Origin of the sequence: Streptomyces bohaiensis (assembly GCF_012033785.1) — a bacterium.
GTDB classification, from domain to species: Bacteria; Actinomycetota; Actinomycetes; order Streptomycetales; family Streptomycetaceae; genus Streptomyces; species Streptomyces bohaiensis.
In genome coordinates, this window is the sequence record NZ_JAAVJC010000007.1 from 1 (window position 1) to 53,014 (window position 53,014).

46 protein-coding genes and 1 pseudogene are annotated in these 53,014 nt (G+C 73.8%); 13 read left to right on the forward strand and 34 right to left on the reverse strand.

The window, feature by feature from the left end; genetic code table 11:
• Positions 1 to 111: 111 nt before the first annotated feature.
• Both meaB and HCN52_RS01995 read right to left on the reverse strand, forming a co-directional pair.
• Complete coding sequence (gene meaB, locus HCN52_RS01990; protein WP_168086582.1) at positions 112 to 1,074, reverse strand: methylmalonyl Co-A mutase-associated GTPase MeaB; 963 nt, start codon at positions 1,072 to 1,074, stop codon at positions 112 to 114.
• Positions 1,075 to 1,207: 133 nt separating this feature from the next.
• Positions 1,208 to 2,395: an acetyl-CoA C-acetyltransferase gene (locus tag HCN52_RS01995; protein ID WP_168086583.1), complete on the reverse strand. Its 1,188-nt coding sequence runs from the start codon at positions 2,393 to 2,395 to the stop codon at positions 1,208 to 1,210.
• Between the two features lie 149 nt (positions 2,396 to 2,544).
• On the opposite strand from HCN52_RS01995, the gene mce reads away from it, so the two are divergent.
• The 7 genes from mce to HCN52_RS02030 all read left to right on the forward strand — a co-directional run bounded on the left by mce (position 2,545) and on the right by HCN52_RS02030 (position 12,322).
• Positions 2,545 to 2,994 carry a methylmalonyl-CoA epimerase gene (gene mce, locus HCN52_RS02000; protein WP_168086584.1) on the forward strand — a complete coding sequence of 150 codons (450 nt, stop codon included), beginning with the start codon at positions 2,545 to 2,547 and terminating at the stop codon, positions 2,992 to 2,994.
• A 262-nt stretch (positions 2,995 to 3,256) separates the two neighbouring features.
• A complete protein-coding gene (locus HCN52_RS02005) occupies positions 3,257 to 6,679 on the forward strand; it encodes a polarized growth protein Scy-related protein (RefSeq protein ID WP_312876488.1) in 3,423 nt (1,140 codons plus the stop codon).
• 343 nt (positions 6,680 to 7,022) lie between these two features.
• Positions 7,023 to 7,970, forward strand: coding sequence for a coiled-coil domain-containing protein (locus HCN52_RS02010; protein ID WP_168086585.1), 948 nt, complete (start codon positions 7,023 to 7,025; stop codon positions 7,968 to 7,970).
• Between the two features lie 102 nt (positions 7,971 to 8,072).
• The gene (locus HCN52_RS02015) at positions 8,073 to 9,071 is read left to right on the forward strand and encodes an ABC transporter ATP-binding protein (protein ID WP_168086586.1); all 999 of its coding nucleotides are present in this window, start codon (positions 8,073 to 8,075) and stop codon (positions 9,069 to 9,071) included.
• Positions 9,072 to 9,074: 3 nt separating this feature from the next.
• Complete coding sequence (locus tag HCN52_RS02020) at positions 9,075 to 9,848, forward strand: ABC transporter permease (protein ID WP_168086587.1); 774 nt, start codon at positions 9,075 to 9,077, stop codon at positions 9,846 to 9,848.
• A 183-nt stretch (positions 9,849 to 10,031) separates the two neighbouring features.
• The gene (locus HCN52_RS02025; RefSeq protein ID WP_168086588.1) at positions 10,032 to 11,096 is read left to right on the forward strand and encodes an ABC transporter ATP-binding protein; all 1,065 of its coding nucleotides are present in this window, start codon (positions 10,032 to 10,034) and stop codon (positions 11,094 to 11,096) included.
• A complete protein-coding gene (locus HCN52_RS02030; protein ID WP_168086589.1) occupies positions 11,093 to 12,322 on the forward strand; it encodes an ABC transporter permease in 1,230 nt (409 codons plus the stop codon). Before HCN52_RS02025 ends, HCN52_RS02030 begins: the two co-directional genes overlap by 4 nt.
• 24 nt (positions 12,323 to 12,346) lie before the next feature.
• Here HCN52_RS02030 and HCN52_RS02035 read toward each other — a convergent pair whose 3' ends face one another.
• Positions 12,347 to 12,664: an Rv1322 family protein gene (locus HCN52_RS02035; RefSeq protein WP_168086590.1), complete on the reverse strand. Its 318-nt coding sequence runs from the start codon at positions 12,662 to 12,664 to the stop codon at positions 12,347 to 12,349.
• A 191-nt stretch (positions 12,665 to 12,855) separates the two neighbouring features.
• Here HCN52_RS02035 and HCN52_RS02040 point away from each other — a divergent pair, with 191 nt between their 5' ends.
• On the forward strand, positions 12,856 to 14,004 hold the full coding sequence (locus HCN52_RS02040) for an LLM class flavin-dependent oxidoreductase (RefSeq protein ID WP_168086591.1): 1,149 nt from the start codon (positions 12,856 to 12,858) through the stop codon (positions 14,002 to 14,004).
• On the opposite strand, the gene HCN52_RS02045 is transcribed toward HCN52_RS02040, so the two are convergent.
• Positions 13,973 to 14,365: an SCO5389 family protein gene (locus tag HCN52_RS02045; RefSeq protein WP_168086592.1), complete on the reverse strand. Its 393-nt coding sequence runs from the start codon at positions 14,363 to 14,365 to the stop codon at positions 13,973 to 13,975. The two genes, HCN52_RS02040 and HCN52_RS02045, sit on opposite strands and share 32 nt — an antisense overlap.
• A gap of 264 nt (positions 14,366 to 14,629) precedes the next feature.
• Here HCN52_RS02045 and nucS point away from each other — a divergent pair, with 264 nt between their 5' ends.
• Positions 14,630 to 15,301, forward strand: a complete 672-nt coding sequence (gene nucS / locus HCN52_RS02050; RefSeq protein WP_168086593.1) for an endonuclease NucS — start codon at positions 14,630 to 14,632, stop codon at positions 15,299 to 15,301.
• Between the two features lie 263 nt (positions 15,302 to 15,564).
• On the opposite strand, the gene HCN52_RS02055 is transcribed toward nucS, so the two are convergent.
• The 3 genes from HCN52_RS02055 to HCN52_RS02065 form a co-directional block, all read right to left on the reverse strand.
• Positions 15,565 to 17,994 (reverse strand): ATP-binding protein, encoded by a 2,430-nt coding sequence (locus HCN52_RS02055; protein WP_168086581.1) that lies wholly within the window; start codon positions 17,992 to 17,994, stop codon positions 15,565 to 15,567.
• A 220-nt stretch (positions 17,995 to 18,214) separates the two neighbouring features.
• On the reverse strand, positions 18,215 to 18,508 hold the full coding sequence (locus tag HCN52_RS02060; RefSeq protein ID WP_168086594.1) for an STAS domain-containing protein: 294 nt from the start codon (positions 18,506 to 18,508) through the stop codon (positions 18,215 to 18,217).
• A 490-nt stretch (positions 18,509 to 18,998) separates the two neighbouring features.
• Positions 18,999 to 19,847 (reverse strand): 3-hydroxyacyl-CoA dehydrogenase family protein, encoded by an 849-nt coding sequence (locus tag HCN52_RS02065; protein ID WP_168086595.1) that lies wholly within the window; start codon positions 19,845 to 19,847, stop codon positions 18,999 to 19,001.
• Positions 19,848 to 19,984: 137 nt separating this feature from the next.
• Between HCN52_RS02065 and HCN52_RS02070 the strand changes: the two genes are divergently transcribed.
• Complete coding sequence (locus tag HCN52_RS02070; RefSeq protein ID WP_168086596.1) at positions 19,985 to 20,557, forward strand: cob(I)yrinic acid a,c-diamide adenosyltransferase; 573 nt, start codon at positions 19,985 to 19,987, stop codon at positions 20,555 to 20,557.
• Here HCN52_RS02070 and HCN52_RS02075 read toward each other — a convergent pair.
• Both HCN52_RS02075 and HCN52_RS02080 read right to left on the reverse strand, forming a co-directional pair.
• On the reverse strand, positions 20,461 to 21,219 hold the full coding sequence (locus HCN52_RS02075) for a hypothetical protein (RefSeq protein ID WP_209314059.1): 759 nt from the start codon (positions 21,217 to 21,219) through the stop codon (positions 20,461 to 20,463). The two genes, HCN52_RS02070 and HCN52_RS02075, sit on opposite strands and share 97 nt — an antisense overlap.
• 133 nt (positions 21,220 to 21,352) lie before the next feature.
• A complete protein-coding gene (locus HCN52_RS02080) occupies positions 21,353 to 22,126 on the reverse strand; it encodes a GIDE domain-containing protein (protein WP_168086597.1) in 774 nt (257 codons plus the stop codon).
• Between the two features lie 155 nt (positions 22,127 to 22,281).
• Here HCN52_RS02080 and HCN52_RS02085 point away from each other — a divergent pair, with 155 nt between their 5' ends.
• The 3 genes from HCN52_RS02085 to HCN52_RS02095 all read left to right on the forward strand — a co-directional run bounded on the left by HCN52_RS02085 (position 22,282) and on the right by HCN52_RS02095 (position 26,159).
• Complete coding sequence (locus HCN52_RS02085; protein ID WP_168086598.1) at positions 22,282 to 23,571, forward strand: sensor histidine kinase; 1,290 nt, start codon at positions 22,282 to 22,284, stop codon at positions 23,569 to 23,571.
• Positions 23,568 to 24,263: a response regulator gene (locus HCN52_RS02090; RefSeq protein WP_168086599.1), complete on the forward strand. Its 696-nt coding sequence runs from the start codon at positions 23,568 to 23,570 to the stop codon at positions 24,261 to 24,263. Before HCN52_RS02085 ends, HCN52_RS02090 begins: the two co-directional genes overlap by 4 nt.
• 306 nt (positions 24,264 to 24,569) lie before the next feature.
• On the forward strand, positions 24,570 to 26,159 hold the full coding sequence (locus HCN52_RS02095; RefSeq protein ID WP_420919014.1) for a glycosyl hydrolase family 18 protein: 1,590 nt from the start codon (positions 24,570 to 24,572) through the stop codon (positions 26,157 to 26,159).
• 254 nt (positions 26,160 to 26,413) lie between these two features.
• On the opposite strand, the gene HCN52_RS02100 is transcribed toward HCN52_RS02095, so the two are convergent.
• From HCN52_RS02100 to HCN52_RS02220, 25 genes and pseudogenes are all read right to left on the reverse strand, one after another.
• Entirely contained in the window at positions 26,414 to 26,860 is a 447-nt protein-coding gene (locus HCN52_RS02100; protein ID WP_168086600.1) for a DUF2550 domain-containing protein, read from the reverse strand.
• 44 nt (positions 26,861 to 26,904) lie between these two features.
• A complete protein-coding gene (locus HCN52_RS02105) occupies positions 26,905 to 27,288 on the reverse strand; it encodes a F0F1 ATP synthase subunit epsilon (protein ID WP_167968266.1) in 384 nt (127 codons plus the stop codon).
• Between the two features lie 120 nt (positions 27,289 to 27,408).
• Complete coding sequence (gene atpD, locus HCN52_RS02110; protein WP_168086601.1) at positions 27,409 to 28,845, reverse strand: F0F1 ATP synthase subunit beta; 1,437 nt, start codon at positions 28,843 to 28,845, stop codon at positions 27,409 to 27,411.
• Between the two features lie 2 nt (positions 28,846 to 28,847).
• Positions 28,848 to 29,780 (reverse strand): F0F1 ATP synthase subunit gamma, encoded by a 933-nt coding sequence (locus tag HCN52_RS02115; RefSeq protein ID WP_168086602.1) that lies wholly within the window; start codon positions 29,778 to 29,780, stop codon positions 28,848 to 28,850.
• A gap of 2 nt (positions 29,781 to 29,782) precedes the next feature.
• Positions 29,783 to 31,354 carry a F0F1 ATP synthase subunit alpha gene (gene atpA, locus HCN52_RS02120; protein ID WP_168086603.1) on the reverse strand — a complete coding sequence of 524 codons (1,572 nt, stop codon included), beginning with the start codon at positions 31,352 to 31,354 and terminating at the stop codon, positions 29,783 to 29,785.
• A gap of 132 nt (positions 31,355 to 31,486) precedes the next feature.
• Positions 31,487 to 32,314, reverse strand: coding sequence for a F0F1 ATP synthase subunit delta (locus tag HCN52_RS02125; protein ID WP_168086604.1), 828 nt, complete (start codon positions 32,312 to 32,314; stop codon positions 31,487 to 31,489).
• Positions 32,311 to 32,847, reverse strand: a complete 537-nt coding sequence (locus HCN52_RS02130) for a F0F1 ATP synthase subunit B (RefSeq protein ID WP_167968295.1) — start codon at positions 32,845 to 32,847, stop codon at positions 32,311 to 32,313. Before HCN52_RS02130 ends, HCN52_RS02125 begins: the two co-directional genes overlap by 4 nt.
• A 43-nt stretch (positions 32,848 to 32,890) precedes the next feature.
• Positions 32,891 to 33,127, reverse strand: coding sequence for an ATP synthase F0 subunit C (gene atpE / locus HCN52_RS02135; protein ID WP_167932497.1), 237 nt, complete (start codon positions 33,125 to 33,127; stop codon positions 32,891 to 32,893).
• Positions 33,128 to 33,231: 104 nt separating this feature from the next.
• Positions 33,232 to 34,059 (reverse strand): F0F1 ATP synthase subunit A, encoded by an 828-nt coding sequence (gene atpB / locus HCN52_RS02140; RefSeq protein ID WP_168086605.1) that lies wholly within the window; start codon positions 34,057 to 34,059, stop codon positions 33,232 to 33,234.
• Between the two features lie 255 nt (positions 34,060 to 34,314).
• Entirely contained in the window at positions 34,315 to 34,758 is a 444-nt protein-coding gene (locus tag HCN52_RS02145; RefSeq protein WP_168086606.1) for a Cg1360 family ATP-synthase-associated protein, read from the reverse strand.
• A gap of 230 nt (positions 34,759 to 34,988) precedes the next feature.
• The gene (locus HCN52_RS02150; protein WP_168086607.1) at positions 34,989 to 36,425 is read right to left on the reverse strand and encodes an MraY family glycosyltransferase; all 1,437 of its coding nucleotides are present in this window, start codon (positions 36,423 to 36,425) and stop codon (positions 34,989 to 34,991) included.
• 124 nt (positions 36,426 to 36,549) lie between these two features.
• The gene (locus HCN52_RS02155; protein WP_168086621.1) at positions 36,550 to 37,218 is read right to left on the reverse strand and encodes an arsenate reductase/protein-tyrosine-phosphatase family protein; all 669 of its coding nucleotides are present in this window, start codon (positions 37,216 to 37,218) and stop codon (positions 36,550 to 36,552) included.
• 29 nt (positions 37,219 to 37,247) lie between these two features.
• Positions 37,248 to 37,895, reverse strand: a complete 648-nt coding sequence (locus tag HCN52_RS02160) for an L-threonylcarbamoyladenylate synthase (RefSeq protein ID WP_168086608.1) — start codon at positions 37,893 to 37,895, stop codon at positions 37,248 to 37,250.
• A 29-nt stretch (positions 37,896 to 37,924) separates the two neighbouring features.
• Complete coding sequence (gene prmC, locus HCN52_RS02165) at positions 37,925 to 38,806, reverse strand: peptide chain release factor N(5)-glutamine methyltransferase (RefSeq protein ID WP_168086609.1); 882 nt, start codon at positions 38,804 to 38,806, stop codon at positions 37,925 to 37,927.
• A gap of 107 nt (positions 38,807 to 38,913) precedes the next feature.
• On the reverse strand, positions 38,914 to 39,984 hold the full coding sequence (gene prfA / locus HCN52_RS02170) for a peptide chain release factor 1 (protein ID WP_168086610.1): 1,071 nt from the start codon (positions 39,982 to 39,984) through the stop codon (positions 38,914 to 38,916).
• A 233-nt stretch (positions 39,985 to 40,217) separates the two neighbouring features.
• On the reverse strand, positions 40,218 to 40,436 hold the full coding sequence (rpmE, locus tag HCN52_RS02175) for a 50S ribosomal protein L31 (RefSeq protein ID WP_168086611.1): 219 nt from the start codon (positions 40,434 to 40,436) through the stop codon (positions 40,218 to 40,220).
• A 182-nt stretch (positions 40,437 to 40,618) separates the two neighbouring features.
• Positions 40,619 to 41,722 carry an LCP family protein gene (locus HCN52_RS02180; RefSeq protein ID WP_168086612.1) on the reverse strand — a complete coding sequence of 368 codons (1,104 nt, stop codon included), beginning with the start codon at positions 41,720 to 41,722 and terminating at the stop codon, positions 40,619 to 40,621.
• 236 nt (positions 41,723 to 41,958) lie between these two features.
• A complete protein-coding gene (gene rho / locus HCN52_RS02185) occupies positions 41,959 to 43,944 on the reverse strand; it encodes a transcription termination factor Rho (RefSeq protein WP_168086613.1) in 1,986 nt (661 codons plus the stop codon).
• Between the two features lie 454 nt (positions 43,945 to 44,398).
• A complete protein-coding gene (gene thrB, locus HCN52_RS02190; RefSeq protein ID WP_168086614.1) occupies positions 44,399 to 45,337 on the reverse strand; it encodes a homoserine kinase in 939 nt (312 codons plus the stop codon).
• Between the two features lie 546 nt (positions 45,338 to 45,883).
• A complete protein-coding gene (gene thrC / locus HCN52_RS02195; RefSeq protein WP_168086615.1) occupies positions 45,884 to 46,978 on the reverse strand; it encodes a threonine synthase in 1,095 nt (364 codons plus the stop codon).
• A 93-nt stretch (positions 46,979 to 47,071) separates the two neighbouring features.
• On the reverse strand, positions 47,072 to 48,364 hold the full coding sequence (locus HCN52_RS02200; protein WP_168086616.1) for a homoserine dehydrogenase: 1,293 nt from the start codon (positions 48,362 to 48,364) through the stop codon (positions 47,072 to 47,074).
• A gap of 353 nt (positions 48,365 to 48,717) precedes the next feature.
• The gene (gene lysA, locus HCN52_RS02205; protein ID WP_168086617.1) at positions 48,718 to 50,109 is read right to left on the reverse strand and encodes a diaminopimelate decarboxylase; all 1,392 of its coding nucleotides are present in this window, start codon (positions 50,107 to 50,109) and stop codon (positions 48,718 to 48,720) included.
• Between the two features lie 338 nt (positions 50,110 to 50,447).
• Positions 50,448 to 51,035, reverse strand: a complete 588-nt coding sequence (locus HCN52_RS26060) for a DALR anticodon-binding domain-containing protein (protein WP_168086618.1) — start codon at positions 51,033 to 51,035, stop codon at positions 50,448 to 50,450.
• A gap of 132 nt (positions 51,036 to 51,167) precedes the next feature.
• Positions 51,168 to 51,794 carry a sigma-70 family RNA polymerase sigma factor gene (locus HCN52_RS02215; protein ID WP_168086619.1) on the reverse strand — a complete coding sequence of 209 codons (627 nt, stop codon included), beginning with the start codon at positions 51,792 to 51,794 and terminating at the stop codon, positions 51,168 to 51,170.
• Positions 51,795 to 51,934: 140 nt separating this feature from the next.
• A pseudogene (locus HCN52_RS02220) lies at positions 51,935 to 53,014 on the reverse strand (hypothetical protein); the annotation flags it as partial.

Here is a 53,014-nt window from a genome sequence, read left to right on the forward strand (position 1 = left end):
CGCCGGTCCCTTGCGGACCGGCGCCACCGGTGTGCGGTCCCCACCGGGCCGGCCCCGGTCGTTCGGCCCGGTCGACCCGGTCGCTCGACCCCGGGCGGCCGGTTCGGCCGGTCAGCTCGAGCCGGTCAGCTCCGCGACCAACTGGTCCGCCGCGGTGTAGGGGTCGAGCGACCCCTCGGCGATGCGCTCGCCCAGCGCGCCCAGCCTGCGGTCCTCCCGCAGGTCGCCGATCCGCTCCCGCAGTGCCGTGACGGCGATCGTCTCCACCTCGCGCGCGGCGCGGTCGCGGCGCCGCTGCGCCAGCACACCGCGCTCGTCCATCCAGGCGTGGTGCTTCTCCAGCGCCTCGACCACCTCGTCGACCCCCTCGGCCCGGGCCGCGACGGTCTTGACGATGGAGGGGCGCCAGTCGCCCGCCTCGCGGGCCTCGCCCAGACCGAGCATGTGGTTCAGCTCGCGGACGGTGGCGTCGGCTCCGTCGCGGTCGGCCTTGTTGACCACGAAGACGTCGCCGATCTCCAGGATGCCGGCCTTGGCCGCCTGGATCCCGTCCCCGGCCCCAGGCGCGAGCAGCACCACCGAGGTGTCGGCCTGCGAGGCGATGTCCACCTCCGACTGCCCGACGCCGACGGTCTCCACCAGCACCACGTCGCACCCCGCGGCGTCCAGCACGCGCACCGCCTGCGGCGCCGCCCACGACAGGCCGCCGAGGTGGCCGCGGGTCGCCATGGACCGGATGTACACGCCCTCGTCGGAGGCGTGCTCCCCCATGCGGATCCGGTCGCCGAGGAGCGCTCCGCCGGAGAACGGCGAGGAGGGGTCGACCGCGAGGACGCCGACGCGCTTGCCCCGCCGCCGGTAGGCGGTCACCAGCGCGGAGGTCGAGGTGGACTTGCCGACCCCGGGCGGCCCGGTCAGCCCCACCACGTAGGCGTGGCCGGAGTGGGGCGCCAGGGCCGCCATCACCTCGCGCAGCTGCGGTGACGCCCCCTCGACCAGCGAGATCAGCCGGGCCACCGCGCGGGGCTGGCCCTGCCGTGCCCGGTCGACGAGATCGGGGACGTCTGCCGCCATCGGTCGTGCTCCTTCGTTGGTGTGGTCGTGGCGGGGGCCTCCCCGCTCCGGCGGCGTGCCACACGCGCGGCGCGCCGCGGGGCGGGCGCCCCGGAGGCCGACCGCGGCTCACCGCGGCCGGCCCGGTGCGGGATCAGCCCCGCGGTACGCGCAGAACCAGCGCGTCACCCTGTCCGCCGCCGCCGCAGAGGGCGGCGGCGGCGGTACCGCCGCCGCGGCGGGCGAGTTCCAGGGCCAGGTGCAGCACCAGGCGGGCGCCGGAGGCACCGATGGGGTGACCGAGCGCGATCGCCCCGCCGTTCACGTTCACCCGTTCGTGGGACACGCCGAGGTCCTTCATGGACTGCACGGCCACCGCGGCGAAGGCTTCGTTGATCTCGACGAGGTCCAGGTCCTCGACACCGATGCCCTCCTTGCCCAGCGCGTGCCGGATCGCGTTGGACGGCTGGGACTGCAGCGAGTTGTCCGGGCCGGCGACGTTGCCGTGCGCCCCGATCTCGGCGATCCACTCCAGCCCGAGGGCCTCCGCGCGCTCCTTGGCCATCACCACCACCGCGGCGGCGCCGTCGGAGATCTGCGAGGAGGAACCGGCGGTGATGGTGCCGTCGGCGGCGAACGCGGGCCGCAGCCGGGCCAGGGACTCGACCGTGGTCTCGGGCCGGATGCCCTCGTCCGCCGACACGACCAGCGGGTCGCCCTTGCGCTGCGGGACGGGGACGGGGGTGATCTCCGCGTCGAACAGGCCCTTCTCCCGGGCGGCGGCGGCACGCTGGTGGGAGAGGGCGGCGACCGCGTCCTGCTCCTCGCGTTCCAGCCCGAGCCGGGTGTTGTGCCGTTCCGTGGACTCCCCCATCGCGACGTCGTCGTAGGCGTCGGTGAGGCCGTCGTGGGCCATGTGGTCCAGCACCTCGATGGCGCCGTACTTGTGGCCGGTGCGCGAACCGGGCAGCAGGTGGGGGGCGTTGCTCATCGACTCCTGGCCGCCGGCCACGACCACGTCGAACTCGCCGGCGCGGATCAGCTGGTCGGCCAGGGCGATGGCGTCCAGACCGGAGAGGCAGACCTTGTTGACGGTGAGCGCCGGGACGTTCATGGGGATGCCTGCGTGGACGGCCGCCTGGCGTGCCGGGAGCTGCCCCGCGCCGGCCTGGAGCACCTGCCCCATGATCACGTACTGCACCTGGTCGCCGCCGATGCCGGCGCGCTCCAGCGCGGCCCGGATCGCGGCGCCGCCCAGGTGGGCGGCGGAGAGCGACGACAGCGAGCCGAGGAGACGGCCCATCGGCGTCCTGGCGCCCGAGACGATCACGGAGGTGGTCATGTGTGCGGCTCCCTGGGGACGCGGTGAACGAGGGTTCACTGCGAGGGTACTGAGCGGCCGGATGGCGGTCACCGGCCGGTGGATGTGACGCGGCGCACGTTGCGCGGTCACCCGTTGCGCGCGCGCCCCGCCGGCGCTGGACTGGACAGATGCTCACACGAATCGATCACATCGGCATCGCCTGCCGGGACCTCGACACCACCGTCGCGTTCTACCGGGCCACCTACGGCTTCGAGGTCCACCACACGGAGGTCAACGAGGAGCAGGGCGTCCGGGAGGCGATGCTGCGGATCAACGGGACCGATGACGGCGGCGCCACCTGGATCCAGTTGCTGGAGCCGATCCGCGAGGACTCCCCCGTGGCCACGTGGCTGGCGAAGAACGGCGAGGGCGTGCACCACATCGCCTTCGGCACCGCCGACGTGGACGGCGACGCCCGGGAGATCGGCGCTCGCGGCGTGCGCGTGCTGTACGACGAGCCCCGGCGCGGATCGATGGACTCGCGCATCACCTTCCTCCACCCCAAGGACTGCCACGGCGTCCTCACGGAGCTGGTGACCTCCGCGTCGGCAGCGGCCGAGGACCCGCCCACCGCCTGAGCCCGCGGCGCCGGGCCCGCCCCGCACGGGGCGGGCGACCGGCCGCCCCGTACCGAGAACGTCCGCTCCGTACCGGCCGCGAGGGCCACTTCGGGACGCTCCCCACTGACGCCCGTCCCGGCGGCCGGTAGAGTGGCCGGGCCGGGGCGCTGGGCTGCTCGCGCTGTCCCGGAATCGGCCGATGAGCCGGCTTCCGCGCGGGGCGATGCCAGCGCGGGCGGCCGGGTCTCCATGACGACCAGGGGACGGATGGGACCGCGGAGTGCGGGACTACGACCGCAACGAGGCTGACGACGCCCTCTCGCTGTTCGAAGCCGACATGAAGCGGCTGAAGAAGGAGCGGGACAAGGCCGTCGATCACGCCGACGACCTCGGCTACCAGATCGAGGTACTGCGCTCCAAGCTGCATCATGCTCGGCGCGCCCTGTCCCTGCGCCCCGCCTACGGGGACGCGCACGCGCACGCCGAACAGCTGCTGCGCACCGCGCAGCACCAGGCCGACCAGATGCGCATCGACGCGGAGCACCAGCTCCGCGAGGCGCGCGCGCAGAACCAGCACATCCAGCAGGAGCGGGCGGAGCTGCGGGCGCGCATGGAGAGCGAGCTGCACAGCGAGTCCGTGACCCGCCGCCAGCGGCTGGACGAGGAACTCGCCGAACGCCGCGCCACGGTCGAGGCCCACGTCAGCGAGAACGTCGCCTGGGCCGAGCAGATCCGGGCGCGGACCGAGGCGCAGGCCCGGCGCCTGATGGAGGAGACCCGCGCCGAGGCCGAGCGGACCATGGCGCAGGCGCGGAGCGAGGCGCAGCGGGTCACCGAGGAGACCCGACAGCGGCTCACCTCCGACGCGGAGTCGGCCCGTTCGGAGGCCGAGGAGCTGGTGCGCCGCGCGCGTGCCGAGGCCGAGCGGCTGCTCGCCTCCGCCCGCGAGCAGGCGCAGAAGGCCAACGAGCACGCCGCTGTGCTGCGTTCGACCAGCACCAGCGATGCCGAGGACCGCCGCCGCGAGGCGGCCGCCCTCACCCGCCGTGCCGAGGAGCAGCAGGCCGAGGCCGAGCAGGCGCTCGCCGGCGCCCGCGAGGAGGCCGAACGCCTCGTCACCGAGGCCACCGAGGAGGCGGAGAAACGCCGCAGTTCGGCCGAGGCCGCCTACGAGCAGCGCGCGGCGACGGCGAAGGCCGAGATCGCCCGCCTGGTCGGCGAGGCCACCAAGGACGCCGAGGCGCGCAAGGCGGAGGCCGAGCAACTCCTCGCGGAGGCACGGGAGAAGTCCGACCGGCTGGTCGCCGAGGCCACCGAGCAGGCCCGCGCCAGGACGGCGGAGGAGTCGGCGAGTCAGCTGGCCGAGGCGTCCCGCGAGGCCGAGGAGATCCTCAACAAGGCGGCGGACGAGGCCCGCGAGAGCAAGCGCACCCTCGCCGAGGAGGTCGAGCGGCTGCGCTCGGAGGCCGAGGCGGAGGCGGACCGGCTCCGCGCCGAGGCGCACGACACCGCGGAGCAACTGCGCGGGGCGGCCCAGGACGACACCGAGGAGTACCGCGCCAAGACCGTCGAACTCCAGGAGGAGGCACGGCGGTTGCGCGGCGAGGCCGAGCAGCTGCGCGCCGAGGCCGTCACCGAGGGCGATCGCATCCGGTCCGAGGCGCGCCGCGACTCGGTGCAGCAGATCGAGGAAGCCGCAGCCCGCGCCGAGGAGTTGATCGCGAAGGCGACCTCGGAGGCCGAGGAGACCCGAACCGCCGCCACCGCCGAGGGCGAGCGGACGCGCGCCGAGGCCGCGGAGCGGGCCGCCGCCCTGCGCACGCAGGCGGAGGAGGCCCTCGCCACCGCGCGCGCCGAGGTCGAGGACCTGCTGGCGGAGTCGGTCACCCGCTCCGAGGCGGCCGAGGCGGCGGCGACGGAGACCGCCGAACGGCTGGTCGCGGAGGCACGCGAGGCGGCCCGGGCGGAGCAGGAGGCGGCCGCCGAGGAGCTGGAGCGGCTGCGGACCACGGCCGAGGAGCGCGTCACCGCGGCCGAGGAGGCGCTGTCGACCGCCCGCGAGGAGGCGGAGCAGCTCCGCACGGAGGCCGGGACCGAGGCGGCCCGCACCCGGGAGGAGGCCGCCGAGGCAGCACGCGCCCTGGCGGAGTCCACCGAGGAGGAGTCGAGGCGGCTCCGCGAGGAGGCGGCCGCCGACGCGGCGCGGTACCGCGCCGAGGCCGACGACCTCGCGGTCCGGCTGCGGGGCGAGGCCACCAGCGAGGCGGAGCGACTGCGGCAGGAGGCGAAGGACGCCGCGGACCAGGTACGAGCCGACGCCGACGCCGCGGCGGAGCGGACCGCCGGTGAGGCGGCCGAGGCGCTGGCCGCCGCCCAGGAGGAGGCGGCCCGGCTCCGGAAGGAGGCCGCCGGCCTGCTCGAGGAGGCGCGCGAGGAGGCGCATCAGGAGCGGACCGCCGCCCGCGAGCAGAGCGAGGAGCTGCTGGCCCGCTCGCACGCCGCGAAGGAGGCGGCGCAGCGCGAGGCCGAGGAGCTGGTCGCCGCCGCGGAGGCACGCGCCCACGAGATCCGCGACGCGGTCTCCGGGCTGCGGGAGGACGCGGAGCGGGACATCGCCGCGCTCCGCTCCGCCGCCGAGGAGGCCGCGGCCGCGACGCGGCGCTCCGCCGAGGAGGAGAAGGAGGCCGCCACGGCGCTGGCCGACCGGACCGTGCGCGACGCCTACGAGGAGTCGGAGCGGCTGCGCGCAAGCGCCGAGGAGGTCATGGAGCGCGCGCGCCGCGAGGCCGACGAACTGCGGGACGCCGCCCGCGAGGAGGCGGCGCGCCGCCGCACCGAGGCGGCGGGCCAGGCCGACGAGCTGGTCACGCGGGCGCAGGAGGAGGCCGAGCGGCTCACCGGCGAGGCGGCGCGCAGCGCGGAGGAGATGGTCACCGCCGCGCGCGAGGAGGCGCTGCGCACCACGGCCGGCGCCGAGGAGCAGTCCGACGCCATGGTCGGCGCCGCCCGTCAGCAGGCCGAGCGGCTCACCGACGAGGCGCGCGCGGAGAGTCGCGACACCGTCGAGCAGGCGCGCAGCGACGCCAACACGCTGCTGGAGGAGGCCCGCCGTGACGCGGCGGCCATACGGGAGCGGGCCGAGGAGCTCCGGGAGCGCACCGAGACGGAGGCCGCCGAGCTGCACGAGCGGGCGCGGCGGGAGTCCGCGGAGCAGGCGCGCGCCGCCGGCGAGCGGGTGGACCGGCTGGTCCGCGCCGCCGAGGAGCAGCGCGAGGAGGCCCGCGCGGCGGCGGAGCAGGTCAGGAGCGACGCCGACACCGAGGCGGGCAAGGTGCGGATCGCCGCCGTCAAGAAGGCCGAGGCGCTGCTCAAGGAGGCCGAGGCGAAGCGGTCCTCGATCGTCCGCGAGGCCGAGCAGTTGCGGGCCGAGGCACAGCAGGAGGCCGCCACGACCGTCGAGGACGGCAAGCGCGAGCTGGAGAAGCTCTCCCGCCGGCGCGCCGACATCAACGCCGAGATCGGGCGGGTGCAGGACGTGCTGGAGGCGCTGGAGGGGTTCGAGTCCTCGGGCGGCGCCAAGGGCGGCAAGAGCGGCAAGGGCAAGGGCGGCCGGAGCGGCGGGAAGAACGAGGGCGACGGCGAGGCCGGGGGCTCCGGCCGCGCCGTGGGCGCCGGCTCCGGGCAGGGCAAGCGGGGCGGCTGACGCTCCGGCGGGTCGGCCGACGCAGGGTCCGGCGGTCCGCGGGGGCGCGCGCTCCCGACCGTGCGGGGCTGTCGGGACGGGCGGGACGGCTGTGGCGGGGGCGGTCGGACCGGGCCCGTATGCGCCCGGGCGCACGCACCGGCGGAGGGCGCCACCTGTTCGGCAACGCCACTCTTTCGGGGGACAGGCCGCACATTCTCTTCGGAGAACTCGTCATCGACTCGAAGACACGCCGGTTCGCCCCCTAGGATTCACCCCGGGGGCTGTTCCGAGTGTGGTCCGGCCGGGCGCACTCTGAGACAGCCACTTGTCCGCCTCACCCGTCTCATCCGACAGGAACCCCATGAGCGATCCATCGTCCCCGTACGGCTTCGAGTTCGTGCGGCGCGGCTACGACAAGATCCAGGTCAACGAGCGCATGGCCGAGCTCACCGAACAGCTGCGGGAGAAGCAGCAGTCGATCGAGACGCTCAACAAGCGCGTCCAGGAGCTCTACGCCCAGTCCGCCGAGGAGCAGCAGGAGTCCGAGCCGTCGTACGCGGGCCTCGGTGCCCGCGTGGAGAAGATCCTCCGCCTCGCGGAGGAGGAGGCGACGGCCGTCAGCGATGACGCCCGCCGCGCGGCGGAGAAGCTCCGCGACCTGGCCGAGCAGCAGGCGCAGCAGATGCGCCAGGAGGCCGACACCTACGCCGCGGACGCCAAGGCGCGCTCCGAGGCCGAGGGTCAGCACATCATCGACCAGGCCAACAGCAACGCCGCCGCCCTCCGGGCGGACGCGGAGAAGGACGCGCAGGCCAAGCGTGAGGAGGCCGACGCCCTCTTCGAGGACACCCGCGCCAAGGCCGCCCAGGCCGCGGCCGACTTCGAGACCAACCTCGCCAAGCGCCGGGAGCAGTCCGAACGCGACCTCGCCGCACGGCAGGCCAAGGCCGAGAAGCGGCTCGCGGAGATCGAGCACCGCGCGGAGCAGCTGCGCCTGGAGGCGGAGAAGCTGCGCACGGACGCCGAGCGCCGCGCCCGCCAGACGGTCGAGACCGCGCAGCGTCAGGCGGAGGACATCGTCGCCGACGCCAACGCCAAGGCCGACCGCGCCCGCAGCGAGTCCGAGCGTGAGCTGGCGGCGCTGAAGAACCGCCGCGACTCGATCAACAACCAGCTCACCAACGTGCGCGAGATGCTGGCCACCCTCACCGGTGCGCAGGCAGCCGCCTCGGTCAACCTCATCGACGACGACGACGAGACCGACGGCGAGGACTCCCGCGCGGGTGTCCCCGCGCAGCAGAGCCGCTGAGTCGAGCCGGTCCGGGGCTCCCACCGGTCCCGTTCATCCGCTCGGAGCAACGCCCCCCGCCAGCGATGGCGGGGGGCGTCGTGCGTGTCTAGCGTCGCTGCCATGATCGAGCTGGACGGGTTGACCAAGCGGTACGGCAGCAAGACGGCCGTGGCGGAGCTGACCTTCACGGTGCGGCCCGGGATCGTGACGGGCTTTCTGGGCCCCAACGGCGCGGGCAAGTCCACCACGATGCGGATGATGCTCGGTCTGGACCGTCCGACCGCCGGTCGGGTCCGGATCGACGGCCGGCGCTACGACCAGCTCCAGGAACCGCTGCACGAGGTCGGGGCACTGCTGGAGGCGAAGGCGGTGCACCCGGGGCGGACGGCCCGCAACCATCTGCGCTGCCTGGCGTACTCCAACGGCATCCCGGAGCGCCGCGTCGGCGAGGTGCTGGAGCTCGTCGGCCTCGGCGGGGTGGCCGACAAGCGCCCCAAGGGCTTCTCGCTGGGGATGGGGCAGCGGCTCGGCATCGCCAGTGCGCTGCTGGGCGACCCCCGCATCCTCATGTTCGACGAGCCGGTCAACGGGCTCGACCCGGAGGGCATCCACTGGGTGCGGACGATGATGCGGCATCTCGCCGCCGAGGGCCGGACGGTGTTCGTCTCCAGCCACCTGATGAGCGAGATGGCGCTCACCGCCGACCACCTGATCGTCATCGGCCAGGGCCGGCTCCTGGCGGACACCTCGATGAACGCGTTCATCCGCGAGAACTCCCGCAGCTACGTGCTGCTGCGGTCGCCGGAGCCGGAGCGGCTGCGGGACGCGCTCGCGGCTGCCGGGCACCGCACGGCGCCGGGCGAGGACGGCGGACTGGAGGTGGACGGCGCGGAGGCCGCCGTCCTGGGAGAGATCGCCGCCGCGGCCGGGGTGACCCTGCACGAGCTGAGTCCCCGGCAGGCGTCGCTGGAGGAGGCGTTCATGCAGCTGACGCACGAGTCGGTCGAGTACCACGGGCGCTCCCAGCCCCCGGACGGTGCGCCGCCCGGCGGGCAGGGCCCCGGCTGGGGCCGGGGCGGGGACGGGGACGGGGCGGGCGCCCGGGGCGGGGAGGGCTGAGCCGTGGCACGCAACGGACGGGTCCTGCACTCGGAGTGGACGAAGATCCGCTCGGTGCGGTCGACGGTGTGGACGCTCGCGGCGGCCCTGGTGGTCACCGTGGGGCTCGGTGTGCTGATCTGCCTGCTGGTCCGCAACACCTACGACGACCTCTCGCCCACCGACCGGGCGACCTTCGACGCGACGATGACCAGCTTCGCCGGCATGACGCTCGGCCAGTTGGCGATGATCGCCTTCGGCATCCTGGTGATCTCCAACGAGTACAGCACCGGGATGATCCGGGCGTCGCTGGCGGCGGTGCCGCAACGCGGCACGCTGATGGCCGCCAAGGTGGCGGTGGCGACCCTGCTGGCGCTGGTGGTCGGCATGATCACCGCCTTCGCCGCGTACTTCCCGGGCCAGGCGGTGCTGGGCTCCGGGCTCGCCTCCGGCATCGGCGACCCCGGGGTCCTGCGGGCCGTGGTGGGCGCCGGGCTCTACATGACGCTGATCGCGGTCTTCGCGATGGGGGTCACCTGGGTGCTGCGCAGCCCGATGCTGGCCTTCGGCATCCTGATCCCCTTCTTCTTCATGATCTCCGGGATCCTCTCCGCGGTCTCCGCCACCCGCAAGCTCTCCTACTGGCTCCCCGACCAGGCCGGTTCGATGATCATGTCCGTGGTGGCGCCGAGCCAGGAGCGGCCGTACGGGCCGTGGGGCGGTATGGCGGTCATGGCCGCCTGGGTGGTGGCGGCGCTACTGGCCGGCTACCTCACGCTGCGGCGCCGGGACGCCTGACCGCCGCCGCGGGGGCACGGACGGCCGACGGTCCGGGCCCCCGCGGAATCCGCTCGCCTCCATCCGCGGCACACCGGCGCAGACCCCGGAGATCCGAACACACGGACGGTAAGGTGCGAGTCCTCGCGGGGGCGCAGGACCGACTGACGGCGCCCCCGACTCGTTACTGAACTGGGGCGGACGATGATCGAGGCAGTCGGCCTGACCAAGAGCTACGGCGACAAGACGGCCGTGCAGGACCTGACCTTCCGGGTGCAACCCGGGAAGGTCACCGGCTTCCTCGGCCCGAACGGCGCCGGGAAGTCCACGACGATGCGGATGGTCCTCGGGTTGGACCAGCCGACCGGCGGCAGTGTCACGGTGGCCGGTCGGCCCTACCGTGAGCTGCCCAACCCGCCGCGGACGGTGGGCGCGCTGCTGGACGCCGGCGCCAAGCACGGCGGGCGCAGCGCCCGCAACCATCTGTTGTCGCTCGCGCAGTTGTCGGGGATACCCGCCTCCCGCGTGGACGAGGTACTGGAGCTGGTCGGGCTGACCGCCGTCGCCGGCAAGCGCTCGGGCGGCTTCTCGCTCGGCATGGGGCAGCGGCTCGGCATCGCGGCCGCCCTGCTCGGCGACCCCCGCGTCCTGCTGTTCGACGAACCGGTCAACGGGCTCGACCCCGAGGGCATCCGGTGGGTGCGCGACCTGATGAAGCGGCTGGCCGCCGAAGGGCGCACCGTCTTCGTCTCCAGCCACCTGATGAGCGAGATGGCGCTCACGGCGGACCACCTGATCGTGATCGGGCGGGGTCGGCTCATGGCCGACATGCCGGTGCAGGAGTTCATCCTGCAGAACTCGACGAGCTTCGCACGGGTCCGCACCGCGGACGTCGGGCAGCGCGACGCGCTCACCTCGCTGCTCACGGGTGCGGGTGCGCAGGTGTTCCCCGAGGAGGCCGGCACGCTGAAGGTCGTCGGGCTGGAGCTGCCGCAGGTGAGCGACATCGCGTTCGAAGCCGGCGTCCGGCTGTGGGAGCTCTCCCCGCACCACGCCTCCCTGGAGGAGGCGTACATGCGGATGACGCAGGGCGCGGTGGACTTCCGCGCCGGCGGCGCGCAGCAGGCGTCGGTCGCCGGTCCCGCGGCACACGGCAGTGGTGGTCCGCCCGGCTCCCCGCTGCCCCCGGGCGCCGGCCATCCGCCGCAGCAGCCGTACGGCGGCGCGCAGCCCCAGTCCTTCGTCCAGCCGCAGGAGAACGCCCGATGAGCATTCCGCCGCCCCCTGCCGGGCCGCCGCAGCCCGGCCAGGCACCGCAGGAGCACCGTCCGCAGCAGGCGGCGCCCCAGGGCTCCGCTCCCGCCGCCCCGCAGCAGTCGCCCGCCCCGCAGCAGCAGGCCGCCCCCGCTCCCCCGCCGGGGCCCGTGCCGCCCCAGCAACAGCCGTACGGGCAGCAGCCGTACGGGCAGCAGCCGCAGTACGGTGCCGCCGCTCCGCAGCAGCCGCACGGTGCGCCGCAGGGACCGCCGCAGGGTGGGGTCCCGCAGTATCAGGCGCCGACTCCGCAGCACGGGGCACCGCCGCAGCAGGCCGCACAGCCGCCGACCGCGCAGCCCAGGACCACGCCGGAGCACGGGGCCGCGCCGGGTGCCGACCCGCGCGGCGGCGACACGGCGCGGGGCGGCGGTGACGCGCGGCAGGACGGGGCGGACGGCGACATGCGTCCCGCCCACTTCGGCAACGCGCTGCTGGCGGAGTGGACCAAGATCCGCTCGGTGCGCTCGACCGTCTGGACGCTGCTGGTGATGATGGTGGTCACCGTCGGCATCGGCACCGCGGTCGCCGGCATCATCTCCGCCACCGACGAGCAGGGCTTCGACCCGCCGATCGCGGGGTTCATCGGCATCCTGCTCGGCCACATCGCCATCGTCACCTTCGGCGTGCTGGTGACCTCGACCGAGTACACCACGGGCATGATCCGCACCTCGCTGGTGGCGTCGCCCCGACGCGGCCGACTGCTGCTGGCGAAGTCCGTCGTCTTCGCCGCCATCGCGTTCACCGCGGTCACGGTCGCGCTGGGCGTCACGCTGGCGCTGAGTGCCGCGCTGCTCGGCGACACCGAGGCCGCCCGCGCGATGCCGGGGGACGCCTGGCTGACGTCGGTGCTGGGAGTGGCGCTCTACGTCACGCTCCTCGGACTGCTCGGACTGGCCATGGGCTCGCTGCTGCGCTCCTCGGCCGGTGCGATCACCGTGATGCTGGGCGTCGTGCTGCTGCCCACCATCGCGGCGCCGTTCCTGTACTTCTCCGAAAGCATGCGCGGCCTGGCGGAGCAGATCGACGCCTACTCCGCCATCGGCGGCATGTCCGCACTGTCGGTCAGCTACACGGGCGACTTCGACCACAGCGGCTGGCCGCAGACCGCGCTGCTGGCGGGCGTGGTCGCGGTCGCGCTGGCCGGAGCCTGGGCGCGGCTGCGCACCACCGACGCCTGACGGTCGGGCCGGCCCGACCCCCGGTCAGTACCGGGGCGCGTTGCGGGACCGCTGGGGACGGGTTCCCCGGCGGTCCCTCGCGTTCCAGCAGGCGCGGTGCCAGTGCCGCCGGTCGTCCACGGTTCCGTGCTGCTCCCACGCCACGACGTGGCCGGTGCCCGGCGGGATCAACTGGTCGCATCCGGGACAGCGGTAGTGCTTGCCGCTGCTGCCGGCGACCTGCCGGACGACCCACGACTCGCCCTGCCAGCTCTCGGTGCTCTCCAGGCCGTAGCGGGTGTGGTCCTCGGGCCGCCCCTCCGGGCGTGGTCGGGCGTTCCGGTGGTTGCGCCGGGGGGACACCTGGCACCTCGCTCGTCTCCGGGCGCTCCTCGCGGCGCCGTCCCCCACCAGCGTACGCAGTCGCCGGTCCCCGCCGCGCGCACCGCGCGCTCGCACAGAAATCTCCGGCCGGACCGTGCCTTGGGCACGTGTCACGCGTTAATACCATCACCGGATGATGCGCCGCCGCGGCGGCGGGAGGGGCACGCGAGATGCGGGTAGGCACGTTCGTGCTGGCGGGACAGTTCGCAGGCCAGACACACGACGAGGTGCTGCACCGAGTGGTGCGGTCGGCCGAGGTCGCCGAGGAGGCCGGGCTCGACGCCGTCTGGCTGGCCGAGCACCATTTCATCCCCTACGGCATCTGCCCCTCCGCCGCGACCCTCGCCGGCTTCCTGCTGGGCCGCACCCGGCGCATCGGCGTCGGCACCGCCGTCAGCGTGCTGCCGACCACGCATCCCGTCTCGCTCGGCGAGCAGGCCGCGCTGCTGCATCTGACCTCGGAGGGGCGGTTCACCCTCGGGGTGGGGCGTGGCGGGCCCTGGATCGACCTCTCGGTGTTCGGCACCGGTCTCGACGCGTACGAGCGGGACTTCCCCGAGGCGCTGGACCTGCTGCTGCGGTGGCTGCGGGAGGAGCGGGTGGGGGCCGCGGGCGAGCGGTTCCGGTTCCCCAGCGTCCCGGTGGTGCCGCGCCCGGACGCCGGCCCGGACGGCGCGGGCCCTCCGGTGGTGATGGCCTGCACCTCACCCGGCGGGGTGCGGACCGCCGCGCTGCGCGGCCTGCCGATGCTGCTGGGGATGCACGCGGACGACGAGGAGCGCGCGGAGATGGTGGCGCTGTGGCGCCGCACCGCGCTGGAGTCCGGTGCCGAACCGGCGCGGGTGGGCGCCGCCGGTCACGTCGCCGTCGGAGTGGTGCAGGTCGGGGACTCCCGGAGCGAGGCGGTGTCGGTGCTGCGCCGTTCGATGCCCGAGTGGTTCCGCAGGGGGCTGGGGGCCTACCGGACGGCGGACGGCCGTCCCCGGCGGATGCGGGACCCCCTGGCGTACACCGAACTCCTCTGCGAGATGCACCCGGTGGGCCCGCCGCGGCTCTGCGCGGACCGGCTCGCCGGGACGGCGGAGCGGACCGGCGTGACGCGGTTCGCGCTGCTCCCGGAAGGCTCGGGCCGACTGGACGCCACGGAGGAGAACCTGCGCCGGTTGGGGGCCGAGGTACTGCCGCTGCTCCCCCGCCCGACTCCCGGTGCCGCCGCCCCGGGCCCCGGGAGGGGGGAGGCGGCACCGCCGGCGGCCCGGTCGGCCTCCGGCCGCACCGAGGTCTCGGTCAGCAGTCCCGCAGTTCGGGCGACTGGTTGAGCAACTGGCCGCGGACGGAGGTGAATCGCTTCAGCCGGTCGTCGGCCTGGGCGCCGGTCGGGAAGACCGCCACCCGGTGGCAGTTCTGGAAGGCGAGCCGCACCCCGAAGTGCCGCTCCAGCGAACCGCGGATCGCGTCGCTGGCCAGGGCACGCAGCAGCTGCCCGCGAGCCGCCTCGGTCGGGGGCGGCGTCGTGTTGTCGGCGAACTCGCCGCCATCGACCTCCAGTCGGGCCGTCAGGGAACTGATCATCTCCCAGGCGTAGGGCAGGGACGTCCGCACGCAGTCGACGAACTCGGCCTCGTCGACCTCTCCTCGCTCGGCCTGCGCCAGAAGGGCAGGCGTGACATCGAGCGACATGTGGTTTCTCCTCTCGCGATCCCCGGGTCACGGGATCTGAACGGATGGAACCGGGGCTGCACCGCTGAGACATCTGTGATCGTGCGCGTTCGTACGGCGACATCCTCGTTGCTGCCAAGGTAAGCCGGTTGGCCGATCATGTCAGTGGAGCGCGCTTATAGTCAGCCAATTGCAAACCGCTGTATTACCGGGCATATGAGCGGACCGCTGCGAACCCGGAGGCGGCTTCGCCTCCCGGCGCCCGGACAGGTAGCGTGACCGACCATGCGTCTCGTCATCGCCCGCTGCTCCGTGGACTACGCCGGCCGGCTCACCGCACATCTGCCCCTGGCTCCGCGCCTGATCCTGGTGAAGGCCGACGGTTCGGTGTCGGTACACGCCGACGACCGCGCCTACAAGCCGCTCAACTGGATGTCGCCGCCGTGCACCCTCAAGGAGGGCGAGGAGAACGGCGTGGCGGTGTGGACCGTGGTGAACAAGGCAGGCGAGAAACTGATCATCACCATGGACGAGATCCTCCACGACAGCTCGCACGAGCTCGGAGTCGATCCCGGGCTGGTCAAGGACGGCGTGGAGGCGCACCTCCAGGAGCTGCTGGCGGACCGGATGGAGACCCTCGGCGAGGGGTGGTCGCTGATCCGCCGCGAGTACCCCACGGCCATCGGACCGGTGGACATCCTCGGTCGGGACGCGGACGGCACCACCATCGCGGTCGAGATCAAGCGGCGCGGCGAGATCGACGGCGTCGAGCAGCTGACCCGCTACCTGGAGCTGCTCAACCGGGACCCGCATCTCGCTCCGGTGAAGGGCGTGTTCGCCGCCCAGGAGATCAAGCCGCAGGCCCGGGTGCTCGCCACCGACCGCGGCATCCAGTGCGCGGTGCTGGACTACAACGCGCTCCGCGGCATCGAGGACGACAAGCTGCGGCTGTTCTGACGCCCGCTCGGCCTCCATGCCCGCCGGCTCCGACGCGGCCGGGAGGAACGGCCGCCCCGGACGGCCGGCACCGTGCGCCACGGCGTGAATACGTGCCACCGGCCCACCCGATCGCGCCGGTTCCGCGCGAGCGGCACCGCCCGCGCGACGGTCGCGGCGCCCCGCCCGGGGCGTCCCCGCCGTCGGCATCCGACGACCGACGCGGCCGTGGACCCCGCCCTCCGGCGGGCGCCACGGTCGCGTCGGTCGTGCTTGCCGCCCCGTCAGAGGTCGTAGAACCCGGAGGCGGTGGGCGACGGCGAGCCGGTGGGCGCCGTGCTCGACGGAGAGGCCCCCGGGCCGGAGGGGTCGGGGTCCGGACTCGTCGGGTCCGGGTCCGGACTCGTCGGGTCCGGGTCCGGACTCGTCGGGTCCGGGTCGGGACTCGTCGGGTCCGGGTCGGGGCTCGTCGGGTCGGGCGGAGTACCGCCGTTGCCGCCGTTGCCCCCGTTCCCACCGGTGCCGCCGCCACCGTTGCCGCTGCCGCCGCCGGTGCCCCCGCTGCCGCCGTCCCCGCCGGGCGAGCCACCGCCGTTGCCGCCGCCGGTGCCCCCGCTGCCGCCGTCCCCACCGGACGAGCCACCGCCGGTACCGCCACCGCCGGTGGTGGTACCGCCGTCCCCGGGCTGCGGCTCCTGCTCACCGGGCTCCCCCGAGCCGTCGGCCTCGGGGGACTCCGGGTCCTGCTCGGGATCCTCGGGCGTGTTCTCCGTGCTCGGGCGGTCGGCCTCGCCCGTGTCGTCGTCGTCGACGTCGTCGTCCTCGCGCTCGTCGGCCTCCCTGCTCGGCTCCTCCTCCGACTCGGCGCCGTCGGCGTCCGGCGCGGAGGTCGGGTCGTCGGTGCGCGGCCGGGTGTCCGGCAGGTCGGTCTCCCCGGAGGTGAGCCCCAGGGTGACGACCGTGCCGAGCACGGCGGCCAGCAGGACCCCCGTACCGGCCGCCACGGTGTTGCGGCGGGTCCCCGCCAGGGCGGCCTTCCGCAACCCGCCGCGCGGCTCCTCGGGCGGCGGGGCGGCGCCCACCGCCGTGATCAGCTGTGTGCTGTCCTCGCTGCCGCGCGGGATCATCACGGTGTCCGACTCCGGCGGCGGCGTCGCCGCCTGCTCCGGCACGGCCACCGGGTGCACGGCGGTCGCAGGGGTCTGCGCCGGCAGCACCAGGTCCTCGACGAGGGCGAGCGCGCGCCGACCGGCGTGCACGCCGCCGGAGTCGGCCAGCGCGGCACGCAGCGCCACCGATGCCTCCAACTCGGCCCGGGCCCGGTCGAGCTGGTCCCGGCAGATGGCCAGCACGCCCAGCTCGTGGTGGAAGTAGGCCTGGTCGGCGACGAAGCCGGCCGCCCGCGCGCACTCCTGCCCCGTCCGCAGCATCCGCTCCCAGACGCCCCAGCGGAGCGCCAGCGCGAGCCGCGGGGCGGCGGCCCGCACCAGCGAGGCCACCGCCTCGTGGTGCCCGGCGCGCTGCGCCGCGCGCGCCACCGCGGGCAGGGTCTCGGCCTCCGCGGCGACCTCGCGGGGCGCGGGCTCGGCATCCGACAGCCACCAGGCGTAGTGCTGGGCCGTGCCCAGCGCCCGCTCCTGCGCGCCCTCGGCGTAACCGGCGGCGGCCAGCGCCTCGACCACCCCGGCGGCGGTGCGGACGTGGTCGCCGGTCCTGGAGAGCAGGCCTGCGGTGTGCAACCGGTCGTGGTCGGCGAGGACGGTGTGGTCGCCGGTGAGCGCGGGCAACTGCGCGGCGGCCGGGAGCGCGCCGCCGAGGGCGACGGCGATCCGCAGTGTCTCGCGCGCCCCCTCGGGGAGCGCGGCGGCGAGCGCGACGACCAGCGCGTCGGGCTCCGGCAGGGGCCCCGTCGCCCGGCCGCCGTCGCGAAGCCGCAGGTACTCACCGGCCTGGGCGAACCGGACGGGCAGCCCCTCGGTGGCGGACCAGAGGTCGCCGGCCCAGTCGGACTCCTCGTCGGTGAGCGCCCGCCCGGCGAGGCTCTCCAGCAGTTCCACGCAGCCGGTGCGGCTGAGGCCGCCGAGGACGACCTCCTCCAGACGGGAGTCGGCTCCCGGGCCGTGGCTGCCCGGCGCGGCGGTCAGCAGGAAGGCGCACTCGGGAGTGGCGTCGAGCAGTTCCTCCAGGGCGTTGCCGGTGAACTCGACGTCGTCCACCAGCACCACGGCCCCGATACCGCGCAGCGCCGCCCGCAGTTCCGCGGGGGCCGGGCGGTGCTCGGGGGCCTCGTGGGCGGCGCCGTACAGCTCGTGCTTGAGGTCGGCGGCGCTGCGGTGGTGGCCGCTCAGGCGTATGAGTCCGTCGGGCGCGAGGTCCGCGCAGTCCCGGGCCACGGCGTCGAGCAGGGCGGTGCGACCGCTGCCGGCGGGGCCGGTGAGCCGCACGGAGCGTCCCCGGGAGAGCAGCCGAGCCAGGCGCTCGCGCTGGTCCTCGCGCTCCAGCAGGACCGGACGCGGGCCGCCGGGCGCGACGGGGTCGGGGAAGCGGCGTCCCGCCACGGGCCGCCGGCCGGGCGGGCAGGACTCTATCTGGCTGCCGTCGACGGGGTTCAGCGTCAGGAGGAAGTCGCCGGCGATCAGCTCGGCGGGGCGCCGTGGACCGCCGCCGTTGTCCCGGGGCTCCGGACCGTCGGGTGCCGGGTGGTCGGTGTCCATGGTGTCGTTCCCTCGGAAGCGGCGGACGTCGCCGGGGGGCGACGGTCCGGGGCGGGCCGTCGGTCGCCTGGACCGCACTGACAGCGGGTCCAGAAGTACTGTCGTACCACCGCCACCCGAGCGGCTGTCGAGCAGGGCCCGGTGGCTGCCGTTTTGCCCCGCTTCGGCGGCGTGCCCGGCCGCGGGAAGTCGGGCTTGGTGCCCGACCCCCCGCGGCGCGTCACGGGGTGATGGTGAGGATGCGGTGGAGCCGGGTGGCCACCAGCAGCCGTCGCATGCGGGGCGGGACCTCGCGCAGCACCAGCCGCCGACCGCAGCGGCCCGCCCGCCGATGGGTGCCCATGATCACCCCCAGCCCGGTGGAGTCCCACGCGTCGAGCTCGCGGAGATCCAGGACCAGGTCCCCGTGGCCGGAGTCCACGGCGTCGTGCAGCGCGGACCGGGCGTCCGCGGCGCTGCGTACGTCCAGGCGACCTCCGACGACCAACTCGGTGTGGTCGCCCCTGATGTGCATACGCTCTCCCCGCTCGGCCCCCGGCCCCGGGTCACCGGGCCGAAGGCGGTCTCGTTCTCGGTCTGTTCGTCTCGCCGCGGGGCCGTGGCGCCCCGCGGGCCCCGCCGCACACGGACGGCGCGCCCGCGGCGGTGCCACCGGTTGTTCTCGGGCTACCCCGGACGGCAGCGACGTTCCCACCACCGGGGTGTGCTTCCTGGGCGGGTTCCTGGTGCGTGCGGTGAGGAACCGCGGGTGTCGGGCGCACGGAACCCGCCGCGGCGGCACCGGGGCTGGTCCCGAGCCCTCCCCCGATCTGACGGATCGGCAGCCCGGCGCGTTGCCGACTCGGCCGATTCCGTCACGTATTTCACCCGTGCGCGTGAACGCCCGGGCCCGCATGGTGACAAACGGCGGAGCGCGCGCGGCCGCCGCCCCCGGTGCGGCCGCCGCGCCCCGCGGCGTGTCCGGCCCGCCCCGCGAGGGCGGGCCGGACAGCGCCCCGCGGCCGTCAGTACCGGTAGAAGCCCTCGCCGCTCTTGCGGCCGATGACCCCGGCGTCGACCATGCGCCGCATCAGCTCCGGCGGTGCGAACTTCTCGTCCTGGGACTCGGTGTAGATGTTCTCCGCGGCGTGCGTGAGCACGTCGACGCCGGTGAGGTCGGCGGTGGCCAGCGGGCCCATGGCGTGCCCGAACCCGAGCTTGCAGGCGATGTCGATGTCCTCGGCGGTCGCGACGCCGGACTCGCGCAGCTTGGCCGCCTCCACCACCAGCGCGATGATCAGACGGGTGGTCACGAACCCGGCGACGTCGCGGTTGACGACCACGCAGGTCTTGCCGACCGACTCCGCGAACGCGCGGGCGGTGGCGAGCGCCTCGTCACTGGTGCGGACACCGCGCACCAGCTCGCACAGGGCCATCATCGGGACCGGGGAGAAGAAGTGGGTGCCCACCACCCGCTCCGGCCGCTTGGTGGCCGCCGCGATCTTGGTGATCGGGATCGCCGAGGTGTTGGTGGCGAGCACCGCCTCCTCGCGGACGACGGTGTCGAGTGCGGCGAAGATCTCCTGCTTGGTCTCCAGCCGCTCGAACACCGCCTCCACCACGATGTCCGCCTCCGCCGCGGCGTCCAGGTCGGTGGTGGTGGTGATGCGGCCCAGGGTCTCCTGCGCCTGCTCGGCCGTCAGCTTCTCCTTGGCGACGAACCGCTGGAGCGACTGCTCGATACCGGCGACGCCGCGGGCGAGTGCCTCCTCGGTGACATCCCGCAGCACCACGTCCCATCCCGCTCGTGCCGAGACCTGGGCGATACCGGACCCCATGAGTCCGGCACCGATGACAGCGAGCTTCCTTGCCACGCGAGATCCCTTCGCCGTTCCGTAAAGTGCCTGCGCCGGAATGTAACCGCCCGGCAGGGTCCTTGGGGAGTGGCAGGGACGCGCGTCACGTCTCACATGGCGGACATCACACCGGCGCCGGACGGTAGCGTTCGGCCATGGTCAACCTCACGCGCATCTACACCCGTACCGGAGACCAGGGCACCACCGCCCTCGGTGACATGAGCCGCACCGCCAAGACCGACCTGCGCATCGCCGCCTACGCCGACGTCAACGAGGCGAACGCCGCCATCGGCACCGCCCTGGCCCTCGGCGGGCTCGACGGCGAGGTCGCGTCGGTCCTGGTGCGAGTGCAGAACGACCTCTTCGACGTCGGCGCCGACCTGTCCACGCCGGTGGTCGCCGATCCTGAGCACCCGCCGCTGCGCGTGCTCCAGACGTACGTGGACCGGCTGGAGGAGGACTGCGACCGCCACCTGGCGGAGTTGGAGAAGCTGCGCAGCTTCATCCTCCCCGGGGGAACGCCCGGCGCGGCCCTGCTCCACCAGGCGTGCACCGTGGTGCGTCGCGCGGAGCGGTCCACCTGGGCGGCGATGGAGGAGCACGGCGCCACCATGAACGCCCTCACCGCGACCTACCTCAACCGCCTCTCCGACCTGCTGTTCATCCTGGCGCGCGCCGCCAACAAGGAGACCGGCGACGTGCTGTGGGTGCCGGGCGAGAACCGCTGAGGCGCCGCTCCCCGCGGCGACCACCGGGCGACGCGCGGCGCGGTGCCGGCCGTCGTGCCCGCCCCGCCGGCGACACCGGCCCCGTCGGTGTCGCCGGTGGGGCCGGGCCGCCCGCCGGACCGCTCCCCGGGCCGCGGGCGGGCCCACCAGAGGGCGGAGAGGGCGATGACGCCGTGGACCACCGCGATGCGCACGGCCAGGGCCTGCCCGTTGCCGAGAGCCTCGTCCGCCCGGGCGCCGTCCGCCGCCACGACCGTGAGCATCTGGAGGACCACGGCTGCGAGCGCCGCCGCCACCACCGTCTGCCGCCAGAGCACGAGTTCGAGGCGGATGCGCTCCCGGCCCCGGGCCGGCGGCTTCGCGGGGCGCGGCCCCCGTCCGGCCCGGTGGGCGGCGTGGGCGTCGGCCCAGCGGATCAGCCGGTGGCCGTAGGCGACGGTGAAGCCCAGGTAGAGGGCGGCCAGGACGTGGCGCGGCCCGGGCTCGGCGCCCCGGGCCAGGTCGACGGCGGTCGCCGTCAGCAGCAGCACGTCGATGAGCGGGACGCAGAGCAGCAGTGCGGCGCCCGCCCGCGGCCGGTGCAGCAGGTAGCGCGCCGCGAGTCCGGCGCCCAGCACGAGCCAGAATCCGATCTCGGCGGCGACGACGAGCGCGATGATCACAGCGACCTCCTCGTGGTGTCCCCACGAGCCTGCCGCCGGGGCCCGCCGCGGCGCGTCGTCGCCCGTGACGAGCTCGGCGCCGCGGACTGCACCCTTCGGTGTACACGCACCGGGGACCGCCCCGGGCCGGCGGTCAGCCCAGGAGCGCGGCCACCAGCGCCACCGCGGCGCCGGCGCCGCAGACCACCGCGGCGATGCGGAACCCGCGTTCCTTGGCCCCCTCGGACTTCAGCAGTTCCTCCTGCGTGCGGGTGGAGACCAGGTGGAGACCGCCGTCGGCCGGCGCCCCCACCACCAGCCGCCCGGCCGAGTCGTCGGCCTCGCCATGGACGAAGACCGTACGGCCCGGCAGCAGCGCCCACTCCTCGTACCGGTAGCCGACGGTGCCGCTGCGGGACCCGAGCGGCAGCGAGAAGGACCCGAAGGTGATCGCGCTGTGCCCCCGGCCGCCGCCCTTCTCGAAGTTGTCGAGGATCTTCTCCGGCTGGTCCACCCCCTTGCCGGGGCTGACCAGCACGTCGCCGGTGGCGTCCCGGACGAGGAAGTCGGCCCCGCTGGTGTGCTCGGAGACGACGCGGCTGCGCTCCTGCCGCTTGGTGTTGCCGTTGCTGTCGCGGACGGTCTCCCAGTACGTGTGGGTGACCTTGTGCCGGTGCCAGACGCACTCGCGTTGCGCCAGCTGGGAGGTGAGCGCCTGCCCGTCGGGGTGGACGGCACCGACGACCTCGACCGCGTAGCGGAACTGGCCCGGCCCGGCGGCGTCGCCGGCGGCGCGGTGCAGCTGGTTCACCTCGTCGGCGGTGAACGTCTCCACCCTGCGCAGTGTCTTCGCGCGGCCCTGCGCCGAGCGGGCCGCGAACACGCAGCCCACGGCGGCCACCGCGGCTATGAGACCGATCCAGATCATGGAACCCCCTCGTCGTACCGATGAGCACGCGCCCGGGGCGCCCACCGGTTCCGGGGGCCGAGCGGCCCGCACGTCCCGTCCGTCCGCCGGGCGAGCCCGGCGCCGCGGCCCGTCCCCGGTGCGGCGGCCCCAACCTATCGGGCAGCATGGGCACCATGAGCCGGCGCCGACCGCATCGTGACGACCTGGTGATCTGCGGCGCCGGACTGGCGGCCGGGGTCGTCAGCTGGCGCCTGGGGCTGTACAACGACCCGACGGCCGGTGCCCGCTGGGGCGCGCTGGTGCTGGTGCCGCTGGCGGTGATGGCCGGGGCGGAGCTGCTGCGCCGGATCGCGCCACTGCTCGGGCTCGGCCTGGGGGTGCTCGCCCTGGTGGCGGATGTGGCGACCGGGTCGCTGCTGGTCACGGTGGTGATGTTCAGTGACCTGGTCTACGCGGCGGCCTGCTACGGGCCGCGGCGTGCCGCCCGGGCGCTGGTGCCGGTCTCAGCCGCCTGCTCGGTGGCGGTGACGGTCGGGGTGCTGGTGCTGATGCGGCGGCCGGAGGCGCTGGTGATCGGCGCGGTGCTGGCGCTGGTGACGCTCGCGCCCGCCTCCAGCGGGCTGCTGGTGAGGTCGCACCGGGAGGCTGCGGACGCCGAGCGGCTGCGGGCGGAGCAGACGGCGCTGCTGGCCGAGATGGACCGGACGCAGGCGGTGGCGGCGGAGCGGGCCCGGGTGGCGCGCGAGCTCCACGACGTGGTGGCCGGGCACCTCTCGGCCATCGCGATCCACGCCACGGCCGCGCTGTCGCGCGAGGAGGCGGAGACCCGGCAGCGGGCACTGGGGGTGATCCGTGAGAACAGCACGCAGGGGCTCGCCGAGATGCGTCGGCTGATCGGCATCCTGCGGGAGGCCGGCGGGCCGGCGACCGGCGCGGTCGGCGATCGGGGCGCCGACGGGGCGGGCGAGAGGGTGGCTCCCACCCTCGACGGCCTCGCCGCGCTGGTCGCGCGAGCCGGCCGCGGGGGCGCGGCGGCGGGGCTTCGCTTCGTCCTGGACGACGACGCCGCCCGCTCCGGCCCGCTGCCTGCGCCGGTGGAGCTCGCCGCGTACCGGGTCGTCCAGGAGGCCCTGGCCAACGCCGTGCGCCACGCCGCGCCGGGCACGGTGCGGGTCGGTCTGCGGGTGGCGGACGGGGCGCTGCTGGTGTCCGTCCGCAGTCCGCTGGGTGAGAGCCGGTCGCCCCGGGTGGCGAGCGCCGGGGCGGGGCTGATCGGCATGGCGGAGCGTGCGGAGCTGCTGGGCGGGACATTCTCGGCCGGACCCGAGCGGGCCGTGGACGGCTCCGGCCCGGCATGGTGGGTGCGGGTGTCGCTGCCCGTGGGCGGACCGTCGCCCGGGGCCGCCCGCACGACGGAGTCGGAGGCTCCCGGCGGCGCCGGGGCCGGGGAGGCGGACGGATGAGGGACCAGGGCGGACAGCGCGGCGCGGAGGGCGCCCCGGTGCGGGTGGTGGTGGCCGAGGACCAGTCGGCGGTACGCGCCGGGCTGGTGCTGATCCTGACGGGCGCGCCGGACGTCGAGGTGGTCGCGGAGGCCGGCGACGGCGAGCGCGCGGTGGCCGCGGCACGGGAGCTGCGGCCCGACGTGGTGCTGATGGACGTGCAGATGCCGCGGCTGGACGGGGTGGCGGCGACCCGGCTGATCGTCCGCGAGGGGCTGGCGGACGTGTTGGTGCTCACCACGTTCGATCTGGACGCGTACGTCTTCGGCGCGCTGCGGGCGGGGGCGGCGGGGTTCCTGCTGAAGGACGCGGAGGCGTCCGAGCTGCTCGCCGCGGTCCGCGCGGTGGGGCGGGGCGAGGGGGTGATCGCGCCGGCGGTGACGCGGCGGTTGATCGCCGAGTTCGGGAGGGTGCCTCCGCGGTCGTCGGAGGCCTCCGCGCGGGAACGGGAGGCGCGGCTGGCACCGTTGACACCGCGCGAGCGCGCGGTGCTGGTGGAGGTGGCGCAGGGGTTGTCGAACGCGGAGATCGGTCGGCGGCTCGGCATGGCGGAGGCCACGGCCAAGACCCACATCAGCAGGGTCCTCACCAAGCTCGACCTGCGCAGTCGTGTCCAAGCGGCGATGCTGGCACGCGAGTTGGGGCTCGTCTGACCGGGCGTCCCCCACCGGCCGCGGGGAGTGAACCTTTCGGGCGCGGTGCGGGGAGGGGCGCGCCGCGGCGCGGCGGGGCCGCACGTTCCGCATAGGTCCAGACCTATTGACCGCTGGTCTGGACCAGTCCTAATCTCAACGCATCTGCTGTGAGCGCATGCATGACAAGCCGTGCTCGCGGGCGGCGCAGATTCCCCCTCGATCTGTCTGACCGACCCCCCGGGAGTTCCCTTGCTGTCAACGACCTCGGAAGATCACAGATCCCGAACCAGTCGCAGGCTGGTGACGCTCCTCGTCGTCCTCGCCCTGCCGCTCACCGCGCTCGTCGCGCTGGCGAGCCCGGCCCAGGCGGCGACCGCCACCGCGTCCTTCACCCGGACCACCCAGTGGGAGACCGGGTACGACGCCCGCTGGACCGTCACCAACACGGGCAGCACCCCCCTGCAGGGCTGGACCGTCACCTGGACCTTCCCCGAGGGCACCTCCACCTCGACCCTCTGGGACGGGGCCCTCACCCGGGACGGCAACCGCTACACCGTCACCAACGTCGGATGGAACGGCACCCTCGCCCCCGGGGCGAGCACCTCCTTCGGGTTCAGCGCCCGGGGCCTCGGTGACCCGATCGACTGCCGCGTCAACGGAGCCCCCTGCGACGGCGGTTCCGACCCCACCGACCCGGATCCGACCGACCCGGACCCCACCGACCCGGCCGACCCGGATCCGACCGACCCCACCGATCCGGACCCCACCGACCCCACCGACCCGGGGCCGGGCAACCCCGGTGACTCCGTCGTCACCGGCTACTTCACCGAGTGGGGCGTCTACGACCGCAACTACCACGCCCGGAACATCGTCACCTCCGGCTCCGCCGAGCGGCTGACCCACATCAACTACGCGTTCGGCAACGTGCAGAACGGCCGCTGCACCATGGGCGACGCCTACGCGGCCACCGACCGCGCCTACACCGCCGCCGAGAGCGTCGACGGCGTGGCCGACACCTGGGACCAGCCGCTGCGCGGCAACTTCAACCAGCTGCTCAAGCTGAAGGAGCAGCACCCGCACCTCAAGATCGTGTGGTCCTTCGGCGGTTGGACCTGGTCCGGTGGCTTCCCCGACGCCATGAAGAACCCGGAGGCGTTCGCCCGCTCCTGCTTCGACCTGGTCAACGACCCCCGCTGGGAGGGTGTCTTCGACGGCATCGACCTGGACTGGGAGTACCCCAACGGCTGCGGGCTGAGCTGCGACAGCAGCGGACCGCGGGTCTTCGGCGACATGATGAAGGCGTTCCGCGCCGAGTTCGGCGACCAGCTGGTGACGGCGGCCATCACCGCCGACGCCTCCACCGGCGGCAAGATCGACGCCGTCGACTACGCCTACGGAGCCGAGTACGCCGACCTGATCCACGTGATGACCTACGACTTCTTCGGGGCGTTCGCAGCGCAGGGGCCGACCGCCCCGCACTCCCCGCTGACCTCGTACCCGGGCATCCCGGCCCAGGGCTTCAACAGCGCGGATGCCATCGCCAAGCTGAAGGCGCAGGGCGTGCCGTCCGAGAAGCTCACCCTCGGCATCGGCTTCTACGGCCGCGGCTGGACCGGGGTGACCCAGTCCGCACCGGGCGGCAGCGCGACCGGTGCGGCCCCGGGCCGCTACGAGGCGGGGATCGAGGACTACAAGGTCCTCAAGGAGCGGTGCCCCGCCACCGGCACCATCGCCGGTACCGCCTACGCCCACTGCGGCAACCAGTGGTGGTCCTACGACACCCCGGCCACCGTGCTGTCGAAGATGGCCTGGGCCAACCAGCAGGGCCTCGGCGGCGCGATGTTCTGGGAGCTGAGCGGGGACACCGCCGGCGGTGAGCTGATCCGCGCCATCGACCAGGGGCTGAACGGCTAGCCCCGACCTCCCGGGCGGGCAGCACCCGCCCCAGCCGGCCCCGGCCGGGGAGACGGTCCGCCCGCCGTCTCCCCGGCCGGCACACGTTCCGGCCGCTTCCCGCGCGTCCGTGCACCGCACACGACGAAGCCGCAGGCACGTCGCCTGCGGCTCGGAGATGCGGCTTGGAGATGCGGCTCACGGATACGGAAGGAGAAGGGGCCCGGCCCGGACGAGCTGGGCGCAACAAGGGGCCGAACAACACCGGGGGAGGATCAGGCGACGTTCACGCGCTGGCCGGGCGGTGCCGCCTCCAGCCAGGCGAGGAACCCGGTGAGGGCGTCCTCGCTCATCGCCAGCTCCAGGTCGGTCGACTCGTGCCGACACGTCAGGACGACGGCGCCGGACAGGAGCGCCAGCTCCTCCTCGCCGTGGGGCCGGCGGCGGTCGCGCACCTGGATGCTGTCGCGCCGCAGCGTCATCCGCGGACGGGGCGCGTAGGAGAAGACCCGGAACCACTCGATGTGGTCGCCGTTGTACCGGGCGACCCCGTAGACCCATCCCTTGCCGGGCGACGCGCCCGCCTCCGGGGGGGTCCACCGGGCACTGCAGTCGAACGTGCCGCCGGGCCGCTGGATCAGCCGCCGGCGGACACCGAACGCGAGCAGTCCCACCGGCACCAGTGCCAGCAGGACCGCGCACACCACGAGTACGAGGACCATCTACGAGCGACCTCCTCGACTCCGGTGAACCGTCAGGACCGCGGTCAGTTCTTCCTGGCCGCTGCCGCGAGACGTACGTGGGCACGACGCTCCGCGTGGGAGTCGGTGTCGGCCTTCGCCTTCTCCAACGCACGCTCGGCGCGCTCGACGTCGATCTCGTCGGCCAGCTCGGCGATCTCCGCGAGCACCGACAGCTTACCGTCAGCGTAGGAGAGGAATCCGCCGTGCACCGCCGCGACGACCGTGCCCTGGCCGCTCTCACCGGTGGTGCGGATCGTCACGGGACCCGTCTGCAGCACACCCAGCAGCGGCTGGTGGTTGGGCATGATGCCGATGTCACCCGACGTGGTGCGGGCGATGACCATGTCGGCCTTGCCCGACCAGACACTGCGGTCCGCCGCGACCAGCTCGACGTCCAGCTCAGCCACGATGGCTCCTTAACGATGGAAAGCTGATGAGTGGGAAGTGGGGCCGTCTTCCGTGAACGGCTCCGGGAGTGCCCCGAGGGGGCGGGGCGGCACCCCGCCCCCTCGGAAACGGTCCGGGTGTCAGGAGACGCCCAGCTCCTTGGCCTTGGCGTGGAGGTCGTCCAGGCCACCGCACATGAAGAACGCCTGCTCCGGGTAGTGGTCGAAGTCACCGTCGGCGATCGCGTTGAACGCCGTGATCGACTCGTCCAGGGAGACGTCCGAACCGTCCATACCGGTGAACTGCTTCGCCGCGTGGGTGTTCTGCGACAGGAAGCGCTCGATGCGGCGGGCGCGGTGGACGGTGAGCTTGTCCTCCTCGCCCAGCTCGTCGATACCGAGAATGGCGATGATGTCCTGGAGGTCCTTGTACTTCTGCAGGATCCCCTTGACACGGGAGGCCGTGTCGTAGTGGGCCTGCGTGATGAAGCGCGGGTCCAGGATGCGCGAGGTGGAGTCCAGCGGGTCCACCGCCGGGTAGATGCCCTTCTCCGAGATCGGACGGGAGAGCACCGTGGTGGCGTCGAGGTGCGCGAACGTGGTCGCCGGCGCCGGGTCGGTCAGGTCGTCCGCGGGGACGTAGATCGCCTGCATCGAGGTGATCGAGTGACCACGCGTCGAGGTGATCCGCTCCTGGAGCAGACCCATCTCGTCCGCCAGGTTCGGCTGGTAGCCCACCGCGGAGGGCATGCGGCCCAGCAGGGTGGAGACCTCGGAACCGGCCTGGGTGAAGCGGAAGATGTTGTCGATGAAGAACAGCACGTCCTGCTTCTGCACATCGCGGAAGTACTCCGCCATGGTCAGACCGGCCAGGGCGACGCGCAGACGGGTCCCCGGGGGCTCGTCCATCTGGCCGAAGACCAGCGCGGTCTGCGGGAGCACGCCGGACTCGGCCATCTCCTCGATGAGGTCGTTGCCCTCACGGGTGCGCTCACCGACACCGGCGAACACGGAAACGCCCTCGTGCAGCTTGGCCACACGCATGATCATTTCCTGGATGAGGACGGTCTTGCCGACGCCCGCACCACCGAACAGACCGATCTTGCCGCCCTTGACGTACGGGGTCAGCAGGTCGACGACCTTCAGGCCGGTCTCGAACATCTCGGTCTTGGACTCGAGCTGGTCGAAGGCCGGGGCCTTGCGGTGGATCGGCCAGCGCTCGGTGACCTCCGCCTCGGCCTCGGGGTCGTTGAGGATCTTGCCCAGGGTGTTGAAGACCCGGCCCTTGGTGACGTCGCCGACGGGGACGGTGATCCCGGTGCCGGTGTCGGTCACCGTGGCCTGGCGGACCAGGCCGTCGGTGGGCTCCATGGAGATCGCGCGGACCAGGCCCTCACCGAGGTGCTGCGCCACCTCCAGCGTCAGGGTCTTGGTGGCGCCCGCCGCGGTGGGGTCGAGCACCTCCACCGTCAGCGCGTTGTAGATCTCCGGCATGGCGTCGACGGGGAACTCCACGTCGACGACCGGGCCGATGACCCGTGCGACGCGGCCCGTCGCCGTCTCAGCAGCAGTAGTCATGATTACCTGTCACTCCCCGCGGTCGCGTCGGCCAGGGCGGACGCACCGCCGACGATCTCGCTGATTTCCTGGGTGATGTCGGCCTGGCGGGCCGCGTTCGCAAGCCGCGTCAGCGACTTGATGAGGTCTTCGGCGTTGTCGGTCGCCGACTTCATCGCCCGGCGGCGGGCCGCGTGCTCGGAGGCGGCCGACTGCAGCAGCGCGTTGTAGATCCTGCTCTCCACGTAACGCGGCAGCAGCGCGTCCAGCACCTGCTCGGGGCCCGGCTCGAACTCGTAGAGCGGACGGGCCTCGACACCCTGCGCGAACACGGCAGCGGAGTCCTCGGCGCTCCGGGAGAACGTCAGCGGCAGCATCCGGCGCTCGACCGGGGTCTGCGTCATCATCGAGCGGAACTCGGTGAAGACGATGTGCAGCTCGTCCACCCCGCCGTCGGCCGTGTCGCGCTCTATCGCCTCGATGAGCGGCGCGGCGACGGCCTTGGCGTCGGAGTACTCCGGGCTGTCGGTGAAGCCGGTCCAGGAGTCGGCGATCGGACGCTCACGGAAGGTGTAGTAGCTGACGCCCTTCCGTCCGACCACGTAGTGGTCGACCTGCTTGCCCTCGGCGACCAGCTCCGCCGTGAGGTGCTCCGCCGCCTTGAGGGCGTTGCTGGAGTACCCGCCGGCGAGACCGCGGTCGCTGGTGATCAGCAGCAGCGCCGCCCGCGTCGGCCGGGCAGCCTCCGTGGTCAGCGGGTGCTTCACGTCGGTGGCCGCGTAGGCCACCGACGTGACCGCGTTGGTCAGCTCCTCGGCGTACGGGGAGGAGGCCTCCACCTTGCGCTGGGCCTTGATGATGCGCGAGGCGGCGATCATCTCCATCGCCTTGGTGATCTTCTTGGTCGCAGTGACGGATTTGATCCGCCGCTTGTAGACCTTGACCTGGGCTCCCATGCTCAGCCCTCGCCCAGGAGCTGGCCGTCCGAGGTCTCGAACTGCTGCTTGAACTTGTTCACCGCGACGCCGATGGCGGTGACGGTGTCCTTGGACATCTTCTGGCCCTCGCGGATGGAGGTGAGAAGGTCCTTCTCCTCGCGGCCCAGGTGGTCCAGGAGCTCCCGCTCGAAGCGGCGGATGTCGCCGACCGGGATGTCGTCCATCAGACCGTTGGTGCCGGCCCAGACGGAGACGACCTGGTGCTCGGTCGGGAAGGGGTTGTACTGCTCCTGCTTGAGCAGCTCCACCATCCGCTTGCCGCGCTCCAGGGCCGACTTCGACGCGGCGTCCAGGTCGGAACCGAAGGCGGCGAACGCCTCCAGTTCCCGGTACTGGGCCAGGTCGACACGGAGCGAACCGGTGATCTGGCGGATCGCCTTGTGCTGGGCGGAGCCACCGACACGGGAGACCGAGATACCCACGTTCAGCGCGGGGCGCTGCCCGGCGTTGAAGAGGTCGGACTCCAGGAAGCACTGGCCGTCGGTGATGGAGATGACGTTGGTCGGGATGAACGCCGAGACGTCGTTGGCCTTGGTCTCGACGATCGGCAGACCGGTCATCGAACCGGCACCCATCTCGTCGGAGAGCTTGGCGCAGCGCTCCAGCAGGCGGGAGTGCAGGTAGAAGACGTCACCCGGGTAGGCCTCGCGCCCCGGCGGGCGACGCAGCAGCAGGGAGACGGCACGGTAGGCGTCGGCCTGCTTCGACAGGTCGTCGAAGATGATCAGGACGTGCTTGCCCTCGTACATCCACTGCTGGCCGATGGCCGAGCCGGTGTAGGGGGCGAGGTACTTGAAGCCCGCCGGGTCGGACGCGGGAGCCGCCACGATGGTGGTGTACTCCAGCGCGCCGGCCTCCTCCAGGGCACCGCGCACCGAGGCGATGGTGGAGCCCTTCTGGCCGATGGCGACGTAGATGCAGCGGACCTGCTTCTTCGGGTCGCCGGAACGCCAGTTGTCGCGCTGGTTGATGATGGTGTCGACCGCGAGGGCGGTCTTGCCGGTCTGCCGGTCGCCGATGATCAGCTGGCGCTGGCCGCGGCCGATCGGCGTCATGGTGTCGACGGCCTTGTAGCCGGTCTCCATCGGCTCGTGCACCGACTTGCGCTGCATGACCGTGGGGGCCTGCAGTTCCAGCGCGCGGCGGCCCGAGGTCTCGATGTCGCCGAGACCGTCGATGGGGGCGCCCAGCGGGTCGACGACCCGGCCCAGGTAGCCCTCGCCGACACCGACGGAGAGCACCTCACCGGTGCGCTGCACCGGCTGGCCCTCCTCGATGCCGCTGAACTCGCCGAGCACGACGGCACCGATCTCGCGCTCCTCGAGGTTGAGGGCGAGGCCGAGGGTGCCGTCCTCGAACTTCAGAAGTTCGTTCGCCATCGCCGAGGGAAGACCCTCGACCTTCGCGATGCCGTCACCGGCAGCGCTGACCGTGCCGACCTCTTCGCGCGAGGCGGCGTCCGGCGTGTACGACTGGACGAAATTCTCCAGCGCGTCCCGGATCTCATCCGGCCGGATCGTGAGCTCCGCCATCTGGGTTCCCTGCTCTCCTTGTTGGGACCGTAAGTCTTCGTACGGCCCAACTCGGGCCGCTGAACACTGCTTCTTGAGTTGGTAGGGCGCGCTATCCGCCGGCCCGCGCACGGGCCGGCAGGACGATCGCGCTCAGCCGGCCATCCGGCGCCGGACCTCGTCGAGGCGGTCGGCGACGGTGCCGTGGATGACCTCGTCCCCGATCCGCACGGAGATCCCGCCGAGCACCGAGGGGTCCACATCCAGGTTCAGCTGGATGTCCCGGCCGTACATCCGGCCGAGCGCCCCGGCGAGCCGGCTTTTCTGCCCGTCGCTGAGCGGAACCGCCGAGACCACGACGGCGACCGAGCGGTTGCGCCGCTCCGCTGCCAGCCGGGACAGCGATTCCAGGCCCGCCTCCAGGCTACGTCCCCGCGGGCGGAGGACGAGCCGGGCGATGAGCCGCTGGGTGGTGGGCGCCACACGGCCGCCGAGCAGCCGCTCGACGAGACCGGTGCGCGCGGAGCGCAGCGCCTCGCCGGAGTCCTTGCCGCTGAGCGTGGCGCGCAGCTCCGGGGCCCCGGCGATGATGCGGCCGAACCGGAAGAGTTCGTCCTCCACCGAGTCCAGCGTCCCGGCGCCCTCGGCCGCGATCAGGTCGGCGGTGTCCGCCAGCTCCTCCATCGCGTCGACCAGGTCACGCGAGGTGGACCAGCGGGCACGCACCATGCCGGAGACCAGGTCGACGGCCTCGCCGCTGATCTGGCCGCCGAGGAGGCGGCCGACCAGCTCGGCCTTGGCCTCTCCCGGCTGGGAGGGGTCGGTCAGGACACGGCGCAGCGAGACCTCGCGGTCCAGCAGCGCCGTGACCTGCGCCAGGTCGTCGGCCAGGGAGGTGGCGTCCACACCGGTGGAGTCCACCAGGGTGTTCAGCCGTCCCCGCGCGGCGACCAGCGCCTCGCGGCTCACTCCACCGGTCATCGGCCCGCCTCGGCCTTCTCCTCGAGGTCATCGAGGAAACGGTCGATGGTGCGGCTCTGACGGGCGTGGTCCTCCAGGGACTCCCCGACGAGCCGACCGGCGAGGTCGATGGCGATCTTGCCGACGTCCTGGCGCAGGGCCTCGGCCGCCTGCTGACGCTCCGCGGAGATCTGGGCGTGGCCGGCGGCGATGATCTCCTCGCGCTGGCGCTGGCCCTCCTCCCGCATCTCGGCGATCAGCGTGGCGCCCTGCTCCTGGGCCTCCTGACGCAGTCGGGAGGCGTCCCGCCGGGCGTCGTCGAGCTGCGCGCGGTACTCCTCAAGGGTCTGCCGCGCTTCGGCCTGGACGGCCTCAGCCTTCTCCATGCCGCCCTCGATGGCTTCCCGCCGCTCGTCCAGCGCCTTGTTGATGGCCGGGAGGAGCTTCTTGTGGAAGGCGAGGTAGACGACACCGATGCAGATCAGACCGATGACGATCTCAGGCCAGACGGGCAGCAGCGGACTCTGCGGCCCGTCGGCGGCCAGCTGAATCATCATGGTGGACCTTTCGTCGTGAACGGCTCGGGGGGAGGACCCGTCAGTTGAAGATGAACGGGGTGACGAAGCCGATCAGGGCCAGCGCCTCGACGAGGGCGGCACCGAGGAGCATGTTCTGACGGATGAGGCCGGCGGCCTCGGGCTGGCGGGCGATGGCCTGCACGCCGTTGCCGAAGATGTAACCGACACCGATACCGGCACCGATGACGCCGATGCCGTAGCCGATGGTGCCGATGTTGCCGTTGACGGCGGCGAGGGTCTCGAAAGCAGCGGACATGTCCGTGGTTCCTTCTCTGTGGTAGGCCGGTGGACATGTGTCCACCGGTCGTCTGGCGGCCGGGGGCCGCGAGGGCCCCCGTCGGGTCGGTCAGAAGAACCGGGTCAGTGCGGCTCTTCCAGCGCGCCCGAGATGTAGGTCGCGGTGAGGATCGTGAAGACGTACGCCTGGAGCGCCTGGATGAAGAGCTCGAAGACCGTGATCACCAGGGTCATGAACAGCGAGCCGAAGGCGAAGAAGGTGCCGACGACGGTGCCGAGCATGTACCAGGCGCCGATGAGGAAGACCAGGATCAGCACGTGGCCGGCGAACATGTTGGCGAACAGACGCACGGCGAGCGTGAAGGGCCGCAGGAAGACGTTCGACAGCAGCTCGATCGGCGTGACGATCACGTAGATCGGCTTCGGCAGCCCACCCGGGACGCAGAGGTTGCGGATACCGCCGACGAAGCCGTTCGTCCTGAAGGTCACCGTCATGTAGGTGACCCAGACCACCAGCGCGAGCGCGATGGGGTAGGCGATGATCGACGACGCCGGCAGCTGGGCGACCGGGACGATGGCCCAGAGGTTGAACATCCAGACCGTGAAGAACAGCGTGACCAGCAGCGGGACGAAGGACTCGGCCTGCTTGCCGATGACCGCGCGGCCGATCCCGGTGCGCACGAAGTCGTAGAGGACCTCGGCGACCATCTGCAGCTTGCCCGGGACGACCTTCGCGTTGCCGAACGCCGCCCAGAAGAAGCCGACGACCAGCAGCGAGCCGAGGATCGCGAGCAGCGCCGGCTTGTTGAAGTCGAAGCCGCCGATGCTGAAGATCGGCTCGAACTGGAACGACCAGAGCGAAGGAGCGGGGTAGCCGCAGTCCTGGAAGAGATGGCAGTCGGTCTCGAAGGCGAGCGTCTGGTCGCTATTCACCGCGAGCTCCTTCGGCATGACGCATGGATACGGCTACCTCGCGTGTGGGCGTGGCGGCGTGCCACGGAACGGCACTGGACTGGGTGGGTGACGGGATGAGGAGCCGGCCGGCTGCAACGCCACGCCGCCCCAAGGGAGTCCGGGGGGAACGCGCGGCTGTCCCGTGCAGCGCGCGTGCCGACATCGGCCGAGGCTCCGGCGACGGACGATAGCAGTCCGGGGTGGACCCGCGTATGCCGCCCCCCGTAAGGGCGGCGCCGACGGCGCCCGACATCAGTCGGTGGCCTTGTCGTCGGTGCCGCGCGCGGTGGTGGCGGTGTCCTGGTCGGTCACCACGTAGGGGGTCTTGACCTTCAGGTTTCCCTGGATCTGACCCGCGAGCCAGGACACCATCGCCACGAAGACTCCCGCGGCGAAGAGTTGACCGTCCAGGAACGAGGCGTCCCGCAGGACGACCAGCAGGACCAGGAGGAGGAGGATCTTCGTCGTGTAGACGAAGACCGCTGCCGCCATGAGCAGATCGGGCCGGTGGTGGACCACCTTGGCCAGGGCGAACTGCCCGGACGCGAAGAAGAGAGCTCCGACGAGCACGCCGAGGCCGACGCTCACCGCCCCCTCGGACCCGCGCAGCGCGGTGGCCGCCACGAGGGCGATCGCACCGGCCACGGCAGTGAAGAGCGCGGCGCCGCGGAGGATCCGGGCGTCGTTGGGCTGCATGAAGTGGTTCTCCGGCAGGCGTCAGGGGTCTTCGTTGACGGGGAGCCCCAAGAGCGAGACGCGCTCCATCGGGACTACGTGAACGCTATCACAAACTATTTGATGAGGTCTTTACCTAGTTCGTGTGCAGGAACTCACACGGTCGGGGTAACAGCGGCCCCATCGGTTGACGTCCGTCCGGGGGACCCCGGTGGTGTGTCCGACCGGCACGCAGGCGCAGGCCACCGGGGTCACGAGCCCCGCCGCGCGGAGCCGCCGGAAACGCTCCGGTGGCCCCCCTGAGCGCCGGTCTCCGACTCCTCGCGGCGCTCCCCCGCGGCCGGTTCGTCGGCCGCCGAGTGCTTCTGGGCGCCCTCGGAGTGCGCCGGGCGCACGGCGGGGTGCGCGCCGCCGCGCCGGGCCGGGGGACGCCGGGTGAACCGCCGTCGCTCCCCCACCGCCGTCGCGCCGCTGAGCCCCTTCCCCACCGCCTCCTCGCGGTCCGCGGAGAGCGTCGGCTCCGGTCTGCGGTAGCGCGGCGGCACCAGCCGCTGCGCCCACAGCGGGACCCGGGGGGTGAACCGCGGCAGCAGCAGCAGGACCAGCCCGACCGTGCTGAGCAGCACGATGATCGAGACCACCAGCATGCTCTCGCCCTGCACCGTGAACCCGAGGGTGCCGAAGGCGATCAGCGCCGACCAGAAGTACATGATCAGCACCGCCCGGCTGTGGCTGTGGCCGATCTCCAGCAGCCGGTGGTGCAGGTGCCCCCGGTCCGCCGCGAACGGCGACTGCCCGTTCCAGGTCCGCCGCACCACCGCCAGCAGCAGGTCCGCGACGGGCACCGCAATGATGGTCAGTGGCAGCAGCAGCGGGATGTAGACCGGCACCATCTCGTGGACGGTCTGGCGCACGGAGCCGGTGAAGAGGTTCAACCGGTCCGGGTCGACCTGGCCGGTCACCGACGCCGCGGAGGCCGCCATCACCAGACCCAGCAGCATCGATCCCGAGTCGCCCATGAAGATCCGCGCGGGGTGCATGTTGTGCGGCAGGAAGCCCAGGCACATGCCGATCAGCACCGCGGAGAACAGCGTGGCCGGCGCCGCCGCCTCCACGCCGTGGCCGTACCAGAGCCGGTAGGTGTAGAGGAAGAACGCCGCCGCGGCGATGCACACCATGCCGGCGGCGAGTCCGTCCAGCCCGTCGACGAAGTTGACCGCGTTGATGGTGACGACGACCAGGGCGACCGTCAGCAGGATCGACTGCACCGGCGTCAGCGCCACCACCCCGACCCCGGGGATCGGCAGCCAGAGGATCGCCAGCCCCTGCATCACCATGACGCCGGCCGCGATCATCTGGCAGCCCAGCTTCACCAGGGCGTCCACGCCCCACTTGTCGTCCAGCACACCCAGCAGCCAGATGAGGCCGGCGCCCGCGAGCAGCGCCCGCGGTTCGCTGGAGGAGGTGAAGACCTCACCGATGTTGGTGAGCTGCGAGGCGACCAGCAGACCGGCGCAGAGCCCGCCGAACATCGCGATCCCGCCCAGCCGCGGTGTCGGCTCCCGATGCACGTCCCGTGCGCGGATCTGCGGCACGGCTCCGACGGCGATCGCGAACTTCCGCACCGGACCGGTCAGCAGATACGTCACGGCCGCTGTCACGCAGAGCGTCAGCAGGTATTCGCGCACGGGCTCCCCTGTGTGATTCGGACCTCAAGGCCCACACCCTAGCTCCAGACGGCGGACCGCCCGCACGCTCCCACCTGCCGCGGACGGCCGGCGGCCGCGGCGGGCGCACCGAGCCGCCCCGCCGTCACCGCCCGTGAGGGGGCGCCCACCCCCGGCGGTCCGCGGCGGGCGGCCCCGGCACCCCGGTGATGGCGGTGACCACCGGATCGAGCGCCGACCGGATCTCCTCACCCACGCTGCGGAAGTACGGGATCGGCGCGCCGTACGGGTCCTGCACCTCGTCCGCCTCTGCCGTGGGCGCCGCCAGCCAGCCGCGCAGCGCCGCAGCGGCACGGCTGAGCGCCCGGGCGCGGATGACCAGCCCGCCCGGCTCCCGGGCGTCCGGCAGCTTCCCCATGTCGATCACCCGCACCAGCCGGGTGAACTCCTTGAGGGTGAAGGTCCGCAGCCCCGCCGAGTGGCCCATCGAGATCACCTGCGCCCGGTGGTCGCGCGTCGCGGTCAGCACCAGGTCCGCCCGGATGACGTGCTCGTCGAGCAGCTCCCGCCCGGTGAACCCGGCGGTGTCGGCGCCGAACTCGTCCAGCACCTGCGCGGCGTGGGCCTCCATGGGCGCGCCGACATGGCCCCACGTCCCGGCGCTCTCCACCACGAGGCCGGCGTCCGACCCGAGCCGTTCGACGACGGCGAGCCGGGTGAGCCGCTCGGTGATCGGGGAACGGCACACGTTCCCGGTGGAGACGTGCAGGATCCGGAAGACCTGGTCGGCCTCGGGAGGCCGGAACGCGGCTATGCCCGCGTCCGCGTCACTGGCAGCCGCGGTCAATGGGGGGTCTCCAGATCGGGTACCACCGAGCGGAGCTCCTCCTCGCTCACCGCCCCGGGCCGCAGCAGCACCGGCACGTCCCCGGTGATGTCGACGATGGAGGAGGGAACGTCGCTGGGGGTGGGCCCGCCGTCGAGGTAGACGGCGACGGAGTCGCCGAGCATGCGCTGCGCGGCGTCGCAGTTCTGCGGGGCCGCCTCGCCGGTGAGGTTGGCACTGGAGACGGCGACCGGCCCGAAGTCCTTCAGGAGCTCCAGCGCCACCGGGTGCAGCGGCATCCGGACGGCGACCGTGCCGCGGGTCTCCCCGAGGTCCCAGGTGAGGGACGGCTGGTGCCGCGCGACAAGGGTGAGACCGCCGGGCCAGAAGGCGTCGACCAGCTCCCACGCGCTGTCGGTCATGCCGGTGACCAGGCCGTGCAGCGTGTTCGGCGAGCCCACCAGGACCGGGGACGGCATGTTGCGGCCGCGGCCCTTGGCCTCCAGCAGGTCCCCGACGGCGCGCTTGTTGAAGGCGTCCGCCCCCACCCCGTAGAGGGTGTCGGTGGGCAGGACGACCAGGTCCCCGCGGCGAATGGCGGAGACGGCCTCCCGCAGGCCGTGCTTGCGGTCCGCCGCGTCGGTGCAGTCGTAGCGCCGTGGCATCGGTGCGTGCTCCTTCGATGCGCCCCGCGTCAGCGGGTGACCCGGCGAGCCGTGGCGAACCGGGGTCGGTTGTTGAGATCGGGATGGTCCGCCGCGTCCGCCCAGCCGCGGTCCTCGGTGAAGATCCAGGGCACCTGTCCGCCCTGGGTGTCGGCGTGCTCGACGACGACGATGCCGCCGGGGCGCAGCAGCCGGTGCGCGGTCCTCTCCAGCCCCCGGATGGTCTCCAGGCCGTCCTCGCCGGAGAACAGGGCGAGCTCCGGGTCGTGGTCGCGCGCCTCGGGCGCGACGTACTCCCATTCGGTGAGCGGGATATAGGGCGGGTTGGAGACCACGAGGTCGACCTGCCCGTCCAGCTCGGGCAGCGCGGTGAGCGCGTCGCCGTGGTGGAGGGTGACGCGGGAGCCCTCGGCGGTGTTCGCCACGTTGCGGCGGGCCCAGCCCAGGGCGTCCTCGTCCAGTTCCACCGCGTGGACGCGGGAGCGCGGCACCTCCTGGGCGAGGGCGAGCGCGATGGCGCCGGAGCCGGTGCACAGGTCCACGATGAGCGGTTCGGCCACGTCCATCGCCCGGACCGCGTCTATCGCCCAGCCGACGACGGACTCCGTCTCGGGCCGCGGCACGAAGACCCCGGCGCCGACCTGGAGTTCGAGGTAGCGGAAGAAGGCGCGGCCGGTGATGTGCTGCAACGGTTCGCGGGCCTCCCGCCGGGCCACCGCCTCCCAGTAGCGGGCGTCGAAGTCGCCGTCGCCCACCAGGTGCAGCTTGGCGCGGTCGGTGGCGTGCACGAACGCCGCCAGCTCCTCGGCGTCGAACCGGGGGCTGGCGACCCCCGCGGCGGCCAGCCGCTGGGTGGCCTGGGCCACTTCGGCGAGCAGCAGCGAGCGGGGCGGCGGGGAGGTCGGAGTCACGGAACCCACCCTACGTTCACCGTGTCCCTTCGTTTCTCACGCCGCCGCGCGTGCGGCGGCCGGTGCCCGGCCCCGGGCCGGTCGGCACCGCGGGCCCGAGCCCGCGGTCAGCGGTCCTCGGCGAGGCGGGCGGCGGAATCGGCGTCCACGCACGCCTGGATGACAGCGTCGATCTCGCCGTCGAGCACCTGGTCGAGGTTGTACGCCTTGAACCCGACCCGGTGGTCGGAGATCCGGTTCTCCGGGAAGTTGTAGGTGCGGATCTTCTCGGACCGGTCCCCGGTCCGCACCTGGCTGCGGCGGGCGTCGGACGCCTCCCGCTCGGCCTCCTCGCGGGCGGCCGCCAGCAGTCGGGAACGCAGGATGCGCAGCGCCTGCTCCTTGTTCTGGAGCTGGCTCTTCTCGTTCTGGCACGAGGCGACGACGCCGGTCGGCAGGTGCGTGATGCGCACCGCGGAGTCGGTGGTGTTGACGGACTGCCCGCCGGGGCCGGAGGAGCGGTAGACGTCGATCCGCAGGTCCGCGGGGTTGACCTCGACCTCCACCTCCTCGGCCTCGGGGGTGACGAGCACCCCGGCGGCGGAGGTGTGGATGCGGCCCGCCGACTCGGTCGCCGGGACCCGCTGCACCCGGTGGACGCCGCCCTCGAACTTCAGGCGCGCCCAGACGCCCTGCCCGGGCTCCGTGCGCCCCCGTGCCTTCACCGCGACCTGCACGTCCTTGTAGCCGCCCAGCTCCGACTCGGTGGCGTCGATGATCTCGGTCCGCCAGCCGGTGCGCTCGGCGTAGCGCAGGTACATCCGCAGCAGGTCGCCGGCGAACAGGGCGGACTCGTCGCCCCCGGCGCCCGCCTTGATCTCCAGGATCACGTCCTTGTCGTCCGCCGGGTCGCGCGGGACCAGCAGCAGCCGCAGCCGCTCGGTCAGCTCCTCCGCGTGGGCCTCCAGCTCCTTGACCTCACCCGCGAACTCCGGGTCCTCGGCAGCGAGTTCCCGCGCGGTCGCGATGTCGTCCCGGCAGCCGCGCCACTCCTGGTACACGGCCACGACGGGCGTCAGTTCGGCGTAGCGCTTGCTCATGGCGCGGGCACGCCCCTGGTCCGCGTGGACATCGGGGTCTGCGAGCTGCCGCTCGAGGTCGGCGTGCTCGCCGATGAGTTCCTCGACCGCCTCGAACATGATCGGTGGCTCCCGGGACGCTGGTGTCGTCCGCTGCTGCGGATCGCTGGTGGGGTGGCCTGTCCGGCGCGGGGCGCCGGCACCACGGACGGGGCGGGGCCGCCGCGCGCCGACGCGGCTGCGGGGGCGGTCCGGGCCCGGCGGTGCCGCCGGGGGGGGACCCGCGGCACCGTACGGAAAACGCCGGTCCGGCCGCCCCCTCGCGGGGAGCGGCCGAGCCGGCGTGCCGTGCGCTACTTCTTGGCGGCGTTCTTGCCGAACCGCGCCTCGAAGCGGGCCACCCGGCCACCGGTGTCGAGGATCTTCTGCTTGCCGGTGTAGAACGGGTGGCACTCGGAGCAGACGTCGGCACGGACGCTGCCGCTGCTGACGGTGCTGCGAGTGGTGAACGAGGCGCCGCAGGTGCAGCTGACCTGGGTCTCCACGTACTCCGGGTGGATGTCGCGCTTCACGGTGTCTCCTTGGTGTCACGGGAGGGCTCCGGGTCGCTCCGCCGAATGCGTCGCGTGAACCGGGGCCGACGCACCAGTCTGCCAGGACCGGTCGTGACAGCCAAAACGTGATCCGGGCGCCCGGTATTCCACCGCCGACCGGCCGCCGGAACGGCGCCCGCCGACCGGCCGGGGGCTGCGGGTCAGCCGCTGAGGGCCGGCGGCTCCGCCTCGCCCCCGGGCTCCGCGTCGGAGCCCTCCGTGAGGTGTTCCGGCACCGGCACGTCCGCTCGCAGGGCGTCCCACACACCGGTCGCCTGCGGCTCCAGCGGTACGACCCGGTTGGGGTCGGCGCGGTCGTAGCCGACCGGCAGCGTCACCGTCTGGAGCCGCTCGGGCTCCACGTCGCCGAGCCGCCGCGCCAGCGCCGTCAGCTCCGACACGGAGGCAAGGGCGCTGTCGGTGGTGACCGCCCCGGTGGCGGTGTCGGCGAGGCGGTACAGCCGCCGCGGGTCGCCGACCACCCCGACGTTCCTCACCTCCTGCGCGAGCGCGCGGATGAAGGAGTGCTGGAGCTGGATGCGCTCCAGATCGCTTCCGTCCCCCAGGCTCTTGCGGGTCCGCACCAGCGCCAGCGCCGTCTCGCCGTCCAGCCGGTGGTCGCCCGCCGCGAGGTCCAGGTGGCTGTCGGGGTCACGCAACGGCCGGTCGAGGCTCACCTCGACGCCGCCGAGCGCGTCGATCATCTTCTCGAAGCCGCGGAAGTCGACCTCGACGTAGTGGTCCATCCGCACCCCGGTCATCGCCTCGGCGGTCTTCACCGCGCAGACCGGCCCGCCGACCGCGAACGCCTCGTTGAACATGACCCGGTCCGCGGCCGGCACCTCCTCGCCGTCCGCGTCGCGGCAGGCCGGTCGGTGGACCAGCGTGTCCCGGGGGATGGAGACGACCGTCCCGCCGCGCCGGTCCTCGGCCAGGTGCACCACCATCGCGGTGTCGGCGCGGGGTCCCCCCTGCTGGCGGCCGTAGACCTCGTTCTCGCCCTCGCGGCTGTCGGAGCCCAGCACCAGGATGTCGAGGGACTCCCCCGGCTCGTCCTCCGGGCGGTCGGTGCCGAGCGCCGCGTCGATGTCGATCTCGGAGATGTTGCCGTCGAACCGGAGGTACAGCGCGCCCGCGGCGGCACCCGCCAGCAACAGGAGAGCCAGCAGCGCCCCGGTCGCCGCGTAGGCAGCCCGGCGCCGGCGGCCGACCCGTCGGCGGCGGAGCGGAGGCCGCGGACCCCAGGTGGGGAACTGCTGCGCCATGGTCACCGCCTCGTCTCGGGTACGCCCGCCCCGGCAGGGGCCGACGGGGCGCCGCACGGGGCGGCCCGAATCACCCGATTGTGGCCCGCTCGCGGATCGGCCGCCGCCCGTGGCAGCCCCGCACTACGGCGAACGGGGGACGACGACGGGGCCGCCCCACCAGCGGTGGTGGGGCGGCCCCGGACGTGGTACCGGCGCGCCGCGGGCCCGACGGGACGGGCGCCGCGGCGCGGCGGTCAGTCGCCGCTGCTCGGCGAGGGGGTGTTCTTCTGGATCTGCATCAGGAACTCGGCGTTGGACTTGGTCTGCTTCATCTTGTCCAGCAGCAGCTCGATCGCCTGCTGCTGGTCCAGGGCGTGCAGCACCCGGCGGAGCTTCCAGACGACCGCCAGCTCCTCGGCGCCCATCAGGATCTCCTCCTTGCGGGTGCCGGAGGCGTCCACGTCCACGGCCGGGAAGATCCGCTTGTCGGCGAGCTTCCGGTCGAGCTTGAGCTCCATGTTGCCGGTGCCCTTGAACTCCTCGAAGATCACCTCGTCCGCGCGGGAGCCGGTGTCGACCAGGGCGGTGGCGAGGATGGTCAGCGAGCCGCCGTCCTCGATGTTCCGGGCCGCGCCGAAGAACTTCTTCGGCGGGTACAGGGCGGTGGAGTCCACACCACCGGACATGATGCGCCCGGAGGCGGGGGCGGCCAGGTTGTAGGCGCGGCCCAGGCGGGTGATGGAGTCCAGCAGCACGACCACGTCGTGGCCCAGCTCCACCAGGCGCTTGGCGCGCTCGATGGCGAGTTCCGCGACGACGGTGTGGTCCTCGGCCGGGCGGTCGAAGGTCGAGGAGATGACCTCGCCCTTCACCGACCGCTGCATGTCGGTGACCTCCTCGGGCCGCTCGTCCACGAGCACGACCATCAGGTGGCACTCGGGGTTGTTGCGGGTGATCGAGTTGGCGATCGACTGCATGATCATCGTCTTGCCGGTCTTGGGCGGCGCGACGATGAGACCGCGCTGGCCCTTGCCGATCGGCGAGACCATGTCGATGATCCGCGGGGTGAGCGAGCCCGGCTCGCACTCCAGCCGCAGCCGCTCCTGCGGGTACAGCGGGGTGAGCTTGTTGAACTCCTCGCGCCCGCGGCCCGAGTCGGCGCCCATGCCGTTGACGGAGTCCAGCCGCACCAGCGCGTTGAACTTCTCGCGGCGCTCGCCGTCACGGGGCTGCCGGACCGCGCCGGTGACGTGGTCGCCCTTGCGCAGGCCGTTCTTCCGGACCTGGGCGAGGGAGACGTAGACGTCGTTGGGGCCCGGGAGGTAGCCGGACGTCCGCACGAAGGCGTAGTTGTCGAGGATGTCGAGGATGCCGGCGACGGGGATCAGCACGTCGTCGTCGGCGACCTGCGGCTCGTTGAAGTCCTCGCGACCGCCGCTGCGGCGGCCCCGGCGGTCGCGGTAGCGGCCACGGCGGCCGCGGCGGCTGCCCTCGAAGTCGTCGTCGCGGTTGCCGTCGTCGCCGCGGCCGTCGCGGTTGCCGCCGCGGTTGCCGTCACCCCGACCGCCGCCGTCGCGGTTGTCGCCCCGGGTGCCGTCGCCCCGGCCGCCACCGTCGCGGTTGCCGCCGTCGCGGTTGCCGCGGCCGCCGCCCTGCTGGTTCTGGCCGCCCTGGCCGGCGTTCTTGCCGCGCCGCTCGCGCTTGCCCTGCCGCTCGCCGCCGTCCTCCTTGGACGAACCGTCAGCGCGGGGCGAATCGCCCTTCGCGCCCTCGGACTTGGTGGGCTGGCCGGCGTCCTTGGCGGACTCCTTCTCCTTGGCGGCCGGGGCGGAGTCCTGCGCGGAGTCCTTCACGCCCTCGTCGCCCTCGGAGCGCGCGGGGGCCTCGGCCTGGGTCGCGGCCTTGGCGTCGGTGCGCACACGGGAGGTGGCACGCCGCTTCGGCTTCTCCGCCGCGGGTGCCTCCGCGGCGGGCGCGGACTCGGCGGGCGCGCCGCCCGAGCCCTGCTTCTCCTTGATGACCTCGATCAGCTGGCTCTTGCGCATCCGCGCGGTGCCCCTGATGCCGAGGCCGGAGGCAACCTGCTGCAGTTCAGCCAGCACCATGCCGTCGAGGCCGGTGCCGGAACGCCGACGGCGCGGCGCCTTGGCAGCACTGTCCGTCACGGACGCGGGGGCAGCACCGGCAGTCTTGTCGGCGCTGTCGGCACTCGCGCCCATCAGATCGGTGGTGTCGCTCACGAAGGGTCCTTCCCTGGAGCGGACGTCGGCCTGTCTGGCTCGGCGACCGGTCGTGCTGTCCGGCTGCGGTCTCGTCTGATGGACCGGCCGGGGCGGTGGTCCGCCTGCTCATGGCGGCGGTGAGAACGGTTCGAAAAAGTACGGAATGGCCGATGTGACCGTCGTACCGGATCCGGAGCGTGCCGAGCTCTGCCAGGCAGGCTGCTGAGGCAGAGGGAGCTCCCGGAAGAAGACGCGGCCCCTGAGGACGGGACCCCGGTGTACCGTGCCGCCCGGGGTGCCCCGGGGACGACGCCGCCGCGGATACCACGACGGCCACCCCTCGGAGTGATCCGCAGGGACGGTACGTGTAGACCTGAGATTAACACTACCGGATACTGCCGGTATTCCCCCCTCTCCATGCTCTTCATGCATGCCCACCCGGGCGCCCCGCTCACACCGGGACGGCGGATTCTCACCCCGCTTCGGCACCGGCGCCGGCGGCGAGCGGCAGCACGCTCGACCCCGCGGCGTCCAGCTCCAGCCGGTTGGCGGCCCAGTCCCCGCCGGCCAGCCGCGCCACCCGGTCCGCCTCCGCGTCGCCGACCAGGGCCAGCACGGTCGGCCCGGCGCCGGAGATCACCGCGGGCACGCCCTCGTCCCGCAGCCGTGCGACGAGCTGCACGCTCCCGGGCATCGCCGCCGCACGGTACTCCTGGTGCAGCCGGTCCTCGGTCGCCGGCAGCAGCAGCTCCGGACGGCGTGTCAACGCCTCCACCAGCAGCGCCGACCGGCCCGCGTTCATCGCCGCGTCGACATGGGGGACGGAGCGCGGGAGCAGTCCGCGCGCCGTCTCGGTCCGCAGCGGCTGGGCCGGGACGAAGACGACCGGCGCGATCGTCGCGTCGGGCTCCAACCGCACCGCCCGCGCCGCACCCCCGTCCGACCAGGCGATGGTGAAGCCGCCGAGCAGGCAGGCGGCCACGTTGTCGGGGTGGCCCTCGATCTCGGACGCCAGCTCCAGCAGCGCACGCTCCCCGAGACGGGCCTCGCCACCGCTGGTCACGGCCCGGGCCGCCATCAGCCCGGCGCAGATCGCCGCGGAGGACGAGCCCAGGCCGCGCCCGTGCGGGATGCGGTTGGCGCACACCACCTCCAGCCCGCGCGGCTGACCGCCCAGCACGTCGAACGCCGCGCGCATCGCGCGCACCATCAGGTGCCGCTCGTCGCGAGGCAGGGTGTCGGCGCCCTCCCCCGCGATGTCGATGTGGAGGCCGGACTCCGCAACGCGGACCACCACGTCGTCGTAGAGCCCCAGCGCCAGACCCAGGGCGTCGAAGCCGGGCCCCAGGTTGGCGCTGGTGGCGGGCGTGCGCACCCGGACGGGCGCGGCACGGAATGCGGGGTGCGCCATCGCTCGACGACTCTCCTTGCTGGTTCCGGACGTCCCGCGGCGACTGCCGGGGACGGCCGAGGGGTGGTGGCCGCGGGACGCGGCCAGGAAGGGACCCGCCGCACCGGTGCCGGGGGCGGCTCCGCCGTGGCGAGCTCCGAACGGCGGCCGCCCGGGTCCGTCGTCGTCACCGACGGCGCCGTGCGGCGCGGTGTTCGGGGCCCGGCCCCGGACGGTCCCGACCGACCGCCGTCGGGGACGGTGCAGACGCCCGCCCGCTGGGGGCGGTGGGCGCTCGGGCCCGCGACTGCGGCGCCCTCCCCACGCGTGCGGGAGCGGCATGCCACGGGCCTGCCGGTCGGGAACCGGCCCCCGGGGTGAAACCGCTCCGGCCTGCCGGAACGCGGCCCAGCCTACCGAAGGCCGCGCCGCCGTCCGCAGAGGGTGCACCTCGGGCGATGCCCGTGTCGACCCTGCCGGAGCCGGTGCGCCCGCGGGGCACTCGCGCCGGAGTGCCGTGCGGCGGCGGGGTGGTGAACCCCCGTCGGCACGGCCCCCGGCGAGGCGTCAGGCCAGGCCGAGGCGTTCCGCCGCGGCGTCGGCGTTCACCGGCACCGTGATGGGCGGCGGCGCACCGGCGACCGCCCAGTCCGGGTCCTTGAGCCCGTTGCCGGTGACCGTGCAGACGATGCGCTGCCCGGGGTCGACATCGCCGCGCGCCGCCGCCTTCAGCAGGCCGGCCACCGACGCCGCCGACGCGGGCTCCACGAAGACGCCCTCCTGCGCCGCGAGCAGGCGGTACGCGGCGAGGATCTCCCGGTCCGTCACCTCGTCGATGATCCCGCCGGACTCGTCGCGCGCCGCCTCCGCCTGGGTCCACGACGCCGGGTTGCCGATGCGGATCGCGGTCGCCAGGGTGGCGGGGTTGCGCACCGGCGCGCCCCGGACGATCGGCGCGGAGCCCGACGCCTGGAAACCCCACATCCGCGGCGTGCGCGAGGCGGGCGCGCCCAGCGGGGAGCTGGTGTCGGCGTACTCGCGGTACCCGCGCCAGTAGGCGGTGATGTTGCCGGCGTTGCCGACCGGCAGCACGTGGATGTCGGGCGCGTCGCCGAGCATGTCGACCACCTCGAAGGCGCCGGTCTTCTGGCCCTCGATGCGGGCGGGGTTGACCGAGTTCACCAGCGCCACCGGGTACTTCTCCGACAGGCCCCGCGCGAGGTCGAGGCAGTCGTCGAAGTTGCCGTCGACCTCCAGGATGCGGGCGCCGTGGACCAGCGCCTGGCCCATCTTGCCGAGCGCGATCTTGCCGGTCGGCACCAGCACCGCGCAGACCATCCCGCCGCGCACCGCGTAGGCGGCGGCCGAGGCCGAGGTGTTGCCGGTGGAGGCGCAGATGACGGCCTGCGCCCCCTCCTCCTTGGCACGCGAGATGGCCATGGTCATGCCGCGGTCCTTGAAGGAGCCGGTGGGGTTGGCCCCCTCGACCTTCAGGTGCACCTCGCAGCCGGTGCGCTCGGAGAGCACCTGCGCCGGCACCAGCGGAGTACCGCCCTCACGCAGTGTCACCACGGGCGTCGTCGCGGAGACGGGCAGCCGCTCGCGGTACTCCTCGATGACTCCCCGCCACTGGCGGCTGGTGGTGGTCTGCTGTGCTTCCATGACGTCCACTGCTTCCCTGACTCTCCGGCTTCCCGAGCCCCCGGACTCTCCGGTGTTCCTACCGCACGCCGCCCGGACGGGCGGCGCGGCGGGTCATTCGCCCTCGACCCGCATGATGCTGGCGACGCCCCGGACGGTGTCCAGGCCGCGCAGCGTCTCGACCGTCGCCGTGAGCGCGGCGTCGGGCGCGCGGTGGGTGACCACGACCAGCGACGCCTCCCCGTCCTTGCCCTGCTGCCGCACCGTGTCGATGGAGACGCCGTGGTCGGCGAAGACCGCCGCCACCTGCGACAGCACACCCGGCTTGTCCGCCACGTCGAGGCTGATGTGGTACCGGGTGACGACATCGCCCATCGGGCTGACCGGGAGCATGGTGTACGCCGACTCGCCGGGGCCGCGCGCGCCGCTCACCTTGTTGCGGCAGGCGGCGACCAGGTCGCCGAGGATCGCCGAGGCGGTCGGCACCCCGCCGGCGCCCTGGCCGTAGAACATCAGGCTGCCGGCGGAGTCGGCCTCGACGAAGACCGCGTTGTACGCCTCGCGGACGGAGGCCAGCGGATGGGTGAGCGGGATCATCGCCGGGTGGACCCGCGCGGTCACCGACCGGCCGTCGGCGGCGCGCTCGCAGATGGCCAGCAGCTTCACGGTGCAGCCCATGCGGCGGGCGGAGGCGATGTCCGAGGCGGTGACCTCGGTGATGCCCTCGCGGTGGACGTCGTCCAGCCGGACCCGGGTGTGGAACGCGATCCCGGAGAGGATCGCCGCCTTGGCGGCGGCGTCGAACCCCTCCACGTCCGCCGTCGGGTCGGCCTCCGCGTAGCCGAGGGCGGTCGCCTCCTCCAGCGCCTCGTAGTAGCCGGCGCCGCTGGTGTCCATGCGGTCGAGGATGAAGTTGGTGGTGCCGTTGACGATGCCCAGCACCCGGTTGACGCTGTCACCGGCGAGCGACTCGCGCAGCGGGCGCAGCAGCGGGATGGCACCGGCGACCGCGGCCTCGAAGTAGAGGTCGGCGCCGTACTTCTCGGCCGCCGAGTAGAGCGAGGGGCCGTCCTCGGCGAGCAGCGCCTTGTTGGCGGTGACGACGCTGGCGCCGTTCTCGAAGGCGGTCGAGATGAGCGACCGGGCGGGCTCGATCCCGCCGATGACCTCGACGACGACGTCGATGTCGGGGCGGGAGACCAGTCCCTGCGCGTCGGTGGTGATCAGCTCGGCGTGGACGCCCTCGCGCAGCCGGCCGGGGCGGCGGACCGCGATACCGGCCAGTTCCACGGGCGCGCCGACCCGGGCGGCCAGGTCGGCGGCGTGCGTCGTCACCAGGCGTGCCACCTGTGACCCGACCACTCCGCACCCCAGCAGCGCCACCTTCAGCGGCCGCCCATCCGTCATCGCCCGACCTTCTCTCTCCGCTCTCGTACCGCACGTACCGCCGCTTCCGGCGGGGGCGCCGCCGTGACCGGCGTCCGGCCCACGGCACTCCCCGCCCCCGCAAGTCTCGCCCACCGGGGGCGGCTCCTCACCGCCGGTGTCAGTATGCGAGATTCGCCGGCCGCCCGCCGGACATCGGCCGGCGGGCCGACGTGCGACGGACGATCCGCGGGGCACGGAAGTTCGAGCCGGGTGGGGGCGGTCGTGCGCCGCCGGGGCGCACGCCGGTGGGGTGGCGGCCCCCGGGACAGGACGGGCCCGGGGGCCGGCGCCGGTGGTGCGCACGGCGCCGGTGGACGGCCGCCGCCCGGCTGTCAGCCCACGTCGAGACGGAGCAGGTCCTCCTCGGTCTCGCGCCGCAGCAGCACCCGGGCCTGCCCGTTCCGGACGGCGACCACCGGCGGGCGGGCCACGTGGTTGTAGTTGCTGGCCATCGAGCGGCAGTAGGCGCCGGTGGCGGGTACCGCCAGCAGGTCGCCGACGGCCGTGTCGGCGGGCAGGTGGGCGTCGCGCACGACGATGTCGCCGCTCTCGCAGTGCTTGCCGACCACCCGCGTCAGCATCGGCGCGGCCTCGGACGTCCGCGAGACCAGGGCGACCGAGTACTCGGCGTCGTAGAGGGCGGTCCGGATGTTGTCCGACATGCCGCCGTCGACGCTGACGTAGGTGCGCAGCCCGGGCAGTTCCTTGGTGGTGCCGACCTCGTAGACGGTGACCGCGGTCGGACCGACGACGGCACGGCCGGGCTCGACGGAGAGCCGGGGCCGCGCCAGTCCCGCAGCATCACACTCACGGGTGACGATGTCGCGGAGCGCCCTCGCGATCTCGTGTGGTTCGCGGGGGTCGTCGGCCGGGGTGTAGGCGATGCCGAGGCCGCCGCCGAGGTCGATCTCGGGGAGCTCCAGGCCGTGCTCGTCCCGGACCTCCCGCAGCAGGCCGACCACGCGGTGCGCCGCCACCTCGAACCCGGCGGTGTCGAAGATCTGCGAGCCGATGTGGGAGTGCACCCCGATCAGCTCCAGGCTGTCGTGGGCGAGCACGCGCCGCACGCCGTCCGCGGCCTGGCCGCCGGCCAGCGCCAGACCGAACTTCTGGTCCTCGTGGGCGGTGGCGATGAACTCGTGGGTGTGGGCCTCCACGCCGACGGTGACCCGCAGCTGCACCCGCTGGCGTCGGCCCAGCCGGCGTGCGGCGTCGGCGACGCGGTCGATCTCCTGGAGCGAGTCCAGCACGATCCGGCCGACGCCGGCCTCGACCGCCCGCTCGATCTCGGCGGCCGACTTGTTGTTGCCGTGGAGCGCGATCCGCTCGGCGGGCATCCCGCCGGCCAGCGCGGTCGCCAGTTCGCCGCCGCTGCAGACGTCGAGGTTGAGCCCCTCCTCGGTCAGCCACCGCACCACGGCGCGGCACAGGAACGCCTTGCCGGCGTAGAAGACGTCGGCGTCCGGCCCGAAGGCGTCGCGCCAGGCGCGGCACCGGGCGCGGAAGTCCTCCTCGTCCAGGAAGTAGGCGGGGGTGCCGAACTCCTCGACCAGCGCGCGGACGTCGACGCCGCCGATGGTCAGCGCCCCGTCGGGGCCGCGGCGGGCGGTGCGGGGCCAGACCCGGGGGTCGAGCTCGTTGAGGTCGGCCGGGGGCGGGCCGTGGTGGCCCTCGGGGAGGACGTCGGCGTGGCGGGGCCCGGCGGGGTGCGCGGAACGACTCATGGCTGCTGCTGTCGCTTTCTTGCTGGTTCGCGGTCGCGGTCCGCGGTCGCAGTTCGCGGTCGCGGTCCGCGGTTCGTGCGGAAGGGCGGCTGTTGCGGAGGCGGGCACGCGCGGTGGTGTCCGCCGTCGGGGTGGTCCAACGGGGCGCTGTCAGGGGAGGCAACGGGAGACGAGGCCGCCCGGTCACGAGCCGGTCCGTCGGTCCGTCGGTCCGGCGGACCGGCCGGGACGGGACGGTGCCGCGCGGAGCCCTCGGCGACCCACGACTCCCGCGACCGGCGGCACCGTCGGCACGAGAGGTGCGGCGACCGGGGCCCGTGCCCGGCACGGCGCCCGGCTCAGAGGTGGTCGGGCGCCCCGATGCCCAGGCGGGTCAGGCCGTCGGCGAGCACCGTGGCGGTGGCCTGGGCGAGGGCCAGCCGCGCGCGGTGGACGGCCCCGGGTTTCTCGGGTCCCTGGGGCAGGACGGCGGCGGTGGCGGTCGCGTCGAGGTGCGCGTCGGCGAGGCGGACCAGCCAGCCGGCCGAGCCGGCGCGGTGCCGCTCCCCCAGCAGCGCCAGCACGGCGCGCTCGGCGGGGTGCCGCAGCTCCTCGGCGGCTGCGGCATCGGGGGCGATCCCGAGCCGCGCCCCGCCGCGCACGGCGGAACGCGCGCGGGCGTGGGCGTACCGCACCCGGAAGAGCGGGTTCTCGGTGCGCTGGGTGAGGAGATCGAGACCGGCCGGGGGACGGTCGTCCGAGGCGGCCCGCCAGGCGCGGACGTCCCGTGCCGGGTCCTCGGGCAGAGCGGCGGGCGCGGGCAGCGTGAGGATCTCGTCCAGCAGCGCGGCCTGCGCGCCCTCGGCGAGCACGATGTCGAGGAACCCGGGGCCGGACGGGGTCACCGCGGCGACCCCGGGGGTGGCCGCCAGGCGACGCCGGAGCACCTCGGCCACCGTGTGCGGGGGCCGGGCGGCGGGGCCGGCGGTCGTCGGCGGGGCGGTCGACGCGTGGTGGGGGCGCGGGATGGCGGGCCGGGATGGCGGTGCGCGGCGCCACCGTGAGCCGCCCGCGCCCGGTCACGCCGTGCCGCGCGCACCGAGGTGGCCGAACCGGCCGCGCAGCCGCTTCAACCCGTCCCGCATCCGCGTCTTGACCGTTCCCAGCGGCACGTCGAGCTGCCGCGCCACCTGCGGGTAGCTCAGCCCCTCGTAGTACGCCAGGGTGATCGCCTCCCGCTGGAGCGGGGTGAGGGAGTCCAGTCCGGCGAGGACCGTCTCGCCGTCGGCGGCACGGTCCACGTACTCCGCGACCGGGTCGTGCAGCAGCTCGGCGTCGCTCCGCTGGAACCGCTCCTCGCGGGCGGTGAGCGCCTGTTCGTGCCGCACCCGGTCGACGGCGCGCCGGTGGGTGATCCGCAGCACCCATCCCCAGGCCCCGCCCCGCTCCCGCTGGTAGCGGGCGGCGTTGCGCCACACGTCGAGCAGCGCCTCCTGCGCCACGTCCTCGGCGAGCGAACGGTCGCGGACCACGGCCAGCGCCGTCGTCAGCACGCGGCCGGCGACGCGGTCGTAGACCTCGGCGAAGGCCGCCTGGTCGCCGTGGGCCGTGGCTGCCAGCAGCTCCTCCAGCGAGCGGCGGCCGGGGCGGGCGCCGTCCGCGGCGGGGCGGTCGGTGGGGGCGTCGGTTCCGGGAAGCACCGTCATGTCCGGGTCTCCAGTGTCCTGCTGGGGCCGGTCGCCGAAGCCACCGTCGGGGTGGTCGGCCCCCGGCCCGGGGTGGGCGCGCGAGGGAGGTGGTGCGGCACGGCCGGGGCGTCCTGGGGACACGGCGGCCGGGCCGGTGATCAGCCCGGTCGACGCGGGCCGCGGCCGTCCAGCAGGTAGCCGGCGGCTCGGTGGTCCTCCGCCCGGGCGGCGCCGGGGGAGTCGGTGGCGGGGGCCGGGCCGTCCGGCTCGATGGGGCGGCTGCCGACCGGGCCGTGCGATCCCGTGCAGGGCATGCCGGTCGAGGTGCCGACGACGGTGGACTCGGCCCCGGGTGCGTTTCCGCCGTCGGAGGCGCGGTCGCCGAGGTCACGCCGGTCGGCGCGGTCCTCTTCGGTGGCGGCGCCATCGAGAGCGGGGCCGGGCGCCGCCGCGGCGTCCACCAGGGTGCCGAGGGTGTCGAGGTGCGCCGCGGCGAGGTCGGCCACCGCGTGCGGGCCGGACAGGCCGACCGAGCGGGCCGTCTCCGCCGGGGCGGCCTCCGGACCCCGGTCCGCCGCGTCGTCCCCCTCGCCGTCGCCCGCTTCGGTGCCGGTCGCACCGCCCGGGGTCGTCGCTCCGCCTGGGGCGTCCTGCTCGGGTGAGGTCGCCGCCGGCGGGGCGGGTTCGGTGGGGTGCGCGGTCGGCGGGGCGGTGGTTCCAGGGCTGCTCGCGGCGGGGGTGACCCGCAGGGCATCGGTGACGGGTCGCAGCCCGGCGGCGTCGGCCACCGGGACGAGGACCGGCGTGAGCAGTCCGGTGGGCGGCTGTGCCGGCTCCGGCTGTCGCGCCTCGCCCTCGGAGCCGGTCTCTCCGGCACCCGGCGCGGTCGGTGCGCCCGGCGCGGTCGGCTCGCTCGGTTCGCCACCGTCGCTCCCGTCCCCTGCGGAGCCCGCGGCCCCGGTCGCCGGGGCGAGACGGTCGGCGACCGGCGAAAGAAACTCACCTACGGGGGCCAGGAGTTCACCGAACGGGACGAGCAGTCCGCCGACGGCGCCGGGGACGCCGCCGGGCGCAGCCGCCCGCTCCGGCTGCTGCGCGCCGGAAGCGGAACGGCTTCCTCCGGTGGTGCCCGTTGCCGGGTGCTGCCCGACCGCGCGCTGCTCGGAACCGGGCGCGGCCGGGGTGGTCCCGTGCTCCGCGCCCCGGGCCCCGCGGGGCTCCGGTGCACGGTCCGCGCG

What these genes read in the sequence shown, in the direction of transcription:
- meaB (WP_168086582.1), bottom strand. Translation starts at nt 1,074, where the DNA reads ATGGCGGCAGACGTCCCCGATCTCGTCGACCGGGCACGGCAGGGCCAG.
- HCN52_RS01995 (WP_168086583.1), bottom strand. Translation starts at nt 2,395, where the DNA reads ATGACCACCTCCGTGATCGTCTCGGGCGCCAGGACGCCGATGGGCCGT.
- mce (WP_168086584.1), top strand. Translation starts at nt 2,545, where the DNA reads ATGCTCACACGAATCGATCACATCGGCATCGCCTGCCGGGACCTCGAC.
- HCN52_RS02010 (WP_168086585.1), top strand. Translation starts at nt 7,023, where the DNA reads ATGAGCGATCCATCGTCCCCGTACGGCTTCGAGTTCGTGCGGCGCGGC.
- HCN52_RS02015 (WP_168086586.1), top strand. Translation starts at nt 8,073, where the DNA reads ATGATCGAGCTGGACGGGTTGACCAAGCGGTACGGCAGCAAGACGGCC.
- HCN52_RS02025 (WP_168086588.1), top strand. Translation starts at nt 10,032, where the DNA reads ATGATCGAGGCAGTCGGCCTGACCAAGAGCTACGGCGACAAGACGGCC.
- HCN52_RS02030 (WP_168086589.1), top strand. Translation starts at nt 11,093, where the DNA reads ATGAGCATTCCGCCGCCCCCTGCCGGGCCGCCGCAGCCCGGCCAGGCA.
- HCN52_RS02040 (WP_168086591.1), top strand. Translation starts at nt 12,856, where the DNA reads ATGCGGGTAGGCACGTTCGTGCTGGCGGGACAGTTCGCAGGCCAGACA.
- HCN52_RS02045 (WP_168086592.1), bottom strand. Translation starts at nt 14,365, where the DNA reads ATGTCGCTCGATGTCACGCCTGCCCTTCTGGCGCAGGCCGAGCGAGGA.
- nucS (WP_168086593.1), top strand. Translation starts at nt 14,630, where the DNA reads ATGCGTCTCGTCATCGCCCGCTGCTCCGTGGACTACGCCGGCCGGCTC.
- HCN52_RS02055 (WP_168086581.1), bottom strand. Translation starts at nt 17,994, where the DNA reads ATGGACACCGACCACCCGGCACCCGACGGTCCGGAGCCCCGGGACAAC.
- HCN52_RS02060 (WP_168086594.1), bottom strand. Translation starts at nt 18,508, where the DNA reads ATGCACATCAGGGGCGACCACACCGAGTTGGTCGTCGGAGGTCGCCTG.
- HCN52_RS02070 (WP_168086596.1), top strand. Translation starts at nt 19,985, where the DNA reads ATGGTCAACCTCACGCGCATCTACACCCGTACCGGAGACCAGGGCACC.
- HCN52_RS02080 (WP_168086597.1), bottom strand. Translation starts at nt 22,126, where the DNA reads ATGATCTGGATCGGTCTCATAGCCGCGGTGGCCGCCGTGGGCTGCGTG.
- HCN52_RS02085 (WP_168086598.1), top strand. Translation starts at nt 22,282, where the DNA reads ATGAGCCGGCGCCGACCGCATCGTGACGACCTGGTGATCTGCGGCGCC.
- HCN52_RS02090 (WP_168086599.1), top strand. Translation starts at nt 23,568, where the DNA reads ATGAGGGACCAGGGCGGACAGCGCGGCGCGGAGGGCGCCCCGGTGCGG.
- HCN52_RS02100 (WP_168086600.1), bottom strand. Translation starts at nt 26,860, where the DNA reads ATGGTCCTCGTACTCGTGGTGTGCGCGGTCCTGCTGGCACTGGTGCCG.
- atpD (WP_168086601.1), bottom strand. Translation starts at nt 28,845, where the DNA reads ATGACTACTGCTGCTGAGACGGCGACGGGCCGCGTCGCACGGGTCATC.
- HCN52_RS02115 (WP_168086602.1), bottom strand. Translation starts at nt 29,780, where the DNA reads ATGGGAGCCCAGGTCAAGGTCTACAAGCGGCGGATCAAATCCGTCACT.
- atpA (WP_168086603.1), bottom strand. Translation starts at nt 31,354, where the DNA reads ATGGCGGAGCTCACGATCCGGCCGGATGAGATCCGGGACGCGCTGGAG.
- HCN52_RS02125 (WP_168086604.1), bottom strand. Translation starts at nt 32,314, where the DNA reads ATGACCGGTGGAGTGAGCCGCGAGGCGCTGGTCGCCGCGCGGGGACGG.
- HCN52_RS02130 (WP_167968295.1), bottom strand. Translation starts at nt 32,847, where the DNA reads ATGATTCAGCTGGCCGCCGACGGGCCGCAGAGTCCGCTGCTGCCCGTC.
- atpE (WP_167932497.1), bottom strand. Translation starts at nt 33,127, where the DNA reads ATGTCCGCTGCTTTCGAGACCCTCGCCGCCGTCAACGGCAACATCGGC.
- atpB (WP_168086605.1), bottom strand. Translation starts at nt 34,059, where the DNA reads ATGCCGAAGGAGCTCGCGGTGAATAGCGACCAGACGCTCGCCTTCGAG.
- HCN52_RS02145 (WP_168086606.1), bottom strand. Translation starts at nt 34,758, where the DNA reads ATGCAGCCCAACGACGCCCGGATCCTCCGCGGCGCCGCGCTCTTCACT.
- HCN52_RS02160 (WP_168086608.1), bottom strand. Translation starts at nt 37,895, where the DNA reads ATGCCACGGCGCTACGACTGCACCGACGCGGCGGACCGCAAGCACGGC.
- prfA (WP_168086610.1), bottom strand. Translation starts at nt 39,984, where the DNA reads ATGTTCGAGGCGGTCGAGGAACTCATCGGCGAGCACGCCGACCTCGAG.
- HCN52_RS02180 (WP_168086612.1), bottom strand. Translation starts at nt 41,722, where the DNA reads ATGGCGCAGCAGTTCCCCACCTGGGGTCCGCGGCCTCCGCTCCGCCGC.
- thrB (WP_168086614.1), bottom strand. Translation starts at nt 45,337, where the DNA reads ATGGCGCACCCCGCATTCCGTGCCGCGCCCGTCCGGGTGCGCACGCCC.
- thrC (WP_168086615.1), bottom strand. Translation starts at nt 46,978, where the DNA reads ATGGAAGCACAGCAGACCACCACCAGCCGCCAGTGGCGGGGAGTCATC.
- HCN52_RS02200 (WP_168086616.1), bottom strand. Translation starts at nt 48,364, where the DNA reads ATGACGGATGGGCGGCCGCTGAAGGTGGCGCTGCTGGGGTGCGGAGTG.
- lysA (WP_168086617.1), bottom strand. Translation starts at nt 50,109, where the DNA reads ATGAGTCGTTCCGCGCACCCCGCCGGGCCCCGCCACGCCGACGTCCTC.
- HCN52_RS02215 (WP_168086619.1), bottom strand. Translation starts at nt 51,794, where the DNA reads ATGACGGTGCTTCCCGGAACCGACGCCCCCACCGACCGCCCCGCCGCG.